The sequence below is a fragment of the Niabella drilacis genome, assembly GCF_900101395.1.
GTDB lineage: Bacteria > Bacteroidota > Bacteroidia > Chitinophagales > Chitinophagaceae > Niabella > Niabella drilacis.
This window is the reverse complement of record NZ_FMZO01000003.1, coordinates 230,687-288,357: the sequence shown is the minus strand read 5'-3', so window position 1 is coordinate 288,357 and position 57,671 is coordinate 230,687. Positions and strand designations below refer to the sequence as shown.

Annotated in this window: 48 protein-coding genes (1 of these 48 cut by a window edge); 25 read left to right on the top strand and 23 right to left on the bottom strand. The window is 49.0% G+C overall.

What is annotated here, in order from left to right:
* Nucleotides 1-60: 60 nt before the first annotated feature.
* The 3 genes from BLS44_RS07470 to BLS44_RS07460 all read right to left on the bottom strand — a co-directional run bounded on the left by BLS44_RS07470 (nucleotide 61) and on the right by BLS44_RS07460 (nucleotide 5,157).
* A complete protein-coding gene (locus BLS44_RS07470; protein WP_090389423.1) occupies nucleotides 61-1,644 on the bottom strand; it encodes a C1 family peptidase in 1,584 nt (527 codons plus the stop codon).
* Between the two features lie 66 nt (nucleotides 1,645-1,710).
* Complete coding sequence (locus BLS44_RS07465; protein WP_090389422.1) at nucleotides 1,711-3,558, bottom strand: BspA family leucine-rich repeat surface protein; 1,848 nt, start codon at nucleotides 3,556-3,558, stop codon at nucleotides 1,711-1,713.
* A 468-nt stretch (nucleotides 3,559-4,026) separates the two neighbouring features.
* Complete coding sequence (locus BLS44_RS07460) at nucleotides 4,027-5,157, bottom strand: helix-turn-helix domain-containing protein (RefSeq protein ID WP_143019694.1); 1,131 nt, start codon at nucleotides 5,155-5,157, stop codon at nucleotides 4,027-4,029.
* 224 nt (nucleotides 5,158-5,381) lie between these two features.
* On the opposite strand from BLS44_RS07460, the gene BLS44_RS07455 reads away from it, so the two are divergent.
* The 15 genes from BLS44_RS07455 to BLS44_RS07380 all read left to right on the top strand — a co-directional run bounded on the left by BLS44_RS07455 (nucleotide 5,382) and on the right by BLS44_RS07380 (nucleotide 23,105).
* A complete protein-coding gene (locus BLS44_RS07455) occupies nucleotides 5,382-6,245 on the top strand; it encodes a sugar phosphate isomerase/epimerase family protein (protein WP_090389619.1) in 864 nt (287 codons plus the stop codon).
* A 142-nt stretch (nucleotides 6,246-6,387) separates the two neighbouring features.
* Nucleotides 6,388-6,543, top strand: a complete 156-nt coding sequence (rpmH, locus tag BLS44_RS07450; RefSeq protein ID WP_026309617.1) for a 50S ribosomal protein L34 — start codon at nucleotides 6,388-6,390, stop codon at nucleotides 6,541-6,543.
* Nucleotides 6,544-6,676: 133 nt separating this feature from the next.
* Entirely contained in the window at nucleotides 6,677-8,941 is a 2,265-nt protein-coding gene (locus BLS44_RS07445) for a glycosyl hydrolase family 95 catalytic domain-containing protein (protein WP_090389421.1), read from the top strand.
* A gap of 63 nt (nucleotides 8,942-9,004) precedes the next feature.
* Nucleotides 9,005-9,406, top strand: a complete 402-nt coding sequence (rnpA, locus tag BLS44_RS07440) for a ribonuclease P protein component (RefSeq protein ID WP_176954347.1) — start codon at nucleotides 9,005-9,007, stop codon at nucleotides 9,404-9,406.
* Nucleotides 9,390-9,620 carry a membrane protein insertion efficiency factor YidD gene (yidD, locus tag BLS44_RS07435; protein WP_090389419.1) on the top strand — a complete coding sequence of 77 codons (231 nt, stop codon included), beginning with the start codon at nucleotides 9,390-9,392 and terminating at the stop codon, nucleotides 9,618-9,620. Before rnpA ends, yidD begins: the two co-directional genes overlap by 17 nt.
* 109 nt (nucleotides 9,621-9,729) lie before the next feature.
* Nucleotides 9,730-10,104: a holo-ACP synthase gene (gene acpS / locus BLS44_RS07430; protein ID WP_090389418.1), complete on the top strand. Its 375-nt coding sequence runs from the start codon at nucleotides 9,730-9,732 to the stop codon at nucleotides 10,102-10,104.
* Nucleotides 10,105-10,343: 239 nt separating this feature from the next.
* Complete coding sequence (locus BLS44_RS07425; RefSeq protein ID WP_090389417.1) at nucleotides 10,344-12,074, top strand: tetratricopeptide repeat protein; 1,731 nt, start codon at nucleotides 10,344-10,346, stop codon at nucleotides 12,072-12,074.
* Between the two features lie 182 nt (nucleotides 12,075-12,256).
* A complete protein-coding gene (locus tag BLS44_RS07415; protein WP_143019693.1) occupies nucleotides 12,257-12,703 on the top strand; it encodes a hypothetical protein in 447 nt (148 codons plus the stop codon).
* A 270-nt stretch (nucleotides 12,704-12,973) separates the two neighbouring features.
* A complete protein-coding gene (locus BLS44_RS07410) occupies nucleotides 12,974-14,719 on the top strand; it encodes a tetratricopeptide repeat protein (RefSeq protein WP_090389414.1) in 1,746 nt (581 codons plus the stop codon).
* Nucleotides 14,720-15,200: 481 nt separating this feature from the next.
* Nucleotides 15,201-17,258, top strand: a complete 2,058-nt coding sequence (locus BLS44_RS07405) for a choice-of-anchor Q domain-containing protein (protein ID WP_090389413.1) — start codon at nucleotides 15,201-15,203, stop codon at nucleotides 17,256-17,258.
* A gap of 159 nt (nucleotides 17,259-17,417) precedes the next feature.
* A complete protein-coding gene (locus BLS44_RS07400) occupies nucleotides 17,418-18,731 on the top strand; it encodes a flexirubin biosynthesis putative acyl-CoA ligase FlxY (RefSeq protein ID WP_090389412.1) in 1,314 nt (437 codons plus the stop codon).
* Nucleotides 18,732-18,895: 164 nt separating this feature from the next.
* Nucleotides 18,896-20,017 (top strand): family 20 glycosylhydrolase, encoded by a 1,122-nt coding sequence (locus BLS44_RS07395; protein WP_090389411.1) that lies wholly within the window; start codon nucleotides 18,896-18,898, stop codon nucleotides 20,015-20,017.
* A gap of 69 nt (nucleotides 20,018-20,086) precedes the next feature.
* The gene (locus BLS44_RS07390) at nucleotides 20,087-21,622 is read left to right on the top strand and encodes a flexirubin biosynthesis tyrosine ammonia-lyase FlxA (RefSeq protein ID WP_090389410.1); all 1,536 of its coding nucleotides are present in this window, start codon (nucleotides 20,087-20,089) and stop codon (nucleotides 21,620-21,622) included.
* Nucleotides 21,623-21,698: 76 nt separating this feature from the next.
* Nucleotides 21,699-22,427: a flexirubin biosynthesis SDR family reductase FlxB gene (gene fabG, locus BLS44_RS07385; RefSeq protein WP_090389409.1), complete on the top strand. Its 729-nt coding sequence runs from the start codon at nucleotides 21,699-21,701 to the stop codon at nucleotides 22,425-22,427.
* Between the two features lie 198 nt (nucleotides 22,428-22,625).
* Nucleotides 22,626-23,105, top strand: coding sequence for an RDD family protein (locus tag BLS44_RS07380; protein ID WP_090389408.1), 480 nt, complete (start codon nucleotides 22,626-22,628; stop codon nucleotides 23,103-23,105).
* Nucleotides 23,106-23,429: 324 nt separating this feature from the next.
* On the opposite strand, the gene BLS44_RS07375 is transcribed toward BLS44_RS07380, so the two are convergent.
* From BLS44_RS07375 to BLS44_RS07355, 5 genes are all read right to left on the bottom strand, one after another.
* A complete protein-coding gene (locus tag BLS44_RS07375) occupies nucleotides 23,430-24,983 on the bottom strand; it encodes a TPM domain-containing protein (RefSeq protein ID WP_090389407.1) in 1,554 nt (517 codons plus the stop codon).
* Nucleotides 24,984-25,098: 115 nt separating this feature from the next.
* Nucleotides 25,099-26,346: an alkaline phosphatase family protein gene (locus BLS44_RS07370; RefSeq protein WP_090389406.1), complete on the bottom strand. Its 1,248-nt coding sequence runs from the start codon at nucleotides 26,344-26,346 to the stop codon at nucleotides 25,099-25,101.
* A gap of 42 nt (nucleotides 26,347-26,388) precedes the next feature.
* A complete protein-coding gene (locus BLS44_RS07365) occupies nucleotides 26,389-27,270 on the bottom strand; it encodes a metallophosphoesterase family protein (protein ID WP_090389405.1) in 882 nt (293 codons plus the stop codon).
* Nucleotides 27,271-27,346: 76 nt separating this feature from the next.
* The gene (locus BLS44_RS07360) at nucleotides 27,347-29,152 is read right to left on the bottom strand and encodes a RagB/SusD family nutrient uptake outer membrane protein (protein ID WP_090389404.1); all 1,806 of its coding nucleotides are present in this window, start codon (nucleotides 29,150-29,152) and stop codon (nucleotides 27,347-27,349) included.
* A 27-nt stretch (nucleotides 29,153-29,179) separates the two neighbouring features.
* Entirely contained in the window at nucleotides 29,180-32,395 is a 3,216-nt protein-coding gene (locus BLS44_RS07355) for a SusC/RagA family TonB-linked outer membrane protein (RefSeq protein WP_090389403.1), read from the bottom strand.
* A gap of 393 nt (nucleotides 32,396-32,788) precedes the next feature.
* Between BLS44_RS07355 and BLS44_RS07350 the strand changes: the two genes are divergently transcribed.
* Nucleotides 32,789-33,400: a TetR/AcrR family transcriptional regulator gene (locus BLS44_RS07350; protein WP_090389402.1), complete on the top strand. Its 612-nt coding sequence runs from the start codon at nucleotides 32,789-32,791 to the stop codon at nucleotides 33,398-33,400.
* Here BLS44_RS07350 and BLS44_RS07345 read toward each other — a convergent pair.
* Nucleotides 33,381-33,620, bottom strand: a complete 240-nt coding sequence (locus tag BLS44_RS07345; protein ID WP_090389401.1) for a CBU_0592 family membrane protein — start codon at nucleotides 33,618-33,620, stop codon at nucleotides 33,381-33,383. The two genes, BLS44_RS07350 and BLS44_RS07345, sit on opposite strands and share 20 nt — an antisense overlap.
* 195 nt (nucleotides 33,621-33,815) lie before the next feature.
* On the opposite strand from BLS44_RS07345, the gene BLS44_RS07340 reads away from it, so the two are divergent.
* The 3 genes from BLS44_RS07340 to BLS44_RS07330 all read left to right on the top strand — a co-directional run bounded on the left by BLS44_RS07340 (nucleotide 33,816) and on the right by BLS44_RS07330 (nucleotide 39,320).
* Nucleotides 33,816-35,969, top strand: a complete 2,154-nt coding sequence (locus tag BLS44_RS07340; protein WP_090389400.1) for a heavy metal translocating P-type ATPase — start codon at nucleotides 33,816-33,818, stop codon at nucleotides 35,967-35,969.
* 376 nt (nucleotides 35,970-36,345) lie between these two features.
* The gene (locus tag BLS44_RS07335) at nucleotides 36,346-38,262 is read left to right on the top strand and encodes a RecQ family ATP-dependent DNA helicase (protein WP_090389399.1); all 1,917 of its coding nucleotides are present in this window, start codon (nucleotides 36,346-36,348) and stop codon (nucleotides 38,260-38,262) included.
* A gap of 368 nt (nucleotides 38,263-38,630) precedes the next feature.
* On the top strand, nucleotides 38,631-39,320 hold the full coding sequence (locus BLS44_RS07330; RefSeq protein WP_090389618.1) for an SMI1/KNR4 family protein: 690 nt from the start codon (nucleotides 38,631-38,633) through the stop codon (nucleotides 39,318-39,320).
* Nucleotides 39,321-39,360: 40 nt separating this feature from the next.
* Here BLS44_RS07330 and BLS44_RS07325 read toward each other — a convergent pair whose 3' ends face one another.
* The 5 genes from BLS44_RS07325 to BLS44_RS07305 form a co-directional block, all read right to left on the bottom strand.
* Complete coding sequence (locus BLS44_RS07325; protein WP_090389398.1) at nucleotides 39,361-40,059, bottom strand: lysoplasmalogenase; 699 nt, start codon at nucleotides 40,057-40,059, stop codon at nucleotides 39,361-39,363.
* Between the two features lie 125 nt (nucleotides 40,060-40,184).
* Nucleotides 40,185-41,144, bottom strand: coding sequence for a 2-dehydro-3-deoxygalactonokinase (locus BLS44_RS07320; RefSeq protein WP_176954345.1), 960 nt, complete (start codon nucleotides 41,142-41,144; stop codon nucleotides 40,185-40,187).
* Between the two features lie 11 nt (nucleotides 41,145-41,155).
* Entirely contained in the window at nucleotides 41,156-42,466 is a 1,311-nt protein-coding gene (locus tag BLS44_RS07315) for an MFS transporter (RefSeq protein ID WP_090389617.1), read from the bottom strand.
* A 10-nt stretch (nucleotides 42,467-42,476) separates the two neighbouring features.
* Nucleotides 42,477-43,625 (bottom strand): galactonate dehydratase, encoded by a 1,149-nt coding sequence (dgoD, locus tag BLS44_RS07310; protein ID WP_090389396.1) that lies wholly within the window; start codon nucleotides 43,623-43,625, stop codon nucleotides 42,477-42,479.
* Between the two features lie 10 nt (nucleotides 43,626-43,635).
* Nucleotides 43,636-44,259 carry a bifunctional 4-hydroxy-2-oxoglutarate aldolase/2-dehydro-3-deoxy-phosphogluconate aldolase gene (locus tag BLS44_RS07305; protein ID WP_090389395.1) on the bottom strand — a complete coding sequence of 208 codons (624 nt, stop codon included), beginning with the start codon at nucleotides 44,257-44,259 and terminating at the stop codon, nucleotides 43,636-43,638.
* Between the two features lie 209 nt (nucleotides 44,260-44,468).
* Between BLS44_RS07305 and ispG the strand changes: the two genes are divergently transcribed.
* On the top strand, nucleotides 44,469-46,496 hold the full coding sequence (gene ispG, locus BLS44_RS07300; protein ID WP_090389616.1) for a (E)-4-hydroxy-3-methylbut-2-enyl-diphosphate synthase: 2,028 nt from the start codon (nucleotides 44,469-44,471) through the stop codon (nucleotides 46,494-46,496).
* Nucleotides 46,497-46,734: 238 nt separating this feature from the next.
* Here ispG and BLS44_RS07295 read toward each other — a convergent pair whose 3' ends face one another.
* The 4 genes from BLS44_RS07295 to BLS44_RS07280 all read right to left on the bottom strand — a co-directional run bounded on the left by BLS44_RS07295 (nucleotide 46,735) and on the right by BLS44_RS07280 (nucleotide 51,217).
* A complete protein-coding gene (locus tag BLS44_RS07295; protein WP_143019692.1) occupies nucleotides 46,735-47,247 on the bottom strand; it encodes a hypothetical protein in 513 nt (170 codons plus the stop codon).
* Nucleotides 47,248-47,447: 200 nt separating this feature from the next.
* Nucleotides 47,448-50,252, bottom strand: a complete 2,805-nt coding sequence (locus tag BLS44_RS07290; protein WP_245729135.1) for an outer membrane beta-barrel protein — start codon at nucleotides 50,250-50,252, stop codon at nucleotides 47,448-47,450.
* Between the two features lie 318 nt (nucleotides 50,253-50,570).
* Complete coding sequence (locus BLS44_RS07285; RefSeq protein ID WP_090389392.1) at nucleotides 50,571-50,753, bottom strand: hypothetical protein; 183 nt, start codon at nucleotides 50,751-50,753, stop codon at nucleotides 50,571-50,573.
* A 74-nt stretch (nucleotides 50,754-50,827) separates the two neighbouring features.
* Complete coding sequence (locus BLS44_RS07280; protein WP_090389391.1) at nucleotides 50,828-51,217, bottom strand: DUF1801 domain-containing protein; 390 nt, start codon at nucleotides 51,215-51,217, stop codon at nucleotides 50,828-50,830.
* Between the two features lie 187 nt (nucleotides 51,218-51,404).
* Between BLS44_RS07280 and BLS44_RS07275 the strand changes: the two genes are divergently transcribed.
* Nucleotides 51,405-51,923: a hypothetical protein gene (locus BLS44_RS07275; protein ID WP_090389390.1), complete on the top strand. Its 519-nt coding sequence runs from the start codon at nucleotides 51,405-51,407 to the stop codon at nucleotides 51,921-51,923.
* Here BLS44_RS07275 and BLS44_RS27065 read toward each other — a convergent pair.
* The 3 genes from BLS44_RS27065 to BLS44_RS07260 form a co-directional block, all read right to left on the bottom strand.
* The gene (locus tag BLS44_RS27065; protein ID WP_394332465.1) at nucleotides 51,892-52,068 is read right to left on the bottom strand and encodes a hypothetical protein; all 177 of its coding nucleotides are present in this window, start codon (nucleotides 52,066-52,068) and stop codon (nucleotides 51,892-51,894) included. The two genes, BLS44_RS07275 and BLS44_RS27065, sit on opposite strands and share 32 nt — an antisense overlap.
* Nucleotides 52,069-52,197: 129 nt before the next feature.
* Entirely contained in the window at nucleotides 52,198-52,542 is a 345-nt protein-coding gene (locus tag BLS44_RS07265; RefSeq protein WP_090389389.1) for a TfoX/Sxy family protein, read from the bottom strand.
* A gap of 11 nt (nucleotides 52,543-52,553) precedes the next feature.
* Nucleotides 52,554-52,934, bottom strand: coding sequence for a nuclear transport factor 2 family protein (locus BLS44_RS07260; protein ID WP_245729134.1), 381 nt, complete (start codon nucleotides 52,932-52,934; stop codon nucleotides 52,554-52,556).
* A 101-nt stretch (nucleotides 52,935-53,035) separates the two neighbouring features.
* Between BLS44_RS07260 and BLS44_RS07255 the strand changes: the two genes are divergently transcribed.
* Entirely contained in the window at nucleotides 53,036-53,443 is a 408-nt protein-coding gene (locus BLS44_RS07255; RefSeq protein WP_090389387.1) for a winged helix-turn-helix transcriptional regulator, read from the top strand.
* Nucleotides 53,444-53,446: 3 nt separating this feature from the next.
* Here the strand turns inward: BLS44_RS07255 and BLS44_RS07250 are convergent, their stop codons facing one another.
* The gene (locus tag BLS44_RS07250; protein ID WP_245729133.1) at nucleotides 53,447-54,340 is read right to left on the bottom strand and encodes an alkaline phosphatase family protein; all 894 of its coding nucleotides are present in this window, start codon (nucleotides 54,338-54,340) and stop codon (nucleotides 53,447-53,449) included.
* Nucleotides 54,324-54,521, bottom strand: a complete 198-nt coding sequence (locus BLS44_RS26475; RefSeq protein ID WP_090389386.1) for a hypothetical protein — start codon at nucleotides 54,519-54,521, stop codon at nucleotides 54,324-54,326. Before BLS44_RS26475 ends, BLS44_RS07250 begins: the two co-directional genes overlap by 17 nt.
* 291 nt (nucleotides 54,522-54,812) lie before the next feature.
* Between BLS44_RS26475 and nadB the strand changes: the two genes are divergently transcribed.
* The 3 genes from nadB to BLS44_RS07230 form a co-directional block, all read left to right on the top strand.
* A complete protein-coding gene (gene nadB / locus BLS44_RS07240; protein WP_090389385.1) occupies nucleotides 54,813-56,429 on the top strand; it encodes an L-aspartate oxidase in 1,617 nt (538 codons plus the stop codon).
* Nucleotides 56,430-56,505: 76 nt separating this feature from the next.
* Complete coding sequence (locus tag BLS44_RS07235; protein ID WP_090389384.1) at nucleotides 56,506-57,384, top strand: lysophospholipid acyltransferase family protein; 879 nt, start codon at nucleotides 56,506-56,508, stop codon at nucleotides 57,382-57,384.
* A 108-nt stretch (nucleotides 57,385-57,492) separates the two neighbouring features.
* Nucleotides 57,493-57,671 carry the 5' portion of a TlpA family protein disulfide reductase gene (locus BLS44_RS07230; protein WP_090389383.1) on the top strand. 1,093 nt of this gene lie beyond the right edge of the window, so the window shows 179 of its 1,272 coding nt (coding positions 1-179); the start codon lies at nucleotides 57,493-57,495; the stop codon falls past the right edge of the window.

Genomic DNA, 57,671 nt, shown 5'->3' with positions numbered 1-57,671 from the left:
GCGGACGTTTATTTTACGATCTACATCAGGATACGGTATGCCCTATCTCACTGGCGACGATCAATTATGCCTGATCTCCACCATCAGCGGAACAACCGTGCCGCCGCTATAAACGGTTTTTGCATCATCGTCTGTTACACTAAGATTCCGCGTGGCCGTGCCATTGGCGCTGAAGCCCACTTTATCCGCGGCATATTTAATAACGGACTTATTCATCAGCTTACTGCCCAGCACGGCTTTTATTTTGGAACTTAATGCACCGCTCATGCCATTCATATCGGCCGCTATTTTTTTTGCCTCCAGTTTTTCGGCCGCGTAAAGGATCAGCAGATAGTCGGTCCCTTTATTTTCATCCAGCCGTACCACTTTTTTGTCTGAAGGAAAGGCGATCACACTATTGGCCCCTAAATGGGTTGAGCTCATTTCGTCAAAGGGCAATATTAAATTCACCTTTCCGCTGAGGTCTGTGGCAAATGCATAAACATAGGCTTCCTGGTCTACATCTATATAAAACCGGAACGCGGTACCGCTGGCATAGCTGCCGGCCATGGTATAGGCCACCAGGTCTTCTTTAACAGCCGGCTTATCATCATCTACCTGCAGGTTGCGGGTAGTGGTTTGTTTTACAGGCATATCTTCACCGGTGTTTAATTTAAAAGCGATGTTCCCGCTTAGTGAGAACTTTTTTTCAACCGGCTTTGGCTGTGGCGTTGGAGTGGGGGCGGGCTTTACCTCCGGTGGAGCAGGGGTAAGCGGGTCGGCAAACACCTGCATGGCCAGCACGCACCATTTGGCAAAGTCGGCATATTTTACCCATACAAACCCTTTATCAGCCCAGCCGGTACCCCAGCTATTCAGTACCCGGAACGCGCCACCGTATTTATTATCGTCATAGCCTACGATCGCCATAGCGTGCCCGTTATGTTTCCAGTCGCTTAGCTGGTCATCGCTGGTGGTATTCCAAACATCCGATTTTACATAACAAAAGCTTTGAGGCAGATGCCATCCGGTGGATACCGGGGTTCCCTCCAGCAATGCTTTTTTAGTAACAGCGATCATGTCTTCCTCAGCTAATACATATTTATCTCCTTCCATCATTCCTTTTCCGGCAAAAAGAATAGCGGCATCCCTGATCTTATAATTAATGGCTTCCCGTTTTGCTGCATCAGTCAGCTTCGTATTACATTGATAAGGAACGGTGGTACTAAACGCATCCCCGCCGTCTTTCATTTTTTCCAGCGCCAGGGTGGGGTCGCTTCCTTCCTGGCAGTCGTTATCCCCTTCGGATTTGATCTGCTCATACAGGTAACTCGCCGAAAAAGCGTATTTGTCAATAATGGTCTTGTTGGTAATATTATGTGTTTTAGCATATAAAATGGTGGCCACTCCATACGCGTTGGCAAAAGCCACACAGGTGCCGTGGCTGCCCTGGTCCGCGGGAGTAGGACAGAATTGCTCCAGGGAGTAGGCAGGGGTAAGCCCTCTTAAACTGCGGGTAGATAATAATACCTTTTGCGGGGTGAGGGCAATAGTTGCCGCATTAAACGTGGCGCCCATGCTCCTGGTTGACTGAGCAAACACACCGGAAAAAGAAATACAGAAACACAACAATGTCAATACCCTAGTGTACAGGAATTTTTGCATTAGTTTGGTTTTAAAATTATGTACCGAAATTACTTGTTTTTGATAAAAAATGTAGTTCTCTTTCTCTTATTCCACTATCGTCTTTATCACTTTGCTGTACTGAAAATCCCCGTCTTTATCTACCTGTTTGATCCGGATAAACAGTTGGCCCCCTTGCCCGGCCGCATCAAGCTCATCCCCGTTTTTTTGGCAGGAGCTCAGCGCTGTAAATCCTGAAACGAGCACCAGTATTGCTACATATACCCTTTTTCTTTTTCTTCCGGAAACAGATAATAACAAGCCAAAAGCCATCAACCCTATTACAGTTGCAGCCTGCGGCATCATTGCAGTATATTCATAATTAAGGTGGTTTTGCGACATGCCGTTCACCGCCTTGCTGCTTACCGTTTCCAGCTTCGTAAACGTTTTGCCATCCCGGGAAACTTCTATATCAAAGTAGCTGCTATTGGTTTCGGATAGGGTGACCCAATGAATGTATAACCTGTTATTTTTAAAAATAGCCGAAACCGCTCCAAAGTTTACCGGTAGTACAGTAATGCTGCATTGCTCATCATAATTATCGCCCGTTATGGTCCATTTATTCGTTGCAGTGAGCACAATCCTGGCAGCCTTCCCCTCCGTACCATAAGATAGACCGTCTGCACCCAGTTTTATATTCCGGAGCAAATCAGCGGAGTTTTTTGCCCATCCGATCAGGGCTTTACTATAGTTGCTACAATCCAGGCCGCTATATGATAACATTCCTTCAGCAGAAGAGCTGAATATGGATACCTTTAATGCGTTCAGCTTCCATTCCCCGAGGTTTTGATTAAAAGCCGCGGCCTTATAAAACATATAGCTGGTGTTGGCTACCTTACTTACATCCCAGCCGCCAATGTTGGCATTAAAAGCTATAGCCCCGCTAAACATTTCTGACATATCCACCACACTGCCCACACCCCAACCGCTTATATCCCCGTTAAAAGATGCAGCACCCGCAAACATGAGCGACATATATTCTACCTTGCTGACATTCCAGTTGCTAATAGTTCCGTTAAAAGCCGTTGCCTCTAAAAACATTTGCTGCATATCCGTTACCCTGCTCATATCCCATTCGTTGAGGTCCTGGTTAAAAGCTGCGGCACCTGAAAACATAGCCCAGGTATTTTGTACCTTACCGGTTTTACCTTTCCATTTGCCGATGGGCTGGTTAAAACCCGATGCAAACTCGAACATATGGCTCATGTTTTCCACCAGGCCTACATCCCAACCGCTAATGTCTTCATTGAACAGGTAAGCAACGGCAAACATTCCGCCCAGGTCTTTTACACTTCCCACATTCCAGTTTCCAATACCGGGGATATTGGTGAGTACACTGCAACCGCCAAACATATAACTCATATCTGTTACGTGACTTACGTCCCAATTTCCAATATTTGGAATGGTGGTAAGGCTCTCGCAAGCGTTGAACATATAAGCCATATTGGTTACTGCGCCCAGCCGGGGCACGTCATTGGCAGCGGTAATGGTGAGGTTTTGTGCATCCATAAACGCATAGGCCATACTGCTCCAGGCTATGTCGCCCCATTGGGTAATTTGTGTAAGATAGTGCGCATCGGGGTAGCCCGTATTCATTTCTATATGGGAAAACGGGTGCGCGCCTGCCACGGGGGTAATTTCAAGCTGGTATTTTCCGGCTGCTCCAAATGATATATTTGTAGCAGATACGCTTGCGGAAGTGGAACCACCGCTTCCATTTCCGGTATGTGATAAATTGTTGAGGTCTTTCCAGGTATAGGTAAATTCACCGATGGCGTCTATCCGTATTCCCATATTGGGGGTTTGCCATATCGTAATAAAAGGCTCGTTTGCTGCATTGGCAAAATGGCAGGCCGTAAAAAAATAAACGATAAAAGCAATGCGTTTGTGATTCACGTTTTTTTTATTTAGTACCGTATTTAAAAATGTGCACAGTTATACAAGAGTGGTATATCAATGAATGATCATTCAGGCTGAAATTTTGCCTGGTTTTACCGAAAACCCGGCGCCGGCAAAACTATCCGGATTGAGCCTGGTACGATGTCCGCCCACCCCGGAATTTGTCGCAACAAGGCGAAAATTTGTCGCAACAAGCCGTTTCCGGCAATAAACCTCCCTTAAAACGGCCGGTCCCGGGCGCTGTATACATTTGTGTTCACATAAAATAGTACTGATGCTAATTCCCTCGGCTTGTCCGAATGACTGTTCAGCAGGGAACGATGCAGATCAAACACAGAAAAGAACTGATAAGCAACGCCCCTGCCCGCCGGGTCAAAACAGGCGGATGCGGAAAAAACTCCCGCAAATCTGCCAGCCGGCGGGTCAGCAGGCTGTATGAGGAAAAATCTATTTTCAGACAGCGGCTCAGGATAGTTGGCTCAAATATTCGGAAGGTGTTAGCGCCGTATATTTTTTAAATGCCCGGTAAAACGAGGCCCGGCTGTTAAAGCCGGATTCATAGGCAATAGCCTCGATGGTGATCTGGTTTATTTTATTATCCAAAAGCAGCTTTGCCTTATCAACCCGTTTTTCATTAACCAGCTCAAAAAAGTTTTTGTTCATTACTTTATTGATCGCCGCCGAAATTTTTTCCACCGGCACACGCATGTTGTCTGCAAGCATGTTGATGGTAAAATCCGGATCGGTATAGGTACCGGACTGCATCAGAAAGTCTTCAATACGCGCTGCTAAGATCTCCAGTTCATTTTGAGGGACAGCCGCCTGTTTGGCAGCAGGTCCGGCGTACTCTTCCACAACCGGGCGGGTTTCTTCCAGGAACTGCTCATAGGTTTCCGTGGTAAAAATGGCGTGATGCCGGAAACTGTAATACAGAATAAAAAAATAAATGAGCGTAATCAAACAGGGCAGGTACAGGTATTCTACCAGGTATTGCGGCAGAACCAGGTACAAAACAGATGTAATCAGCGTAAGGATGCCCCCAAGGGCAACAAATTTCGTAATAAAAGACAATTTGGTCTTTTCGAGGTTAGATATGGTTGTAAACAGCCGCCTTTTGTACCGGGCTATTTTTATAGCTGAAGCGGCCACACTTGCAAGGATCAGCAACATGCCAACGATATTAATGACCGTCATTTGCCACGGCAACGGCTCCTGCAGCAGGGAGGCTGCAAACCCGGGTCGCGCCGGTACCGGCAGCATCAGGTAGGTGACGGGAAACGACCACCCGAATATACAAAGCAGAAAAGCAACAAGCCATATCGGGTGTTTCAAATTGATGGCCGCACCCGTAAACAAACAGGTATAAGCAAAAACGAGCGGACCAAAATAAGCATTGGTACACCACGAAAGAAAAAAGAAGTACGGGAATTGTTCAAATATTCCACCCGTAATGCTGGCGTTGCCCAAAAACGAAATGGCGGTGTCTAATAGAATAAGTGCCAGTATTTTATTAGGAAGGGCGTTGTTTTTCCTGAAAAAGAAAGCAACAAATAAAATAATCAGATTAAGGGCAAGACAAATATTTAATGCGAACATTGATTAGTTTTGGGTAAAATCCACACCCGTAAAATTATTGGTTTTTCATAAATGCGTGAAATAAATATCCGGATGAAGCATCCCACAGGCCATACCTGTATTTTTCCGCAGCAGGTATGTCGCCGTTCTTTTTTATCAAACGGAGCCAGGTTACAGGATGATTGAAATTTGCCCAATATCAGCTACCTTCAGGATCAATTATTGATATTAAAACCGGTTATACAATGAAAAGAAGCCTGTTCCTGAAAACAATTGCGGCAGGTGCCGCGGGATTATACACCCCCAACCTGTTTGCCGCCGGCACAAAGAAAAAATACCTGGCCATGCAGCTCTTCTCGGTAAGAGATGCCGTGGCAAAGGATCTGGAAGGCACATTGGAAAAGCTGGTCGGTATCGGCTATAATGAACTGGAGATTTACGGCTACGATGGAAGCTTCTTTGGTAAAACCCCGGCGGAATTCAGATCTATTTTAAAAAATACCGGAGTAAAAGTGGTGAGTTCGCATCACCTTACCGGGTTCCAGGCAAAATCAAAAGGCACATTAAAAGAAGGATGGGAAAAGGCCGTCGAGGACCTGCATTTCATCGGAGCACGATATATGGCCTGCGCCTTTTTATTTCCCAATGAAAGGACCAGCGAGGTGTATGCAGCGCTTCCGGACCTGCTTAATAAATCCGGCGAAAAAACCGCGGCGGCGGAAATCGGGTTTGCCTACCATAACCACGATTTTGAATTTGAGAAGTATAACAATACATTGGTATACGACCACTTAATTACCAATACGAATCCCAAACTGGTCAATATGGAGCTGGATCTTTACTGGATCAGCAAGGCGGGGCACGACCCCGTGGCATATTTTAAGAAATATCCCGGCCGCTTCCCGCTTTGGCACGTAAAAGATATGGAAGCCGGAACCGGGGACATTACTGAGGTAGGGCACGGCACAATCGATTTTGAAAGGATCTTTGCGGCAAGAAAAACGGCAGGTCTGAAGAAATGGTTTGTAGAACAGGACACCAGTAAGGGCAATATGTTCGAAAGTCTGAAATTCAGTCACGACTACCTGTCAGGCAAAAAATACATTTAAAACCGGTTGTGCCATTTTCCGGGTTTTTCCCTACCTTTGCCGTCCTTTCACAAACCAACGGGAGTGGTGTCCTGTGGTTGAAACTTGAAAACCAGCATGTTCTCCCATGCGCATTCAAAAAATAGTGAAAAATTAAGATATTATGAAACGGACATTTCAACCCCATCGTCGTCGTCGTAAAACCGTACATGGTTTTCGCAAACGTATGCAAACCGCTAACGGCCGTAAAGTACTGGCAAGCCGCCGTGCAAAAGGACGTAAAAAATTAACGGTTTCCGATGAAAGGAAATTGAAGTAAACAATCCTGTTTATTTTTTCAAAAGATTTGGTAGCCCCGGTAACGGGGCTATTTTTTTGGACAAATTATCCGATGCAATCGTTTGCCCGGTTGTTTGCCCATACCGGTCTGAAAAAAAAGTGTAAGTTCGGGTATGGTAGTTATTAAACGATTGTTCACATGCCTCTTTTGCGCCCTGCTGGTTTCATTTGCATGCGCACAGCCAGCCGGAAAACATAATCTCCTCTTTACACAACTGGCTTCCCGCTGGGATGAAGCGATACCCCTGGGCAACGGGATGCTGGGTGCCCTGGTATGGCAAAAAAACAACCAACTCCGGCTATCATTGGACAGGGCGGATCTGTGGGATGAGAGAAAGGCGCTCGACCTCTCAAAATTCAACTTTAAGTGGGTAGAGCAGCAGGTACTGAAAAAAGACTATAAACCCGTGCAGCAACTGGGCGACCACCCCTACGACAACCTGCCCTATCCTACAAAATTACCTGCTGCGGCGCTGCAGTTTAACCTGGACGAGCTGGGGCCGGTCGTATCGAACAAACTGGATATTACTACTGCAATAAATACGGTAACCTTCCGTTCCGGTGTTATATTCCGGTCATATATTCATGCAACCAGTCCAACCGGGTATTTTGAATTTGAGAACCTGCCGGCTTCTATTACCCACCCGCTGATCCCCGATCTTGAAATTCACAATTACAATTCCGGCAGATCTGCCGTAGAAAATGATAACAGCCATGCCGGTGAAGGGCTGGAAAAGCTTGGTTATGCCCGGGGTACTGTAAGCACCCAGCGCAATAGCATCCACTATCATCAGCCCACTTACCAGGATCATTATTTTGAAGTATTGGTCCGCTGGAAATACAATGGCAGGAGCCGTATGAGCGGAACATGGACCATTACCAACGATCAGCCGGCCGTGCTGCCCGAGCCAGGTACAGCAAAAGCAAACCGGGATAGCCATATCCTGTGGTGGGCCCGTTTCTGGAACCAGTCTATGGTACAGCTCCCGGATGCCGCTGTTGAAAAGCAATATTATCTCGAACTCTATAAATTGGGGGCTACCAGCCGCAAGGGCGCTCCCGCCATCACTTTGCAGGCTATTTGGACCGCCGATAATGGCAGCCTGCCCCCCTGGAAAGGAGATTTTCACAACGACCTTAACACACAGCTCAGCTACTGGCCGGCCTACACGGGAAACCACCTTACAGAAGCCGCCACCTTTACCGACTGGCTCTGGAAGATCCGGGCAAAGAGCCTGCATTACACCCGTCAGTATTTTGGTGTAAGCGGCTTAAATGTTCCCGGGGTTGTAACCCTCAACGGGGATCCGATGGGTGGCTGGATCCAGTATTCCCTTTCCCCAACCGTAGGCGCCTGGTGCGCCCAGCACTTTTACTGGCAATGGAAATATTCCATGGATAGCCTGTTTTTAAAAACCCGGGCCTATCCCTATATACATGATGCGGCTGTTTACCTTGAGCAAATAACCCGGCTGCAAAATGGCATCCGGAAATTACCCCTGAGCTCCAGCCCCGAATACCATGATAATGCCATCAATGCATGGTTTCTTAACTGGACCAACTACGACCTGTCGCTGGCCAAATTCCTGTTTGCGGCTGCCGCTGAAGCTGCAACCGCAATGAACCAGCCGGCAGAAGCCGGACGCTGGCAAAAAAGGCTTTCCGAACTCCCCGGATATGATGTGAACGAAACCGGCCTTACAGTGGCTCCCGGGGAAAATATGGGATCCTCGCACCGGCATCATTCTCCTTATATGGCCATCTATCCCCTGGCATTGCTGGATGCGGATCGTGCGGCTGACAGGATCATTATTGAAAAATCGCTGAAGAACATCGAAGCAAACGGTACCCGGGCCTGGTGCGGTTACTCATTCAGCTGGATGGCTTCTTTATATGCAAGAGCGGAAAAAGCAGACAGCGCCCTGCAGCAGTTACAAATCTTTGCCTCCAATTTCTGCTCCCCCAACAGCTTTCATCTGAACGGCGATCAGAAAGGCGGTCAGTATTCCGGGTTTACTTACCGCCCTTTCACACTGGAAGGAAACTTTGCCTTTGCGCAGGGAGTGCAGGAGCTGTTGCTGCAAAGCCGGCAGGGATACATAGCGGTATTCCCATCCGTTCCCTCCGGCTGGAAGAAAGTACGCTTTGCCAACCTCCGGGCGGCTGGTGCTTTCCTTGTAAGCGGCAGCATCGAAAACGGCGCCGTAAAAGAGATCCGCATTGTTGCAGAAAAAGGCGGACAGGCGCCATTTAAACTCCCTTTCAAAAAAAGCGTGGTCCTCTCTGCACAAAATGCCCGGTTAACCCGCCTTGAGAATGGACAGGTTTTATTAAACGCCGGGCCAGGTGGCCGTATCGTTATAAAAAGCGGGGAATAGCCCCGTTTGATAACAGGTTTGCCATAAAGCGCCCGATCCCTGTATTTTTGCATTTTATTCAACGTGCAACAGGCAAAAACAAATACTTTTCCCCGGCAGCAGCGGCTGAAAAGCCGTAAGAAGCTACAGGAGGTTTTCAGTTCCGGAAGCCGCATCCATTCGGGTACCATAAAGCTGCTCTACCTGGCAGAAGCGGCAGACAAACCGGATATCCAATGCGGCGTGGGCACAAGCAGCCGGTATTTTAAGAAGGCCGCGGACCGGAACCGCATCAAACGCCTGCTGCGGGAGGCCTACCGGCTGCAGCAGCAACCCGTAAAAATGAGCGCCGGTCAAACCCAAACACACCTTTCTTTGTTCTTATTATTCACGGGCAAAGCGCTTCCTTTGTATAACGATATCTACAAACAGGTAGGCAAGGCCTTACAAAAACTGGAAAATAAATTGCATGCGATGGATCCTTAAGCTATTAAGTCTGCCGTTTATCCTGCTGATACGGTTTTACCAGCTGGTCATTTCACCCTGGATGGGCCCCAAATGCCGGTATACTCCTACCTGCAGTCATTATGCCCTGGAAGCTTTTAAAAAATACGGACCTTTTAAAGGGTTCTGGCTTTCGCTAAAACGTATTTCCCGCTGCCATCCCTGGGGAGGAAGCGGATACGACCCGGTGCCATAGGACCGCAGGCCCCCTTCAGGACTTCATATTTAAAGTTGTAACACCTGAAACTACTCACGCCTCCCCCTGAAAATGCTCACTTAAAACAGTTCACTTCAAACCTGAAACAATGATCACCGGACTTGGCCTTGATGTAATAGAAACCGAACGTGTAGCAGAGAAGATCCAAAAGGAGCAGGGATTCCGTGAGCTGGTGTTTTCGCAGGAAGAGATCGGCTACTGTGAACCCAAAGCACATAAATACGAACATTACGCCGCCCGTTTTGCTGCTAAAGAAGCGTTCTTGAAAGCGCTGGGTACCGGGTGGGCAGATGGTACTGCATTTAACGAGATCCAGGTCCTGGGAGACGAACAGGGAAAACCGGTACTCTCCCTGAAAGGACAAACTGCCGAAACCCTGAAGCACCTGGATCTGAAAAAAGTACAGCTTTCCCTCAGCCACTTAAAGACCATTGCCGCAGCCGTGGTGATCATTGAACAATAGCCACTCAATACAGCTTCCCCTTTATTCCGCCGCACCAGAAACGCAGCACCGGGTAAAACACGCTTTACAACGGGGGTTGCGGAACTGCAACAAACCAGCCGGAAGGTTCTCCTGCGGTATAAGCCGATTGCTTCCCAAACATTATAATGCCGGCCCCCGGCAAGGTTCGTATAACCGGAACCACATACATATAATTATTTTTTTTACTTTTAAGAAAGAATAACCAAATCAACTGTGTCTTGAAGAAGCTGCTCCTTTTTGTCCTGTTCCTGATTCCGTTAGTTTTTACAGCGGAGGCCCAAACCAGGAGGATCAAGTTCATTCTGGAGGCCTGGGAAACCACGGATCACAGCCAAACCAGGAAATGCAGGGAGCTTGTTGATGATTTTTTTGAACATGCGATCACGCCCGGGCAAAAACAGTCCTATTACAGGGAAATAATCCTGTTAAAGCAGTATGTTCAAAATCATCCTGACCCACGGCTAAAAGTACGCTTAATGATCTATGAATTTCATATAAGGCTCGATTCCAGTTTCAGGCGTGATTTTTTTGATGAAGCCATTAACCTGGCTTACCCGTTAAAAGACGACCAGCTAAACGCAGAGCTCTATCTGCTGCGGGGAAGTCATCCCCTTTCCCCGGATACCCGGCTGTTCTATAACCTTAAGGGTATCGAAATGCAGAAAAAAATTGGTATCCGGTATTTTCCCTATGGGTATGTTCCTTATTATGAAGTAAGCCGTTGCCTTTACGACCTGGGCGACTACAGGAAAGCCATTGACTATGGCAGGCAATTCATGGCCATTTATCATGCTGCGGGAAGCCTGCTGCTTCCGGACCACTATGTTTTTCAATGTGATATCCTTGGAGCCTCGTTTAAGAACCTGAACCGGTTCGACAGTGCAAGGGCCTATTATAAGAGGATCCTCCAGATGCCCCGTCCTAAAATGACCAACCTGGACAGTACCTTATGGAGTGGCATTGCCAAAGGGAACATCGGGCAGACCTATACACGGGAGGGGAAATATACCCTGGCGCTGCCACTGCTGACGAATCACCTGCAGGCGGCTTCTCAACTGAACGATCGTTTGAACATCGTTATGGCCCAGAACGCTTTTGCAGACTATTACCTGCGGCAAGGCCAGTACGGCAGGGCATTGTCGGCAGCCAGTCAGGCCTATGATACGGCTTCCAGATATACCCTGCTCCCGCAATTAATGGATGCGGCGCAATACATCAGCCTTATTCATCGCCGTCGCAATAATATCAGTGAAGCCTTTTATTATAATGATCTTTACCACTCGTATAAAGATGCGCTCCGGGAGCAGAATAAAAAGGGCGCATTTTCCGTAATACAGGCACAGCTGGCATTTGACAAACTGCAGCACTCGCTGGCCATTTCACAATCGGTAGCTCTTCAACAGCGGCAAAAGCAGCAGCTTATTTTAACAAGCATCAGCCTGCTCCTCGTTATTATGGGACTGCTGTACAACCGCAAAAGAATAAAAGACCGGGCCAAACTGGAAAAAATAGCAGCCGACTACCAGAATGCCCAGGCAGAAATAGACCAGGCAAGGGAGCGCATCCGGTTTTTTACCCGGCTTATTGTTGAAAAAAACAACCTCATCCAAAGCCTGGAAACCCAAAATAAATGGCAAATACCACCGGCCGAATTACAAAATCAACTGCTCAGCAACGCCATCATCACCGAAACCGAATGGGAAAAATTCCGGGAAGAATTCACCAAAGCCTTTCCGTACTTTTTCTTACGGATGCACCAGAATGCGCCCAATATCACCCCGGCTATGGAACGGCTGGCCGCCCTTATCTTTTTAGGGCTCAATAATTATCAGATCGCCAATACCCTGGGTATCAGCAAAGACAGCGTAACCCGTGGCAAACACCGCCTGCGCAGCCTTCTTTGCCTGGCACATGAAACAACACTGGAAGAATATTTATTTGATTTATAACCAGTTATACTATTGTCCGGTTTTTGTCTGGCTGTTTTTTTGTAAATCCCTCTCTTTTCAAAGCACCTTTAGGGAACAGAACAAATAAGCTGCTATTACCATTGCGCTGCTTCAGATATTCCCCGTCTGCCTGTTTCTGTAAAGAAATTAACTGATTCTCTATACGCTTAAAAAAAAATAAAATGAAACTCCTTATCATCATTGTGGCAACGGCATTCAGCATTCATGTTTTTGCCAACAAACCTGCCCCTGTCAGTGAAAAAGTGCTGAGCACCTTCAGCGTCATCTTTAAAGATACGGGACCGGTTTCCTGGATAGAATCGCCCGATTATATTACGGCCGTCTTCAAAAAGGATCATATCCTGTACCGGGCGATGTTAGACAAAACAAACGGCAGCCTTTTACAAACCATCCGTTATTACGGAGAGGCCAACCTGCCCCCTAATTTGTTATTTGGTATAAAAAAGAAGCTTGGGAAAAAAGAAATCTTTGGCGTAACAGAAGTAATGACCTCCCAGACGACCAATTACATCATCGTGGTAAATGATGCAAAAAACACGTATAAAGTAAACGTTGATGCCAATGGTAACATTACCTTCTTAAATAAATTCAAACGAGGCGACATATAGGGCTGCAACAGGTATCCTGCCGGCGATCTGAACAGCCATGATCGCCGGTCAGCAGGATGGCTTCACCACCGCTCCATATTACCTGGCCGGATGTCGCTGTAACTTTTTCTCATGGAATAGTCCCGGTGTTGTTTTTACTTCTGCCGGTTCAATATCAGACATTCCATTACCCGGAAAGGGCTTAATATACCCTTCCGGAAAATCCTCCCCAAACGCACCCTCCCGAAGCTCTTTCAAATCCTTTATATTTACAGCACCAATTTTTTTGCGGTGAAATTGATACTTTTCTTTTGGTGCCTTCTATTCAGTACAGCCTCTTTATCCCAGGACACGGGAATAGCGCCTTATATCGCAGCATGGAACATTTCTGATAAAACACAGAGCTATCGCTCGCAGGTATTTTTCGATTCCCTGCTGATCCACAAAGATGACCCGCTGTACCGGAAGAAATACCTTGGTCATATCGATCTGCTGCGGAGCTATATAAAGAAACACCCGGACAGAAGGCTGCAGGTACGCCTGCTCATGTTCGAGATCATGGCAGCAAGAGAATACGGATATGCCCAAAAATACTACCCCGCCATCGGCGAAGCTATCAAAATGGCTTACCCGCTGCGGGATGACCAGCTCAATGCCGAGTTATACAGCATCCGGGCCGATATACCTCCTTCCTCAGAAACCCATCTGCTTTATAACTTAAAAGCACTGGAGATTCAACGCAGGATCGGCTTCCGGTATTTTCCTTATACACAGAACCGCTTTTATGGTGTTTGTGCATCCCTGTACAGCCAGGGTGAATATGTAAGAGCCATCACCTATGGCAGGGAATGCCTGAGATTATGGGATATCGATACCGTTCACCGGGACCCCCGGGTATATATTTTCCAGTGCGACCTCCTTGGGGCCGCCTATAAACAACTGAACCGCTACGATAGCGCCCGCTGGTATTATCAACAGATCCTGCAGGCATTAAGATCCGAAAGCTCGGCCTACATGCAAACACTCTGGCGGGGCATCGCCGATGGGAACATCGGGCAAACCTATACTGCAGAAGGGCGTTATGCCGAGGCACTGCCCTTACTGACAGCATACCTGCAAAACAGCAGGAAAGAACAGGATCCCCTTAACATTGCCATGGCCCATAATGCCTTTGCACGGTTTTACTTCCGGCAAAAGCAATATGCATCTGCGCTGGCAGCGGCGCAGGAAGCATGGAAGATTGCCCTGCCCAAAAATATATACCCGGAACTCATAGAAGCTGCCGACCGGATGAGCACCATATACCGGCAAACCGGACCTACCGACAGCGCCTTTTATTACTATGACATGTGGAACCGGTATCGTGAGATACAGCGCGAGGCGAATAAGAACAGCGCTTTTTCCGTAATAAAGGCCCAGATCGCCTTCGATAACCTGCAGCATTCGCTGATACTGGCCCAGTCGGTTGCCAACAGGGAAAAAAGTATCCGCAATGCTATCCTGGCAGGCATCGTGCTGCTGACCATCATCGCGCTCCTGTTGTATAACAAAAAAAGGGTAAAGGAACAGTATCGTCTGCGGGAGATGGAGCTAAGGCATGCCAATGCCCGGCGCGATGTAAAGGAAGCCCGGGAAAAAATAGCAGCCTTTACCCGCAATATTATTGAGAAAAATGATCTTATCAGATCATTACAGGAGCAATTGAGCAACAAATCCCCTGAAACCGCCAACCCCGAGCAATTGCGCTCCTATTCCCTGCTAACAGAAGAAGATTGGGAAAAATTCCGGGATCAGTTCTCGAAAGCCTACCCGGCATTCTTCAGTAACCTGCGGCGGCGCATGGAAAATCTTACCCCTGCCATGGAGCGGCTTGCCGCGCTGATGTTCCTGCAACTGACCAATTACCAGATCGCCAATACCCTGGGCATCAGTAAGGACAGCGTAGCCCGCAGCAAACGCCGCCTGCGCACCGCTTTAAACCTGGCTACGGACCAGCAAATGGAAGAAGAGATCGCCGTACTTGATACCTATGCCTGATCAAAAGAACTTGTCCGCATTTTGTCCGCGGCCAATCATCTCCGGATTAACAGAATTATCCTACATTTAATTGCACTTTTATTTTTATATGAAACGCGGAAAACATGTATATGTTACCCTGCTTATTCTTCTGGTAGCGCTCCTGCTGATACTGGCAGTATGGATTTACTTTGAGCGCAGGATCCACCCACTTTAAACAACATGGGGGTCGCAATCAACAACCAATGCTTTGAAAAAAGCCGGCAGCGCAAGCTTCCGGCTTTTTTATGACTTCCAGGAGCCTACATTCTTCAAATTCCCCGCAATCAGCGTCCGTGCTTTGTCCGCCCGGTGTCCGGGTTTTGTCCTTCCCGGATTTTGGGTGAACGTTTTCCGCAACGCACCTTTACTACTGCCATATAGACAACCCGGCCATTTTAAACCCTAATCATCCAAACCACAAACAAACAATAGTTATTCACCCGTCCAAAACCTCCAATAAATGAAAAAACAATACCTGCTTTTCCTCCTGCTCCTGGTCCTGCCCGCATCCCTCCTGAATGCCCAGGCATTGTATGTGGATGCAACGGCAACAGGCGCCAATGACGGCAGCTCCTGGACAAATGCTTACAAAAGCCTTGCCAGCGCATTAAATGCAGCTAATGCCAACCCGGCCATTACACAGGTGCAGGTAGCACAGGGCAACTATTATCCTACAGGCGACAATGCCGGCACCGGCCGTAACGCCGCTTTCAGGATCACCCGGAATAACCTGCAATTACTGGGCGGGTACCCTTCCGGCGGCGGGGTGCGCAATGCATTAACCAATATAACAACCTTAAACGGGGATATCGGAACTGCCGGTAATAACAGTGACAACAGCTATCATGTGGTACTGGTTACAAACATTACCGGCGGCGTTTCAACCGTGCTGGTTGACGGATTTACTATTCAAAACGGGAACGCAAGCGACAGCTATACCGGCGCTACCGGGCGGGGCGGTGGCATATATCTTTCGCAGAACGAAAGCCATACCGTTACCATAAACAATTGTATCCTTACCAGCAACTTTGCCGGCCTGGGAGGGGGTATATATATGGAAGGCGCCGCAGGCGCAGATATGCCCACCAGCAATGCCTCCCTGGTAAGCAACTGTCTTTTTCAAAATAACACGGCTTATATATATGGAGGCGGCGCCAGCTCGCGTAACTGCGCTCCCTCATTCGTAGCCTGCACCTTTAACAATAACCAAACCCTTGCAAACACCATTGGTGCAGCAGGGGGCGGCGCTATTGAAAACCGCAACTGCACGCCAAGCTATATCAACTGTATCATCATGAACAATACAGCCAGCGACGGCAATGGGGGCGGCCTCTATACCCGCCACTCCAAAGTAAGGATCTCCGGCTGTCTTTTTGAAAATAACAGAGCCCTGGAAGGCAGCAGAAGCAACGGGGATGGCGGCGCTATTTTTGATGCAGATTATGATGCAAGCCAATATGGCCCTTATCCATCGCAAAACACCATTATCCATACAAAATTCATCCGTAATAAAGCCGCAGGAGATGGGGGCGCTATGTATAACCTGTTTTCAAATGCAACTGCCAGCAATTGTTTATTCTTAAAGGATACCGCCGCTCACGGAAGTGCCGTTAACATGGAAGCCAATAGCGGCGCAGGCATTGTTATAACCAATAGCACCGTGTATGGCAACTATTCGCCCGGGGCCGCAGGAGGGGTATTGTCGATGTTCGGTTCGGGCTCATTTTTGCGCATCCACAATTCAATAGTATGGAACAACAATACCGGTATTGTTGCAGAACCCGCTGCCGGAATGCCTTATAGCTATTCCCTGGTCCAGGGGCAAAGCAATACCGGCAACGGGAACCTGAGCCCTGCAGGCATACCCGATGATGGCAGCACTATCTTTGGCAACATAGCTGCCGATGACTATTCGTTAGCCATCAACAGCCCGGTAATCGACCGGGGAGCTAATGGCTTATATGATGCGGCAACCTTTGGCAACAACGACCTGGCCGGCAACCCGCGCTTTATGGGTACAGCCATTGATATGGGCACCTATGAACAGGTTGATGCAGCAATGCCGGTACACTTCGGGGCGCTGAGCGCAGTCATGCAAAAAGACCAGCTAACCGTAAACTGGACCACCCAAACAGAAACCAACAACGATCATTTTGACATAGAAGCGTCCACCGATGGAGCCCGGTTTAAAAAACTGGCAACGGTGCTGTCCAAAACCCCCAACGGCAACAGCAGCATAGCGCTGGAATACAGCTTTAGCATTCATGATGCTATGACCACGGTGCTGTTCGGCGGCATAGCCGGGGTTTTCCTGCTATGCCTGGGATTTGAAGGGCACAAAAGAAGAACAAAGGGCGTTCCGGGGCTATTCATAGCGGTGGCGGTGCTGACTTACAGTTGTTCCAAAAATGAACCACTGCAGGATGCAAATCATACCAGAATATATTTACGCATCGCACAGGTGGATAAAGATGGAAAAAAGGAGTACAGCAAAGCGATACAGGTGGTCAGGGAATAAAACCAGCACCAATTCCCGGGCATGCCTGTGTTTGTTCCGGTAAAGGTTGGTAGTACCGCCTGATACCAGGCAGAAGACCCGCTCCAATGATCGCCGACACTGAAAGCTGATGACTGATATCCGGCCGCTGACCGCTGAAATAATCCTACTTTTGATCCAATGAACGAGTTACCATCCCTGTCTTTTCAGCCGGCACAGCAGATCAAAGCCTACCAGGAAAAAAAACTGGTCAACCTGGTGCAGTATCTTAAGGTCAATTCCCCTTTTTACCGCAGGCTGTTCCATGAAAACAATATAGACCCCGACGCAATCCGGGGTATTGAAGACCTGGCCCGTATTCCGCCAACGGAAAAGGAGCATTTGCAATTGTACAATAAAGATTTTGTTTGCGTACCCCAGCACCAGATCGTGGAATATATGGCCACATCCGGCACTGTGGGCAGCCCGGTAACCATTGCACTTACGGAAAACGATTTGCAGCGGCTGGCTTATAACGAGTACAGCTCTTTTGCCTGTGCCGATGGCAGCGCTTCCGATATCTACCAGTTAATGCTCACGCTGGACCGGCAGTTCATGGCCGGCATTGCCTATTACCTGGGCATCCGCAAGCTGGGGGCAGGGCAGGTACGGGTGGGGCCCGGGGTACCATCGCTCCAATGGGAAGTGATCGAGCGGCTGAAGCCCAACGCCATTGTAGCAGTGCCCTCCTTCATCGTAAAGCTCATCCAGTATGCAAAAGAGAACGGTATTGATCTGAGCCGGTCATCAGTAAAAAAGGCCATTTGCATTGGCGAAAACCTGCGGAAAGAGGACCTCAGCCTGAACGTACTGGGCAGCCGGATCACCGAAGACTGGAACATACAGCTCTACTCTACTTACGCATCCACCGAGATGCAGACCGCTTTTACAGAATGCAGCGCCGGCAAAGGGGGCCACCAGAACCCGGAGCTGGTGATCCTGGAACTCATTGATGATAACGGCAGGCCGGTTGCTGCCGGCGAAATCGGTGAGGTGGCCATTACCACGCTGGGGGTGGAAGGCATGCCCCTGCTGCGGTACAAGACCGGCGACCTTTGCCGCGCCTTTCATGAGCCCTGCTCCTGCGGCCGGCATACCACGCGCCTTTCACCAGTCATCGGCCGCAAAAAACAAATGATCAAATTTAAAGGTACCACCCTGTTTGCACCCGCACTTTTTGAGATCATTCATAAAATGGATGCCATTAAAGAGTATGTGGCAGAGGTATACAGCAACGAGATCGGGACCGATGAAGTGCTGCTCTATATTTTGCCGTCCAACACTTCCGAAGAAACCGACGGCAAAATAAAAACCTACCTGCAGGCCCGGCTACGGGTGATGCCGCATATCAGATACCTTACCCGGCAGGAAATGCAGCAGCTGCAATTTCCTGAAGGAGCCCGCAAGCCGGTGAAGTTTATTGATAAACGCGGAGCGGCCAACGGCGGAGGCTAAAGAGATACAACATTTTATTCGCGCACAGGTACGTGCAAACACCATAGCAGCCAATTTCAGACCTCCTGGCCGCCTGCCCTCATTCCAACCCTTACGTTCCGGCAGACCGGAACAGAAAAAGGCACCCCAAAAAGCGCCGGCAAAAAAATCTTATATTAGTAGTTATGAGAATAAAAGCGTCGCTCCTCCTTTTGCTTGTATGCTGCATATCCATTTTACCGGCTAATAAAATAAAGGCAGCCGGTCACCCCGACAGCCTTCTGCCCATCCGCGGGTTTTGCATTGAGGCTCCGCGGCCTTCCGGTGTGGATTCCTTTGTCACCTTCATTAATAACGAACTGGCGGCCAGGAAGGTGAATACACTGATCCTCCGGGTAGACTTTAATTTTCAGTTTAAAAGCCATCCGGAACTGAGGGACAGCATTGCCCTGTCTGAAGCCGATGTAAAAAAAATGGTGGCTGCCTGTAAAATGCACGGCATTCAGCTGATACCGCAGGTAAACCTCCTCGGACACCAGTCATGGGCAAATAAAACGCATAACCTGCTTAAAAAATACCCTGAATTTGATGAAACCCCCTGGGTCAAAATGCCCGGGAAATATGCCTGGCCCAATAAAGATAGCCTTTATTGCAAAAGCTACTGCTCCAGGCATCCCCGTGTACATAAAATAGTTTTTGCGCTGGTAGATGAGGTCTGCCAGGCTTTTGAGGCAACTGCCTTTCATGCCGGCATGGACGAAGTATTCTATATAGGCGATGCACAATGCCGCCGGTGCCGTAAAAAAGACAAAGCCCGGTTGTTTGCAGATGAAGTATGGCGCATCCGTAATCACCTTGCCGTCACCAATCGTACGCTCTGGATCTGGGGCGACCGTATGCTGGATGGCCACGCAACCGGAATGGGAATGTGGGAGGCCAGCCAGAACGGCACACACCCCTCCGTTGACCAGGTACCTAAAGATATTGTCATTTGCGACTGGCACTATGAGCGGGCCGATAAATCAGCCGTCTATTTTGCCATGAAAGGATTAAAGGTTGTTACCTGCCCCTGGCGCAACCCCGGTATTGCCGTTCAGCAGATGCAGGATATGATCAACTTCCGGGCCACGGCTACCCCACAGCTGAAACCCCTGTTCGGAGGGATCCTGCAAACCATCTGGTCGCCCAACGGAGCCTTCCTGAAGGAATTTTATGCCGGTAAAAAGCCCTCCCCCGGTACGGTGGAAAACAGCAAAACCCAGCGGGAATGTTTTACCCGGCTTTTTGATACCATAAATCAGCTATAACATTTTATTTTGATACCAGTGATCTTTTTCGTTTTTTTGCGCCTTGTTTAATAAATTTTTAATACAAAAATGATCACAGTAGGGGGAAAACGGCTTTCATTGCAGGATTTTAATGCTGTTATAACTGATAGCCAACCTATTACACTTGATGAAGCGGCCTTACAGCAAGTAAACACCAGCTTTGAGTTCCTGAAACAATTCTCCAGTCATAAACTGATCTATGGCATCAATACGGGTTTTGGCCCCATGGCGCAATACAAGATCAGCGACGAAAATATCCTGGAACTGCAATACAACCTGATCCGCAGCCACAGCAGCGGCGGCGGTAACGTATTGCCCCCGTCGCAGGGTAAGGCAGTAATGCTGGCGCGGCTCAACAATTTAATGCAGGGATATTCCGGAGTGGATCCCAAACTGCCCCGGCTGCTTGCTGCCATGATCAACCATGGCATCATTCCCTGTATCTACGAACACGGCGGCGTAGGTGCCAGCGGCGACCTGGTACAGCTGGCACACCTGGCCCTGGGCATCATTGGTGAAGGTGAAGTATGGTATGAAGAAACCATACAACCGGCATCCGAAGCCTTTGCAAAAGCCGGGTTAGAGCCGCTGAAGGTTCGGGTACGCGAGGGCCTGGCGCTGATCAACGGCACTTCAGCAATGACGGGTGTGGGCCTGCTGAACCTGTTGCAGGCACAGCAGCTTCTGAACTGGTCGATCATGCTTTCCGCTATCACGAACGAGATCATGGAAGTATACGACGATCATTACTCCCACGAACTGAATATTGTAAAACACCATACCGGCCAGCAGCATATTGCCCGCCAGATGCGCGCCATCCTTGCAGACAGTAAGCTCATCCGCAGCCGGTCCGAACATTTATACAACCCCGATAATATCCAGCACGACGTTTTCGAAGATAAAGTACAGGAGTACTATTCACTCCGCTGCATTACGCAGGTGCTGGGTCCGGTGTATGATACACTGGCTCACACCGAGGAAACGGTGGTCAACGAGCTCAATTCCGTTAACGACAACCCGGTTGTGGATGTAGCCAGTCATAATATTTTTCACGGAGGTAATTTCCATGGCGACTATGTATCCTTTGAAATGGATAAAATGAAGATCGCCATTACCAAGCTGACCATGCTGAGTGAGCGGCAGCTGAATTACCTGCTGAACGCGCGGTTAAATCAGAAGTTTCCACCCTTTGTCAATCACGGGGTACTGGGGCTCAACTTTGGCATGCAGGGGATCCAGTTTACGGCTACGTCTACCACGGCAGAGAACCAGACGCTCTCCTTCCCCATGTACGTGCACAGCATTCCCAACAATAATGACAACCAGGATATTGTGAGCATGGGCTTTAATGCCGCACAGATCGCAAAGAAAGTGATCGAAAATGCCTACGAAGTACTGGCTATCCAGGCCATGACACTGCTGCAGGCGATCGACTACCTGGACCGGCATGCTCAGATGGCAGCCAAAACAATGGCCATCTATACCTGGTTACGCGAAACTTTCCCGCAGTTCAGTAAGGACTACCCGCTTTATAAAGACCTGGCAAAAGTGCGCGACTTTATGAAAGCGCATCAGCCATTTTAAATTTATAGTTTTGAGTTTATGGTCTATCGTTTGTTCAAACCATAAACTATAAACAACAAACAAGAAACTAAAAATTATGAACTGGGCATTAGTAACCGGGGGATCCCGTGGCATTGGAAGAGCAATTTGCGTACAGCTGGCCAAACAGGGCTTTAACATACTGATCAATTATAAAGGCAATAAAGAAAAGGCCGGAGAAACCCTTGCCGAAGTGGAAAAAGCCGGCGTTAACGGGGCACTACTCGCCTTTGATGTGGCAGACCGCGAAGCCGTGCAGCAAACCCTGGGAGGCTGGATGGAAGCCAACCCGGATAAAACAATCGAGGTATTGGTAAATAATGCCGGCATCAAAGATGACGTGCTGTTGATGTGGATGAAGGACGAGCAATGGGACGGTGTACTCAATACCAGTCTCGGAGGTTTTTTTAATGTTACCCGGCTGGTAGTAAACAGTATGCTGCGCCAGCGTTATGGCCGCATTATCAGCGTGGTTTCCTTATCGGGATTAAAAGGTCTGGCAGGACAAACCAATTACTCCGCCGCCAAAGGTGGCGTCATTGCTGCCACCAAGGCCCTGGCCCAGGAAGCAGGAAAACGGAACATCACTGTTAATGCGGTAGCCCCGGGATTTATCAAAACCGATATGACCGAAGACATTGATGAAGGACAAATGAAACAGATCATCCCGGCCAACCGTTTTGGCACGCCGGAAGAAGTGGCGCATGCGGTGGGATTTTTTGCCACAAAGGAGGCAGCCTATATCACCGGCCAGGTGCTTTCCATTAACGGGGGGTTGTATACCTGATACGGATCTGAGCCGAGACTTGAAACCTCAAACCTGAAACTCTTATATCCGCCGGTGGTTAGTGAGAAGTGAAATGCATTGTCCTAAACCGGGAAGCAGGTCCATGAAGTATAAAAACAGACCTGACTAAACCCCTTCTTTAAGACTTCAAAATAAAACACTAACTTAGTTCCGCTATTCATTACCAAAAACAACCCAATGCTTCAGGACCCCAACGCCCCCAAAGAGTTTTCATTGTTTGAAAATGAGCTGCTCTATACACGTGCCTCCTCTGGCAAGCGCTTGCTAAACCTAATAGTGGACATCATCATTTTTTATATACTTATTTTTCTTCTTGCTTTTTTTATGGTATCCGTTTCACCGGAAATGGCTCCCTACCTGGCGTCGGATGAGCCGGGCCTTTCCTTAATAAGCAAGCTATGTTATACTTTATTATATGCACTCTATATGGGTGCGATGGAATCCTTATTAAAAGGAAAATCCCCGGGGAAATATATTACCAGGACCCGTGCTGTAAATATTGACGGCACACCCATTTCCTCCCAAACGGCCTTCCTGCGCGGGCTTGCCAGGGCAGTGCCTTTTTGTGCTTTCAGTGCCCTGGGTGCCCCCTGCGATCCCTGGCAGGACCGGTGGACAAAGACCATGGTGGTTGATGAGCGGGAGCAGGGCTCCTGAGTTGAACAGCTGTCAGTAGTCAGCTCCCGAAACTTCGGGGCAGTTATCAGCTATCAGTCTTCAGTTTTGATCATCGGCAAGAACATAACAATCATCAATAGAACATTGAGGCACGCACATGGATCGAACTGAAACTTTAAACCTGAAACAAACATAGGAGTCTTCAGCTATCAATGTCATTTTAAATAATATTCAACAATGTTCAACCAGGAACCTACGCATGATCTTTGAGGGGGACCCACACGAATGTGACGTGAAACTTGAAACCTGAAACTTTAACCAAACATAGGAATCTTCAGCGGTCAGCACCCCTTAAAACGGGCATTACCAGCTACTGCCGGCCCCGCCACCACCCGAACTGCCACCACCCCAGCTGCTGCCGGAGCTGGAAGAGCTGCTTCCGGAACTGCCCGAACTACTTGAATCGGAGGACCGGCTCTTTTGCGGGATCGTATACTCTTTTTGCTCCCGGTGATGACAAAACTTACAGGCATATGCTTTTAAACCCACCCCGCTGCTGGAGTAAGTAGCCGGTTCAATAATCCTGTCTGATTCGAGATAATAGGCCATAGTATTGCATTTAGGGCAATGGCTATATTTGCTGCTGAGCAGTACCCCATGCAGCTTAAATGCTTTTCCTCCCTGCTCCGCCCATACATCATAATCTACGGATTGCAGCCCTTCTTCCATTTTCTGCGCTTCGGTCAGGTAGGCATCATCCCGTTTTTCATCCAGCAGGCGCATTTCATTCCCGGTATTACTGATCACCATTCCGCTCCGCAGCCGGGCCAGGTATTGCCCGATCCTTGCCCGGAAATAAAGGAGCGGAAAGGGGAATAATTTATCTGTAATGGTTCCTTTCCAGCGCTGATCCAACTGCCGGGCATAATGATACAAAAGGTCGTCCTCCGTACGCTTTTCCTCCGCCATTCTTAAACTGCGCAGAAGTCCCAAAATAGTGAGTCCCAGGTAGCTGACCCCGAATAAATAGAAAAAGGCCAGCCCTGTAAAGATATTGACCGGTACGGGGAGAACAAAGAAGAGCAGGAATGCCAGCCCTGCATAACAGCACAGGAACTGGGTAACGGAAAGCCATCCGGGCCGTGCCGAATAAAAGAAGTTTTGCCTGTCCCTTGGTTTAAACAGGCGCGTAAACCACACCACCCAATAGATCACATAGAACAACAGGACCCAAAAACCGCCCCAGCCCACATGCCGCTTATAAAGATCAAAAACATTATCAGGAAAAGACCGGCCCGCCGGGGTTGTTATCGTGTTGCCGTAGGAAGGCCCGGGAGCCGGGGCATCCGGGGGAAATGAAAGCGTGCCCGGTGCCTCATCGCCTCCCCCTGCTGAGCCCACGTTCCCGGAAAGCAGCTGCGCCACCTGTCTCACCCCGTTCAGCACCGCTGCATCATAATTGCCCTGTTTGGCATACGGCACCATATAATCTTCCTGGATCTGTTTGGAAACCAGGTCGGTCAGCTTCCCCTCCAGTCCGTATCCCACTTCAAACTCCATCCGCCGCTGATCTATTACCAGCAGGACCAGCACCCCGTTATTCTTTTCCTTTTGTCCTACGCCCCAATACCGGAGCAACTCAATAGCAAAACCCCTGGGCGCTTTTTTACCGATAGAATTCAGTATCACCACGGCCACCTGGTCGGTGGTAGCATCTTCCAGTTCCTTTAGCGCTGCATTGACCTCCGCTATGGTACCACTGCTTAAAACGCCATCGGGGTTGCTTACATAGTTAAAACCAGGTTGTGCCTTCGGGTCGGGGACCTCTTTAACAGTCCACTTCCGTTGTGCCTGAACAGGCCCGTTTATAAAAAACAGCAGGGTTAAAGAAAGGACCAGCGATTTCAGGTGTGTCATTCGTAAAACAAGGGTTAAATAGCAACAAAATAACAAAAGATCAGGGAACCGGGATGTATTTTATAATACCCGGTTCCCTGAAAATAGTATTTATTGTACCGGCAGGCAGGGCCGCTTACTTTTTTTGATCCAATACCACCCAGCGGTTCAGTGTATTGGCGGCCGATTCCAGCACCACTTTATAAAAGCCGGAGGGCTGATCCTTTACATCAACGGTCAGATGCCTTTGCCGGAGCGGCACCTCGCCCACCAGCTTATAAGAGTCCGTTCCACCGGTTTTTACCTTGTTGGTAGTGGTGATCCACACTTTTACCTTGCCCTGTTCTTTGGGATCCAGCGGAGTCCAGTCAATATCGAGTTTTTGCTGGAAATAATTGACCCGCATATCTGCCAGGGACACCTTTCCGATCATGGGAACCCCATCCTGCTCACGCGCCACCGCCGGCGGAACAGTAATATTCATAAAACGTGCAATGGTTGGAAAAATATCCACCACGCCCGGGATGTAATGATCCGGGTAGGTATTCAGCCCCGGATTGTTGGTGATGATCCAGGTGCTGCGCTGCCGGGGCGACTGGCCGCCATGGCCCATGCCATTGGCTTCTGACCGGCCGTGATCGGTGGTAATAACGATCATCCAGTCTTCTTTAAATTTTTCCTGCCGGTAGCGGATCGCATCCCAAACGCGTCCCATCTGCAGATCCAGCATTTTCACCGCTTCATAAAACTTTGGTGAATCACCATAGCCATGCCCCATATCGTCGGTATACTCAAGGTAGATCCAGGAAAGATCCGGAGCCTGTTGCCGGATGCTTTGTGTGGCCTCATCTACCACGTGCTCATCGATCCGGTGCATCCGGTGTACCGGCCCGCTCTTTGGAAACTTCAGTGTATCATGCTCAAAACCATCTGCAGCAATATCTACATGAATCCCGTTGGTTTCCGGCAAACCATCGCCCACCAATTTTGTGCGGTTATCGAGCCAGCTCGAAAAAACAGCGATCTTCTTTTGCGGGTACTGATCTTTAAACAACCGGAAGATGGTGGGATAATGATAATTGGGCGCTGCAATATCGTTATCCCAAACGTTATGTTTATTAGCCCAGGTACCCGTAAGCAGACTATTATAGCCAACAGCAGAAATAGTAGGTGTTTCCGAATAAGTACCTTTGCCGCCACCCACATAAGCCCGCGTATACCGCCCGGCCCTTGCAATAGCGTCCATATGCGGTGTAGCCACCGATTCAATTACATCCGCGGGGATCCCGTCCGCGATCACGAACACCACTTTTTTTGTTCGCTGGGCAAACAATGTGGCCGAACAAACCAGCAAACCCGCCAAAACAAGCACTTTCTTTTTCATAAAACAATCTTTTCGTTGTTAAAAATACAAACAGGTTCACTCTTAAAAACCATGCGCATAATATTCACTTTCAAAGCCTCCATCCTTATACAATTTCAAAATAGCATAACCCGGCGGTGTTTCCAGGTAGTAACCGGGCCCGGCTGATTCCTTATCGCCCTGCCCCCACCAAAAACCGCTCATGGCACCATTGCAGCAATACCATACACCGTTGTAAAAGGTTTTATCATAAAGGTGGTTATGCCCGCTGAGGGAAGCCCTTACCTTGTCCTTGTGCTTATAAAAAAGATCTTTAAGCTTTTTGTTATCGCTGTGATTGCCCCCTACCAGTATCGGCGTGGCACCAAAAGTAGGATAATGAGACATGATCAGTGTGGGCGTATTGGCAGGCGTTTGGGCAAGATCGCTTTCCAGCCATTGAAACTGTTCCTCATCCAGGGATATCTTACTGTTATTGCCATCCAAAATAATAAAGTGCCAGCCCCCACGGGTAAAGCTATAAAACCGGTTCGGTATCTTTAAGCGTTTTACCACATAATCTTTCCCATACATAGGGTCGCTCTTGTCCGGTGCGGCCCACCACATATCATGATTGCCCAGGCAGCCATAAACATCATATCCCTTTAGTTCAGTCATACAATCATCCCATATCTGCCATTGCTCGGTTACGCTTTCCCGTTTTACATTGTCGTAAGAAGCGTCATGAATCGAATCTCCGGTATTCAGGACAAAATCGATCCCTGTTCTTTTGATCTTTTTCAGACAATCCTTAAACCGTTGCGGTGCGTTATCACCCGGGCGGATGTGCACATCAGTGATATGCGCTAAAGTGAGCACGGGCTTCTCCTTACGGGGGCCGGCATTAACGGCGAGCGGCGCAGCGGCCAGGGCGGGCAGGCTGCCCAGGAATTTTTTTCTGTTCATAGTTTAAAAAACGGGGCCGCCCGGTGTTCCCGGGCAGCCTTTTAATCTTAATATTTAGAGTCCTGCAGGTTATCCATTACCATCCAAACGGCTGTTTGAGGTTAGGATTAACGATGATCTCTTTGGCCGGGATGGGCCGGTAATAATATTTGGGTTCTATAAATTTACGCTTGTCCGGCGTTGCGGTTATAATAATATTTCCACCGGCGGCACCATTCTTCAGCTGCACCGGCACGTCCTCGGAAATCGAGCCTACTTTATAGTATACCAACAACTGCCCCAATGCGTTCTTTTCTTTATGGGCGTCATCCGGGATGGCTTCTCCCGAACCGATCAGCTTGATGTCTTCCACACCATCGCCCGTCATATCATATTTTCCGGCACCGGGAAAATACATTCCCTCCGGGTAAACTTCCATTAATTTTCCAACACTCCAGCGAAAAATATCGCGGATCCGGTATCCTTCGAAAGCCAGCTCAGACCGGCGTTCCCGGCGTATCTCCAGGATCAGCCCCTTGTTGGCACCATTCACATTGGGGTACTGCGCTGCCAGTACGGGGTCAATATTCCCGTTGGCGGCCGCTATATTAAGATCCGGCAGGCCGGCTCTTTTCCGCAATGGATTAATGGAGCGGTTAATATCTTCCGGGGTTGCCGTGCCCAGTTCGGCTGCGGCCTCCGCATAGGTCAGCAATACTTCTGCATAGCGGAGCGCCGGAAAATCGATATTGAACTTGTCATTGCTTGAGGAATTACCATATCCCTTTATCAGGTAATAGCCGGTAAAGTATTTTGCAAATGCAGGCACATACGCTTTAGGCGGGTTGGAGTTTCTGCGCAGCCAGCCCGGATAATTGATAGTGGTATACAAGCGGGGATCCCTGTTCGCAAACTCTTTTACAAACTGGAAGCTCTGGTAGCCCGGCTGATCTGTATACCGGGTACCATCCTTCATTAAAAAGCTCTGGATAAAGGCCTTTGAAGCAGACATTTCATAGTTCAGGAATGCATAGTCCCAATCAGGCGCTGACCGCTGTTTCGCCACGTCATAGTCGATGTACTGGATCACTTCTTTATTATCAGAAAGGCTGGCGCTGCTAAACAGTCTTCCGTAAGAAGCCGAATCCTGCGGAATGGCAAATCCCCCGGTACCGGTCATGATCTCATTGGCCAGGGACTTTGCTTTTTCAAAATACACGTTCGCGGTGGACTGCAGGTTCAGCTCGGGATGATATTTCCTCCAGGAGCCTTCAAACAGTGCTATTCTTGCATAAACGGCTTTAACAGCCCATTTACCGGGCGTACCTTTGGGTACCGATTCCTTTACATTATTGGATGCAAACTCAAGATCCGCCATCACGCTGTCCATTACCAGTTTCCGGGGGTCGGAGGGTTTGTTTAACAACTCCTGGTCGCTCGGCGTCATAATACCGGAATACCAGGGAGCATCGGAAAAGGCCAGTATTTTATCATAGTAAAAGCGGGCCCGGTAATACCGCGCCAGGCCGGCATAGTGATTTTTAAGGTTGTCATCGATCTTCGCTTTCTGGTAGTTCACCAAAAAATAGTTAATGTCTCTTAACCGTGTCCAGGTCCAGGGGCCGCTAAAGTTTTCGGGCGTAAAATTCCCGAGCATAATATCAAACCCGCTGCGCTGGCCGGTTGTGGTGGCATTATCCGAAACCTCGTCCCCAAAATAGTCGCCGCCGGGGTTATCCAGCAGCCCATTGATATACATGGACAGATCCTGCTCTGATCTGAAAAACACTTCGGGAGAGATAAAGGTCTCCGGGTTTTTAATAAGATAATCTTTTGTACAGGCACTTCCGGCAACGATGGCAACCAGGAGGCCGATAACTGTTTTTAATTGAAACTGCTTCATTGCTTTATATTAATTTAAACAGGGAGATTAAAAGTTGACCTGTAAACCACAGGAATATTTCCGCATAAAGGGGTAAGAATAGCCATCTGTATCAATAGCTTCCGGATCAAAGAATTTATCCATTTTGGTAAATTCGAACAGGTTTTCGCCTGTTACAAACAGCCTCAGGCTGCTCATGCCGATCTTACCGGTAAGCCGTTGCGGCAAGGTATAGCCCAGGGTAAGGTTCTTCACCCTCAGGTAGGCAGCGTTCAACAGATATTTGGTCTGTGGTATATCAAGCCCCTTGTTTTCCCGGTTGTCTGCCAGCCAGGATTGCAGCACCGGGTACCGCGAGTTCAGGTTCTGGTCTGCCAGGCCCAGGCGGATGTATTCTGCCGAATGTTTCGCCCGCGTTGCCTCGTCGTCTGATGTACCCCTGTAAAAATCAAGCAGCCATGGGTAGTAATTGGCATAAGGTTGCTGGTAAGCCCCCCAGAACAGGTAATCAGCGGGGTAGTAATCCTTTTTGCCAACCCCCTGAAGGAATACACTAAGATCAATATTGTTCCAGCTAAAGTCCAGGTTAACGCCATAGCGGTACCGGGAATTGGAATTGCCAATCACCACATAGTCTTTCATATCCTTACCCGTAAGCGGCTTTTCAATTTTCCCGTTCTTATCCTGGTCAACAAATTTCATCCACCCCGGAATAATATCCAGAGAGCCCCAGGGCACAATGCCGGATTCATCCAGCTTTTCAATTTCCTCCTGGCTTTTAAAGAAGCCATCACTTACAAGACCGTAGATGGCATTGGGATCCTGTCCCACCCTCCAGCGCGACAGGTCCTGTTGTTCGTTATCTACCTTTGTAATGCGTGACTGGTTGTCGCTCAGGATCACCTTTGCATTTACGGACAGCGGTTTCCCGGCCACATCGAAATTATTATTATACGTTAAGGTCAGCTCCCATCCCTTTGTCTGCAGATCCGCATTGTTCTCAGGCGGAGCCGTAGTACCCAGTACAGCAGGCACCACGCGGGGAGTGTAGATCATACCTGTGGTATTCCGGAAGTAGTAATCAAAAGAGGCACTCACACGATTTAAGACCGTGATATCGGTACCCAGGTTCAGCTGCCCCACTTTTTCCCAGGTAAAAGTATTGGGATTGATGCTCAACTGGGGGGCCGAGCCCGCCACCGTAGTAATGTTGCCATCGATCAGGTAGTTGGATAAACGGGTATCCAGCCGATCATAGATGCGGAAATAATCTCTTAAATTCTGGTTGCCCAGCCACCCGTAGGAGCTGCGCAGCTTGAAGTTGGTGAGTACTTTGGAGGGACCTTCAAAAAAGCTTTCCTTATGCACATTCCAGTACCCCGCAACAGATGGAAAGAACCCCCATTTATCACCCGGCAAAAAGCGGGAAGATCCATCATAACGGGCATTTCCCTCGATACCGTATTTTTCTTTATAATTATAGTTGATCCGTCCAAAAACACCCTGTATTGCATAGGCGCTGTAGCCGGCCCCCTTGGTTACCGGTCCTGTTGTAAGCTCCAGGAACGGCGCAGAAGGAGAGATCAGTCCCGAGGCGTTTACATTGGTCGTCCGGCTGTCCCAGCTTTCCTGGTTATACCCCGCCAGAACGGTAAACGCATGATCTCCCAGTTTTTTGTTGTAGGTCGCATTCAGGTCATAGATATCCTGTGACAGGATGCCGGTTGATTCATAAACAGATCCTGTCAGATCTCCCTGTTCGCGGACATCATCGGGGCCAAAGCCGATCTGGTAGCTCTTGGAGAAAAGTCCAAGACGGTTCATTTCCCGGCGGATGCTGGCCTGCCCTTTAACCACGAGGTCCCCCTTCAAAAAAGTTGCTGTAAAGCTGGGAATATCCTGGAAACCCGTTAACCTTGAGCCGTTCCTGCCGCCGTCCTGTATGGCTGCGGCCAGGCGGCCACCGGCCGTATTGGCCCAGGTACCATCCGGGTTTTGGGCCACATCGGTGGGCACCAGGTTAAAGAGTCCTCCAAAATTATTGGGATTACTTAATACATTCGGAGCTACGCGATCCGTTTGATATACCTGCATATTGTTCTCGATCTTCAGCCATGAAAATGGCTTAAAATCTACTTTGGCCCGGGTGTTAAACCGCCGCCAGTCATCGCGGGCCAGCTTTAACAGCCCGTTCTCCTTGGTGAAACCTGCCGAAACATAATAATGAATCGGTTTTTCCGCATCCCTGCCGGTTCCCCCGGAAAAAGTGACGGTATGCTGCTGGGAAAAAGAAGACTTATTAAAGAAATAATCGGCCCAATTCGTATTCCCCATATATTGCCACTGGGTAGCATCCTTAGGGTTAACACGTACCGCGGGCAATGAAGGGTTCTCCGACCGGTCCTTTGCCCATTTATAATATTCATCATCAAACTTCACATATTTCCAGGGAGTGTTCTCCGTTGATATCTGCAAAAGACGGGAGTACACATAGGGATCCGTAATGGGTGTAGGAGTAACCGATTGCCGGCTCTTTGTAAAAAAATTGGAATAGCTTACCTGCGTCTTTCCCATTTTACCGCTCTTGGTGGTAACGAGTATTACACCAAAAGAAGCACGCCCTCCATAGATAGCTGCGGAAGCGGCATCTCTTAAAACGGTGATCGTTTCCACATCGTTTTGATTCAAAGAGTACAGATCTCCGCTGTTTGCCACGGAGCCATCGATAACAATCAGCGGTTCTCCCCCGTTGATGGAAGTTAACCCCCGTATATTCAGGCTGGCCTGGGTGCCGGGGGCTCCGTTGGTAAACCCGATATTCAGGTTGGGGCTCAGCCCCTGCAACCCCTGCACCAGGTTGGATACCGGCCTTTTCGCAATCTGGTCGCCCTTGATCTGATCGACCGCACCGGCAACATGTGCCCGTTTCTGTACACCGTAGCCGACCACTACGACCTCATCCATCCCCTGATCTGTTTTCTTAAGAATAATATTCAGTTCGGGGGAAACGCCTACGGTCACTTCTCTGGTCTGGTACCCGACAGAAGACACGTTCAGGACATCATTTTCCCGGGCCGGAACAGCAAATCTTCCGGCGGTATCCGCCAGTACGGTAGTGGTTGTTCCCTTTACAGAAAGGGTAGCATTAACAACCGGCGCACCGGCTTCGTCCTGCACGGTACCGGTTATTTTTTGAGCCTGGGCCAATGCCGGGAAAACAGAAATGGAAAAAAGCAGCAGTAAGAAAAGCGTGGATCTGATCATAGCGATTTGTTTTTGAGTTGTCAAAACTATTTAGAATTGAGACGTATTACTATTATGTTAATGTTACCTTTTACATGGATCAAAAAAGCACAGGAAATCATCAAAATAGCATCATATGTAGTACTGGCAAGCATTACAGCGGATGGCATTTCTTTCAATATGCAATTTATTGAATGAATGTTTAATTAATTTATTTTTTTTGAAAATCTGCGCAACCGGTTGCACCAACGTCTCTTTTTACAACGGTATCTTTAAATTTGTTGCAACAGCTTCCGCAATATGGCGGGTATGAAAAAAGGTAAAAACCGATGACGCGCTATGATCTTCTTTTTTATAACCGCCTCCCCCCGGAAGCAAACAAGCATATATTTCACTTATATTTGACTAAAAAGCATGGGGCGCAAAAGTCTTAAAGAAACCCGTCAGAAACAGATCATCAAGGCCTTTTATAAACTGGCCAAAAAGGAAGGATTGGAAAACGCCTCCATTGCAAAAACGGCCGACCTGTTAAAGATCAATCCCAGCCTGGTGATCCACTATTTTAAGACCAAGGAGCACCTGGTATATGGACTTGTAGAATACATCCTGGACCGCTACCTGCTGATCTTCGATGTGCCGGAGGCCTGCCAGCACCATCCGAAACGGAAACTGCTGGCCGTTATTGATAATATATTCTCCCATAAATGGAATACCCTTTTTGATGACAGCGTTTCCTACAGCTGCTATTCGCTTACCTTCAGGGATAAGACCATTAAGAAAAAATACAAGCTGTTGCTGGACAGCCTTCGCAAAAACCTGGAGACCCTGATCATCGACTGCAATGAAAACGGGTACCTGCAGGTCAAAAATACAGCAGCGGTTGCCGACCTGGTATTCATCCTGGTGGACGGGGCATATTATTACCTGAGCCTTGTAAGCGACAAGGCCGAGTATGAAAAAAAATTAAGTACGTATAAAAAGCGGGCCCTTGGATTGCTGAACTTCGCTACTTCAGCCGCCTCCTGATGATAAACACCACCGCGGTAACGGCAATGATCCCCCATGCCATATTTACCACCAGGTTGGGATAGTCATGCAGATCCAGCGCATGCAGGATCAGCCCCAGTGCCCCTACCAGGTTCAGTAAATGATATGTTGGTCTTTCTACTTTTAATTTGTTCAGACTTAAAAACAGGTAGGCCAGCAGGTAAGCAATGCTGCCCACCCAGCCTACCGTCGAGGACATTTTATCCCCCGACAAAAAAAGAAAGTCATACAACATGATCCTTTATTGGAGCTGGTTTCACAATTTGGTATTCCGGTCATAAAATTAGGCTTTTTGAAACCGCGTTACAATAAAAGAGTTGCATTCTGCAACAAGGTTTTAATAAAAGTCCGGATCCGGACCTGTTCCCTTTTCCTGTTGCAGTAATTTTGTACCATGGAAACTGCAGAAAAGATCCAATGGAAAGTAACAGGCATGGACTGTCCTACCTGTGCGCTCACCATTAACAAGTACCTGGAAAGGGAAGGCATGGAAAACGTAAAGGTGAACTTTGCCACCGGGGATGTTAGTTTTGAGCTCAAAGGGCAAAAGAGCCAGTCAGTATTATCGAAGGGGCTCACCGGCCTGGGCTACACCGTACTTGATCACAATGAAGCGCAGGCCCATCAGCATGCACAGGATCACGACCATGGGAAACGGGGCGGCTGGTTAAAGACCCATATGCAGCGTTTCTGGTTTTGTTTGCCTTTTACCCTGGTGTTGATGCTGCATATGATACCGGCACTTCAGCATTCCTGGCTGATGCAGCCCTGGATCCAGTTTGCCCTTACCCTGCCCGTGCTTGCCACAGGAATGTCATACTTCGGCGTCAGTGCCATTAAAAGCATCCGCAACCGGATGCCCAATATGAACGTGCTGGTAACCATTGGCGCCCTCGCGGCATTCATCTATAGCTTATACGGAACACTGACCGGACAGCATGACTATATCTTTTACGAAACGGCGGCCACAGTGATCACCCTGGTATTCCTGGGTAATTATATGGAAGAACATACGGTTTCCTCCACCCAGGCACAATTAAAAAAACTGGCGCAAACACAGGTGATCATGGCCAATATGATCGCCTATGACCAGGAGCACAATGAAAACATCTTTCCCATAGAAAGCAGCGCCCTGCGTACCGGTGACCTGATCCTCATCAAAAGCGGCGAGCAGGTACCGGCAGACTGTAAGATCCTGTGGGGCGATGCCCATGTAAACGAAGCGATCATTACCGGGGAAAGTGTTCCTGTAAAAAAGCAATCAAAAGATCAGCTGATCGGCGGCAGTATCATGGCAGACGGCACCGTAAAGGCCCAGGTAACAGCGGTTGGAAAAGATACGGTTATGGCCGGCATCATCAACCTGGTGAGCGAAGCCCAGGGAGAAAAACCGCCCGTACAGCAAATGGCCGATAAGATCAGCGCTGTTTTTGTGCCCCTGGTCATTGGCATTGCCTTCCTTACGTTTATCATCAACTGGTTCGTCCTCCAGGATTTTACCCCTGCATTGATGCGGGCCATTGCCGTACTGGTGATCGCCTGCCCCTGTGCAATGGGACTGGCCACACCGGCCGCCATTGCCGTTGGGCTGGGGCGTGGCGCACGCAACGGGGTACTGTTCCGCAATGCTACCAGCCTTGAAAACTTTAAGGATATCCGCCAGGTGGTGTTTGACAAAACCGGTACCCTTACCACCGGAAATTTTACCATTGCCGGTTTTCAGATACTGGATAACAATATCTCCGAAGACGCATTTAAGAACATTGTGTATTCACTGGAAAAATATTCCAATCACCCTATTGCCAAAAGCATCACCCGCACCTGGAAAACCAGGAATGAGATCCGCTGGAAACAAATAAAAGAAGAAAAAGGCAAAGGCATGTTTGCCACCGATAAGGAAGGAATCGAATATGGAGCGGGCTCCTTTGAGATCAGCGGCGGGCAAACAGGCACCGACCATCACAATATTTACATCACCCGCAACCGGCAACTGATCGGCACGATCGATCTGAAGGATGAATTGCGGCAGGAAGCAAAAACGGTCATCAACTATTTTCATAGCAAAAATATTAAAACCATTCTGCTGAGCGGCGACCGTCTCTCAAAGGCCAGACAGATCGCGGATGAACTGGGGATCGATGAGGTGATCGCCGAAAAGACCCCCGGGGAAAAGTTACAGATCATCGGTGAAAAAAATGCGGAAGTGCCCACTGCCATGGTCGGCGACGGCATCAATGACGCCCCGGCGCTGGCAAAGGCTACCATCGGCATCAGCATGAGCGATGCCTCGCAGATTGCCCTGCAAACCGCGCAGGTAGTGCTCACCAATCACGGTCTAAAGAACCTGCCCCTGGCTATGGGCCTGGGCCGGCACACGTACAAAACAATAAAGGAAAATCTTTTCTGGGCCTTCTCCTATAATATTGTGGCCATCCCGGTAGCGGCCATCGGGCTGCTCACGCCCATGTTCGGCGCACTGATCATGGCCTTCAGCGATGTAGTGCTGGCGCTCAACAGCGGCAGGCTAATGGTAAAGAAAGTGGTATAAGAATTGAAATTTGAGCGCCGAAACTTTGAGGATTGAGCGCCATCTTTAGCCATCAGCGATCGTACCAACGTTGAACCCGGCTGTTGAAACAAATGACAGGGACCGCCACCCTACCTGCTGCGGCCGGGTTCATTTGCCCCGGGAAGGGGCTCCCTTCTTTAATCCGCTTAAAAATCACGACGGACAACCATCCAGCTAAAAGACCGGAAGCCCCCGCCCGGAAAACCGGGGTTTGCGGGAAAGAGAACGATCTGTTTTTATAAAAACATTACCGTTTCCGTAAAATACCCGCCTCCGCCATTTAAAAAATCCGTGTAACTTTGAATAGTGAACGAACGGGGGATCAGCAATAAAGGTTATAAGAAGATCAAAATCTATGGAACAGGCGTTGCGGGAAATTTTAAAGGAGTATTTTGGTTATGATCATTTTCGCCCTTTGCAGTCAGAGATCGTTCAGGCAGCCGTTAAAGGAAAGGATGTCCTGGCGCTGATGCCTACCGGCGGCGGAAAATCGCTCTGTTACCAGGTGCCCGGCCTCTACAAAGAAGGGCTCTGCCTGGTGATCTCTCCGTTAATCGCCCTGATGAATGACCAGGTGCAGAACCTGCGTAAAAAAAACATCACCGCCTTTGCCATCCATACCGGCATGTCGCGCAAAGAAGTGATCCATGTACTCAAAACCGCGGCACACAGCAACTGCAAATTCCTGTACGTTTCTCCCGAGCGGCTGGAAACGAATTTATTTAAAGAATACCTGCCCGCATTGGGCGTTAACCTTATTGCAGTGGACGAGGCCCATTGCATCTCCCAATGGGGTTATGATTTCCGGCCACCCTATCTCCGGATTGCCCGCCTGCGGGAAGAGCTGCCCGGTATCCCGGTAATAGCACTTACCGCCTCGGCCACCCCCAAAGTACAGGAAGATATCTGCGAAAAGTTATCACCGGAAGGCCAGAATACCTTCACCGTCTTTCGCCAGTCTTTTGAACGGCCCAACCTGTCTTACAGTGTTTTTAAAGTGGCCAGCCGGATCCGGAAGATCACCGAGGTGCTTGGGAACGTACCGGGCACGGCTATCATTTACTGTAAAACACGCAAGCATACCAAAGAGCTCAGGGACCTGTTGCTGATGGAAGGTATTGCGGCAGACTATTACAATGCCGGTTTGCCCGCAGAAGAACGCACCCGTAAGCAACAGGACTGGATCCGGAACAAGACCCGGGTGATCGTATGCACGAATGCCTTTGGCATGGGGATCGACAAGCCCGATGTACGGGTTGTGATCCACGCAGATGTACCGGATTGCCTGGAAAATTATTACCAGGAAGCCGGTCGTGCGGGAAGGGATGGAACAAAATCCTATGCCGTTTTACTGTACAGCGATGCAGAGCTGGAAGCACTTGAAAAAATGCCGGAACAGCGGTTTCCCGACATGGAAACCATTCGCAGGGTATATGGCAGCGTGGTGCACTACCTGCAATTGCCGGAAAACGAACCTCCCGGCGAATTCTATGATTTTGACCTGAAAGACTTCATTAAAAAATTCGGGCTGGATGTAACCACAGCCGTTTACAGCCTTAAAGCCCTGGAGCAGGATGGTTGGCTTACGTTTAATGAACAGGTATTTATACCGGCCACTGTCCGCTTCACAGTATATAAAGAAACATTGTATGAATACGAAGGCACACATGCCGATTCAGAGCCCCTCGTCAAAACCCTCCTGAGAACGTATGAGGGCATTTATGATTACCCCATCGGTATTTCGGAAAGCTATATTGCCTACCTGATGAAAACAGACGCTTCACTCATCAGGGAACAATTGCTCCGGCTGGATGCAGACGGTATTATCGACTACCAGCCCCGCAAGGAAGACCCGCAGCTGATGCTGACCCGGACCCGGGTCCGGATTGCAGAACTCCAGATCAATATGAAGAATTATACGGCCCGGAAACGGCTGTTTACAGAGCGGATAGCACAAATGAAGCGCTATGTAACCGATGAAACAGGGTGCCGCAGCAAAATGATCGGGAACTATTTTGGCGATCACCAGATAAAGGATTGCGGTGTTTGCGACAACTGTTTAAAAAGAAGAAATAACCAGCTTACCCGCGAGGCCTTTGAAACCATTCAATCCCGGATCCGGGAAACACTTACGGAACCCAGTACCATCCCCCAGCTGATGACACGGCTGCAGGGTGCGGAAAAAGAGCATATCTGGACGGTGATCAACTTTCTGACGCGGGAGGAAAAGATCCAGATGCTGGAAGACGGAACAATCCGGTGGAAGCAATAAATACAGGGAACTTACAGCCGGCCGGCGGGTATGGCATATATAAAAAAAGGCCGATTGTAAAAACAATCAGCCGTTGCTAACCTATGAAAAACACCTACCGTAAAGGTACGAAAAAGATCGTTTAAAAAAACCATCCCCCACCGTTTCTTAAAAATTTGCCAAAATAATCCTCCGGGATGGGGCCTGTTGTAAAGGTCCCGCTCTTTTTTTTGACATAAAAGGCAATATCTTGTGTTGAAGCAGGAGGCCCTTCCCGGCATTCCCTATGCCGTTGCAGTATCACAAAGCCGCTCTTAATTGCAGAATAATGGCTTGGTTATTGTTGGTATTATCATAGCCCTCACCCTAAATATTTGGTGAATAAACACATGCAACAATTAAAAAGAATTCGGGTAAAACTCGAGCAACTCAGTAATACCGATATCAAACGGGAACTATTCGGGGCCGGTACCCATCAATACCGGCTTAACCCCGTGCTACGGCCGGCACAGGTCCGGGAATTTGAAAAAGCACACCAGGTGCAATTGCCGGAAGGATATGCAGCATTCCTTACCTCCATCGGTGATGGCGGAGCGGGTCCCTTTTACGGTTTACGTCAGCTGGAAATGACCCGCATCTGTTTTTTTGATCATACCGGCCTGGAAGATCACCAGTATTTTGACCTGGCCCATCCGTTTCCACATACGGAAAAATGGAATATGGAGGCAGAGCTGGAAGCCGTGGATGCACAATTGGATGCTGCCTGTGAGGCTGGAAACGAGCAGCTGGAAGAACAGCTTTTTGAAAAGAAATGGGACCTGATCAGTGGAACGGAACATGACCAGGGACGGCTTTACCTGGCCGACTATGGCTGTGGAGTACAGGTAAGCCTGATCGTGAACGGCAAAGAAAAAGGAAATATGTGGACGGATGACCGGATCAATGACGGAGGTATCTATCCCTCTGTAGAACTGGGCAACACGGGAAAAATATCTTTCCTGGACTGGTACGAATTGTGGCTCGACAATGGCCTCAGGAAAATGCAAAATACGCTCCGGGCAGCCCTTACGGGTGTATAAGGCAGGTTTATGCAACACCCCGTTCCCCGATCCCTTAAAGTTAAGGAACCACCGCAGTACTGTCTGAAGACCGGCGATGCTTGATATAACGGATCAGGCCCTTTACAAGCAGCCATTGCGCTCCCATATACGTAACCATAATGGCCCAGCCGCCCCAGGGCGCAGGACGGTAAAATTTATTTACGGCCAGTACTGAATCTGAAACCACAAAAAGAATGGCGCCGGTCAAAATAGTACGGGCAGTGGTATGATCTGTAAGATCGTATAAATGCATTGCAAGTAATAGCATGAAGCTGATAACCATCCCATAGATCAGCACCGGTATTTTCAATGCTCCCAGGTGAGGAATTAAAAAGCTCATAATAAAAAAATAATATACCCCCACAATAATGGCCGTATGCCATTTGCCGGAAACGGATTCCTTCACTTTTATAAAATGAAAACACAGGATATAACAAACATGAGCCATCAGAAAGGAAACCAATCCCAGGATAAAGTATAGTTCATTGTTATTGGCAAACAGCAACAGTGTATCTCCGCCAACTGAGAATACCAATGCCCCAATGATCCACTTTTTAAACGGTGAAGCGATACCGGCGGTTTCTGAAATAAAAATCCCCAGCAGCGTGCTTACCAGCAGGGGTTTTAAGAAAAACTGCAGGGCATCATTATGGAGGGCCATTCCGGCAAAATACAGGAGCAGCACGCCAATAAAAATAAGCTTCCAGGCTGTTTTCATTTTAATTTAAAAATAAGAAATCCGGTAATAGCAACGGGAAATAAGTGCCGCAACCGGTTTTATAAATACGGGGAACGGGTCTTCCCCGGCACCTGCCCAACCAAAGCATATCAAAACAGGAATTGTTATTCAGCCCCGGATGCCCGGTAATTTTGCAGGAGCTGCTGTTGCCCCCTTACCAGCGCCTGGTCTGCATCCGGCAATACGGATACCCGGATCCCCAGGGCTTCGCAGGCCAGTACATAGGCCTGCACATGGGTGGTGCTCCCCAGCAGGTATACCCGCTGATTTGGGGGCAATGTCTTCAGCTCTTCACCAATGAGCAGCCCGCTGAGGTAATGATAATTTTGCTCCGGTTGTATCTCTTTTAACAACTGGTTGGTACGCACACCAAACACATGATGTAAGAAAGAGTGCTGCCGGCTAAGATGTACACCACGTATAAAATACTCCCGGCTGGCCGCACTACCCAGGTCACTATTGCGGATCACCGAACCGGCAAGGATACTCTGTTCCGCCAGCAGGGAAAAAACCTCCCCGGTCATAAAGGTTTGAAAACCGGTGACCCTACGGCCACGGACCTGCACATGCTTGGGATGCGTTCCGGGCAACAGTAATAACAGTTCCTGCTCCGCAACCGGCAATACATCCGCAACTCCAACGATCTTCGTTTCCTCTCCCCGCATAACATCCGACGAGGTACAGGCGCCGGAAACCAGCAGTATGGGATTGCGGTCATTGGAAATGGCCCGCAATACCAGGTCAGCGCCATTGGTAAAAAACGGCAGCGTTTTATAGGGCAGCTCCATTAACCCGATGGATGAAGAAGCCATTCCCGATAAAACAAGGGGAACCCCGGCCAGTGAATATCCCAGCTGCTGTTCCAAAACATGGACCTGTGCATTCAAAAAAGTGGTATAATAGACCTGCCTGCTGATAGCTGCACCTGTTTGCTCCCAGTCTGCCGCCACCCGGGCAATACCTTGCTGGTGCTGTATAGCAGCCTGCATAACCAGGTCGGATGCCCCTACCAGCCGTAGCCGGAAGGTACTCGTTCCCCAATCGCAACTCAAAAACGTATCCATACGATTCATGGTTATTGATCCGGTGTTTTTTCCACAGTCACCCGTTCCACGTTCCCCACCAGGAAGATATAGGAACAGGCCCCCAGCGCACCCAGTACCGCGATAAAAATAAGTGCCGGCGCAAAATTGCCGCCGCTGGCCAGAACGCCGATCACAATTGGTACAATAATACCCGAGAGCTGGCCGATAAAATTAAAGACGCCACCGGTAATATCAATGAGGTGTTTGGGGGCCAGCGTGGATACAAAGATCCAGGTAATGGACGCAAAGCCCACACCAAAAAAAGAAAGCGACATAAACAGGATGATCCAACCCGGCGTGTGTACATAATTAGCGCCTACGATGCATACGGATAACAACAGCCCGGCAATAATCGGCCACTTACGGGCCCGGGCAGGCGGTACTCCCCTGCGTACCAGGTAATCAGAAAGAAAGCCGGAACCCAGCACGCCCACAAATGCAGCCAGGTATGGAACAGAAGCCCAGTAGCCCGATTGAATAAAATCCAGGCCCCGGTAATCGACCAGGTATTTGGGAAACCAGGTTAAAAAAAACCACAATGCACCGTTTACTGCAAACTGTCCCAGGTAAATGCCCCATAATTTCCGGTGTGCTAATACTTCCCGGAGATCGCTCCACTGAAAGGAACGTTTGCCCCCGCCATCCTGCCGGCGGTCCAATATCCCGCCCCCCTTTTCTATATGGGCCAGTTCCGCCTTATTGGTCTTTCGGTGTTGTAAGGGGTCCCGGTAAAAAACGTACCATACCAATCCCCATACCACACCGATCAGCCCGGTGATCACAAACAACCCTTTCCATCCTGCCCGGAGCTGGATCCCCGACAGCACCGGCATCAGGAAGGCCAGTCCCAGGAACTGTCCGGAGGTATACACGGCAATGGCCGAAGCCCGCTCCTGGATGGGGAACCAGCTGCTGACCACCCGGTTATTGATCGGGAAAGCAGGCGCTTCCAGTGCCCCCGTCATCATCCGCAATCCAAACAGGGAGGCAAATCCTTTTGCAAAGCCCTGCAATACGGTGGCCAGCGACCAGCTGATCAGGCTTGCGGCATACAGCGCCCTTGGTGCAAAGCGTTTTACCAGGATACCGCCGGGGACCTGGAACAACAGGTAGGTCCAGCTGAATGCGGAAAAAATGAGCCCCATCTGCACGGAAGAGAACCGGAACTCTTTACCGATATCCGAGGCCGCCACAGCGAGGTTACTGCGGTCCATATAGTTAATGACCACATTCACAAATATGAGGAACAATACCTGGTACCGGATCCGCGTAGGCCTTGCAGCCGGGCTGTTTGCGTTCATATTTTTTATTTTACCATTCTGCGATACTGCCATCGCGGTGCCGCCATACGGGGTTGCGCCAGTGATGGCCTTCAGCAGCCATTTTACGCACATGCGTTTCATTGATAGCAATACCTAAACCAGGCTGGTCGGGTATCTTTACATACCCATCCCTGTATTCAAACACCGTTTTATCATTGAGATAATCCAACAGGTCGCTGCCCTGGTTGTAATGGATACCCAGGCTTTGCTCCTGTATAAAAGCGTTGTGACAGGTAGCATCTACCTGCAAACAGGCCGCCAGCGCAATGGGACCCAGCGGGCAGTGCGGGGCAGCGGCCACATCAAAAGCTTCGGCCATCGAAAAGATCTTTTTACACTCTGTAATGCCTCCTGCATGGGATACATCCGGCTGAATGATATCCGCATACCCTTCTGTAAGCAGGGTTTTGAACTGCCACCGGGAAAACATCCGCTCCCCGGTGGCGATCGGAATGGCCACATGGTTGGCGATCTCCCGCAGGGCTTCATTGTTTTCCGGCAACACCGGCTCTTCAATAAACATCGGCCGGAAAGGCTCCAGTTCCTTTGCCAGGATCTTCGCCATGGGTTTGTGCACCCGGCCATGAAAATCGATACCGATACCGAAATCGGGGCCGGCAGCCTCCCGTACGGCAGCGATGCGTGCTACCGCCTGGTCAATTTTATCATAACTGTCTACATATTGCAGCTCCTCTGTTGCATTCATTTTGACCGCCTGAAATCCCTGGCCAACCATCTGCCGGGCAGCAGCGCCTACCTCTGCCGGCCGGTCACCACCGATCCAGGAATAGACTTTCATTGAATCATGCGCCCTGCCTCCCAGCAACTGGTGTACCGGCGCATTGTAATATTTTCCTTTAATATCCCAGAGTGCCTGGTCGATACCGGCAATAGCACTCATCAGGATGGGACCTCCACGGTAAAATCCTGCGCGGTACATCGTGTTCCAATGATCCTCGATATTCAGCGGGTCTTTACCCTCCAGGTATTCCATCAGTTCATCCACCGCGGCTTTTACCGTAGCCGCTCTTCCCTCGATCACCGGCTCGCCCCAACCCGTAATGCCTTCATCCGTATCGATCTTTAAAAAGAGCCAGCGCGGCGGCACCTGGAACAATTCATAATTTTTTATTTTCATGATTTCCTGTTTAGGGTTGCATCGCCCGGATAAACTTCCGGGCATTTTCCTTCAGCGTTTCCAGGTAGGCATCGGTAATTTGCTCTTTGGTATTCACCAAGGCACTGCCAATACCAAACCCCACAGCTCCGGTCTTCAGATACGCTCCAATATTCTCCGGTGTAATACCTCCGGTAGGCAATAAGGGAATATGCGGCAACGGAGCCCTGAGATCTTTTATATATGCGGGGGAACCGGAGGGAAATACCTTTATAATATCCCCGCCTGCGCGATGGGCTGTATAAATTTCTGTAGCGGTATAAGCCCCGGGGATGCTGACAGCTCCCAGTTTTTTTGCGGCCAGGATCACGCGCTCATCCACTACAGGAGACAGGATAAAACGGGCTCCGGCGCTAACCGCATCCGCAGCCATTGCCGCACTTAGTACGGTTCCGGCCCCGATAACCATATTATCACCCAGTTTATGGGTCACCTGCTCAATAGCCTGCAAGGGTGCTTCCGAATTCATGGTTATTTCCAGCAGCCGGATGCCCCCTTCATATAAAGCAGTGGCAATACGCACCACATCCAAAGGATCAGCGCCTCTTAAAATAGCAATGAGTTTGTGTGTGGTTATTTGTTGATAGACGGTCATATCGTTCCTGTTATTTTAATGCGGGATCGTTAATGAGAGCGAAAGATAAACAGAAAACGCAGAAAAATCAATGCGCTATTGCCGCGCATGCACAGATCCAACGCAGAAAATACCGGCGCAAATCAGTGGAAGAAAACCACCTGCAGATAAAAACGCAGCTGTCGGGGTCCATAATTGAAGCACACTTAAACATTGGTTATCTTTGCAGCATGGAATTATACGCAGCATCGCTCAACTCATATAAAAGATTGTTAACCAAAGAGGTAAAGATCGGATCCCTGTTACTGGGCAACCACCATCCCATCCGGGTGCAGACCATGACCACCACCGATACCATGGATACCCTGGGTACAGTGGAACAATCCATCCGTTGCATTGAAGCCGGTGCGGAACTGGTGCGGATAACAGCCCCTTCTAAAAAAGAAGCGGAGAACCTGCTGAATATAAAAAATGAGCTGCACAAAAGAGGATATCATACCCCCCTGGTGGCCGATATTCATTTTACGCCCAATGCTGCTGAAATAGCAGCGCGCATCGTGGAGAAAGTACGGGTGAACCCGGGCAACTATGTCGATAAAAAGAAATTCGAACAGATCGAATATACAGACGCGGAATATGCAGAAGAGATCGACCGGATCCGCGACCGTTTTACGCCGCTGATCAAAGTGTGTAAGGAATACGGAACAGCCATGCGCATTGGTACCAACCACGGCAGCCTTAGCGACCGCATCATGAGCCGTTATGGTGATACCCCGATGGGCATGGTGGAAAGCGCAATGGAGTTCCTGCGCATTGCGCGGGATGAAAGCTATCACCAGATCGTCCTCAGCATGAAGGCCAGTAACCCGATCGTAATGGTGCAGGCCTACCGGCTGCTGATCAAAACCATGGATGATGAATTTGGCGAGATCTATCCGCTGCACCTGGGTGTTACTGAGGCGGGCGATGGTGAGGACGGCCGCATCAAGTCTGCGATCGGCATCGGCACCCTGATGGAAGATGGCATTGGCGATACCATTCGCGTATCCCTGACCGAAGACCCGGAACTGGAGATACCGGTATGCCGCGACATTGTGAAGCGGTATGAAGGGGAAAAGCCAACAGGAATGCAGGATAACAAGGGGCTAACGGATCCGCTATCAGTGCATCGGCCCATCAATATGTCTACGGCAGGATACAACCCCTTCCAATCGCAAAAACATAGAACCACCAGCATTGGAAATATCGGCGGAGACCAGGTACCTGTGGTAATAGCGGATCTCAGCAAACTGCCGGCCATAACTCCGGCATCACTAAAAGCTGTTGGGTACACTTATGATGCCGGCAATGATAAATGGCATATTGCCGATGCGGCGGCCGATTATATTTATACCGCTAAGGCGGAACTGGATTTCCCCCTGCCGGGTATGTTAAAAGTGATCACCACCCCGGACCACTGGAGCAGGGCTACCGATCAGACAAAATATTTTCCCCTATATGAGGCCGGTACATTTATCAACACAGCGGCAACGGGTAATATGCTGAATTTTGTAATGCTGGATGCCGGCGACTTTCAGCAACTGGATGCGTTAGCCGGCAGATCCGACATCGTGCTTTGCCTGAGCAGCAACCGCAGAAATGCAATGCAATCCATGCGCCGGATGTGTATCGGGTTAGCGGAACGCGGTATCCGGCACCCGCTGGTTTTTATTACAGACAGCAACTGGAGCACCGCCGATGAGCACCTGATCCATTTTGCCACAGAAACCGGCGCGCTGTTCCTGGATGGGTATGGCAACGGTATTTGCCTGGGCATGGGTGCCGCTGCGCACGATCATTTTAACGACGCGCAACTGAGCGGACGCCGCTACACCTCCGCAACAGATACAGGTGCGGCCGAGCAGTTCATGAACAACACGGCCTTCAGCATTTTACAGGCTACCCGTACCCGCATTTCAAAAACAGAGTACATCTCCTGTCCCTCCTGCGGACGCACATTGTTTGACCTGCAGGAAACCACTACAAAGATCCGCTCGGTTACCAACCATCTCAAAGGCGTAAAAATTGCCATTATGGGTTGTATCGTTAACGGACCGGGCGAAATGGCGGATGCCGATTTCGGATATGTGGGCAGCGGCCCGGGAAAGATTACGCTTTACAAAGGCAAGGATGTGGTAAAACGCAATGTCAACAGCGATATTGCGGTGGAGGCGCTCATTGACCTGTTAAAGGAGAACGAAGTGTGGATCGAGCCTTAGCGGAAGCCTGCTGACAGCGGTGAGCTTTTAGCAATCAGTCTTCAGCTACCCGCAATGCGGCAGGCAGAGTGGCCATCCAAATATAAAGTTCTCTGCCGTAAACCAGCCTTCCCGGTCGTCCGGATACCTGCAGACACAAAAAAGCAACAGCAGGACCGTTCTTTAAACAATGATAACAACCCGTTCAACAAATACACGCTACAGGTTTTCCTTTGGCAGCAATGAAACAAACGCCTGATCAGTTCCTGTAAAACTGCTTTGAGAAAACAGCGACAAGATCAATATACTGTTTAAATATCTTTATTTTAGGGAACAATTCATGGTATTCATTGGGGTTATTAAATTTGATCATCCTGAACCTGCTTCCTACTTTACAGGCGATAAGATAGTATGTGCCGTCGTCGACATACCTCCCTGTTTTTAGTTCAGCCTGTGAGGGCAGGCTGAACAGCCCCGCCTCCACCAGGTCTGAAAAGATTTCCTCGTAAGGCTTCAGCGGAAAAACGGGGTACTGCTTTATTGTCTTTTCCTTTTTTGAGATATCGAATAAATGAGGATCCGTAACCACTACCCTGGAAGACCATTTGCGGCCATCAAAAGACAGTACAAAAACCTGCCCGCCTCCCATTGGCAGATACCCCACATGCATTCTTATTTCAATATAATGCTCAGATCCTGCCAGCGGCGGCAGGCCGTCATCCGCTGCATAAAACACCCTATCAGTTGTATCTGTAACAGGACCGCCTTTCATCTTGGTAGTATCCAATTTGAGCTGCCCGGACGTCTGTAGCAGACAACAAGAAAGCAGGAAGCAAACAATGCCTGCCCTGGCATAAGCATGTAAAATCACTTTATATTTTTACAGCGGAGACCCCCTATATGCCAATTTTCCATAAACAGGAATGAGTCCTTTAAAATGTGGATCAGGGCTTCCGGAACGAAGCCCATAGCTCAGAACAGCAGCAGCGACTGGCCTCCTACTTTTTTCTTGGCCCCGGTCGGACGTATGTTATAGGTAAATGTAGCCATGTAATAGTTGCCCAGCACATTACCCCGGCTGTACCTGAGCATGTTCTGCGACAGCACAACATCTGTATTATTCATTTTCCGTAAGATATCGTATACTCCCAGTCGCAATACACCCGCTTCATTTTTCATCATGGTGATGTTCAGTGCCGCATTCCAGCGTACAAACCGGCGCAGGGAAGGATCTACGATAGCGCTGTTCTGTATAAAGGCGATGTTGTTCTCCAGGATGATATGTTTGGGCCAGCGCAATATCTGCTCCGAACTGATCTCATAGTTGGTAACATTATAAGACTGGAACAATGCCGTATTCGAATTCCGCACTTTTTGGCCGCCATAGTTGATATTGTTATTCCATTCAAACACATCATTCCAGTTAAGGCCGATGCCGCCCCATAAATTTACATTATTCCGGTATTGCCTGCTCTGCTGATAATTATAGCTGAAAAAGTTCTCATTATATTCATAATAGAACCCGATATTGGAATTTACGGTAAACCGCTGCGAAAATTTATTCTGTTTATTGATACCTCCATTGCCCGCTATGCTCTTTCCTCCATCAGCGTTTACCGGCAGGATGAGCTGCGTACCATTGTCCTGTAACACCACATTCTGAATAACATCGTTTTTAATCGTGGCTGCCCTGGCCCAACCCCATACATTCAGTCCCAGTTTAGGGTCATTTGCATACATATTGAGTTGTACGCTGTGACGGATAGCCGGCAGCAGATCCGGGTTCCCTTTATTTATTACATAAGGATTGGTATTGTCAAAAACAGGGATCAGGTAACGATAGTTCGGAAGTATAATCTCCTTCCGGTAATCAATATTAAGCTTCCCGTAAACAATGCCCAGCTCCGGCAAAAAGGTGTTCAGCCGCTGCACCACATCTTCCGGCATCGACACCAGCCGGTTTACAAAACGTTGCGCCTGGTAGCGAAGCCTTGGCGTTATGCTCAGCTTTTTATATTTATATTCCAACCCCGCAGCTGTTGAAAAGCTGTTACTGGTACGTTCAAACCGGTTGCTGAGAGCATCGTTCAGGCGGGTAAACTGCCCCGATCCGTCAAGACCATAAGTATGAATGGTATTGCTCAGCTGCTCATATTCGTACCGGGCATCCACCCGTACAGAAAGATCTTTAATGACCGGCTCACTATAATTGCCATAAATACTGGCATTCAACGTGGGCACTTTTTCATTCCGCAGCTGATCAAACAAACTGTCCTTAACCTGCGGGTACCTGTATTGGATAGCAGCGTGCGTTCTGGCTTCATTATCCCGCAACTGCCAGATCAGCTGGTGGTTCAAATTAAATTTTCTTCCCTTTTTTACCCCGGAAAGCCTGTTATAATTAAGATAGTGCCGGTAATTCCGGCTGATATCGGCCCGGTCCAGGTCTACGCGGCCATCACTTAAGTTCCCCAGCACGGAGCTGGTATTTTTTACAAGCGTATAACGGTCGTCTGCTGTATTCCCCGCCATATAGTTGATCCCCGCCAGGATGCTGGTAAGGGAATCCGGCCGGAACTTTGCACCCAAACCAACATTATGAGCGTTGATCAATACTTTAGCCTTTTCGTCTTCCGTTCTTTTTAAAATAGTATCCCCATTATTATATTCGGTATAACCATCATTGCTGACATCCACTTTTACGTTCCCGTAAAAATACTGCCCGAAGATCGATTGTTTGCTATTGGGCGAATGATTGATATTTAATCCCAGTCCGGAGCTGGTGCTGATGCCTCCGTACTCTGTAATGCCCCCAAAATTGATATTGTTGATCCGGATACCCGTTCCCCCGCTGGCATTACGCCAGATGCTGATACTGCGGTTGCTGTTTACATCGGAATTGCGTTGTATTCCCCCGGTCTGCATCAGTTCGGAAAAGCTGAATCCCGGACGGTTGAGGTTATTGGTATAACCCAGCGCACTTACCTGCAGGGTATCCCTGAATACATTGGCGATCGCCCCCGCTTCATACGTATCTGCGGTACCGGCTCCCGCATAAGCCTTCCCAAACATTCCCTTTTTGACACCCTTTTTAAAAGTAAGATTGATAACCTTACCCACATTGTTGATATTGTCGTCGCCTCTTCGCAGCAACTCTTCCTTATCATCGGTCACCTGCACCTTATCGATCACGTTAGAGGGAAGGTTGCGCGTGGCCATTTTCGGATCATCGCCAAAAAAGGCCTTGCCATCTACCGTAATACGGTTGACGGGCTTGCCATTTACCGTAATATTCCCATCCCGGTCTACCTGCACCCCCGGCAGTTTTTTCAGAAGGTCTTCCACCAACGCGTTGGGCAACGTTTTAAACGCTGCAGCATTAAACTCGATGGTATCCCTGCGCACCGCCATCGGCGGACGCTCCGCCACTACCAGTACTTCATCCAGTGAGGTACTGTCCGGAGCCATCCAGAGCGTATCCAGGTTGAGGGTCCCGGAAGTTAGCGTAAAATCCTTTCGCATTACCTTATAGCCGGTAAAAGTAGCGATGACCCGTAATGGTGTATGCAGCGGCAGGCCCGGCACTTTAAACGCGCCGTCTGCGGCAGATAACCGGTAGGTGATAATACTTGTATCCGCGGCCTTGTATACGGTAACCGTGGCCAGGTAAAGCCCTTTTTTGGTTTGTGTATCCAGCAACGTTCCGGTAATTCCGCCCTGTGCCTGCACCCACAGGGCAGCAATCAGCAGGATGGCAATCATTCCTGTTTTCTTCATGAGCATTCTTTTAAGCAAGGTTATTGAAAAACACAACCTCTGTTTACACCCTGTGACCAAACGGCAAAACAATGGTATAAAATGAAGAAAGTGCCGGGCGAAAATATACGACAAAATTCGTATTAAAAAATCGTAGGTGTTTTTTTGGGAAAACGATAACGTTTCCCGCCGGCGCATCAACAGCACTGGAAGGCAGGGCCCGGAATCAACCGGTTAGCTACTAAAAGATCCGCTCCACCCCTGCCGCCGCTGTGTTAGGTGTATAAACCCGGTTCATCAACGGCCGCGGGAATTTGCAGGAGCCGGGTAACATTTGGCTCATCCGGAAGGGATCCTTAACAGTGTGTCATTTTTATATAAGACCAGTGCTGCAGGATCACCGGCCTCCTCTTTTGTTTTTTCCTGTATCCCGGCATAGGTCCATCCGCCCCTACCGTTTTTTTTTAACAGATAGGTGTATCCACCAGGGGGTTCTTCATGCCTGACCGTATTCCAAAACATTTTTGACGCGCTCCAACGCCAGGGGAAAGGCGCTTTCTCATACGGGCACGGTCGCTCCCGCCTCAGCCCCTGTATCATTTTAATCTTTCCAGCACACCCCTGCGCTTTACAATATTTTTATAATCCCATTGGATGCGCGCCGCTTTCTTAAGCCATCGCTTCAGGTCCTTTTTGTTCACCTCGCTTTCATGAATGTAGCGGGCTTCTGCGGCTTTAAAGCTGCCCTCTGGCAACAGGCCCGGTTCCCCGAACGACTGACCGCTCCAAAACAATAAACGGACACTATCCTTCAGTTTACTATACCCCACAACAGGATTCCCATCAAGGAACCACACCGGGTGGCGGTGCCAGATCTTATTTTCCGCCTGTGGAAGATGGATGTTGATTTCCTGTGCCAGCAAATTACAGATCGCCTCATCCGTTTTTGTCTGGGTCTTGTTATAAGCGGTGATATCAGGGTTCATGACGCAATTTTGATGGAAGATACTGCATTTGCGTTTCCCGCTCTCTTAAGCATCACAGGAGTTGCGCAATATTTCATCTCCCGGCGAGGCCTGCTCTACACAAAAAAGACCAACCCCATACCACCCTGTTGCGCTTTTCATTCCTTTTACGTTTTGAGGAATAAGACGACTCTTAAAAAACAGTCTTATGAAATATCAGCTCCTGTTTATTGCCACCCTGCTCACTGCCTGCCTGTCTTGTAAAAAGACCGCATTAGAAAACGATTATCAACAAAGTTACCGGACCTGGATCGGGTTCAGAGACAGCAGTAACAACCATTATCAATATACAAAGACCTTCACCTCCTGGACCGGCAGCCGGTCGGAGTATACGGTCATCGTAAAAAAAGGGCAGGTTGTACAACAGGAATATAAAGGCTATGAGTTGAATGCCGGGGCGCACCAACCAGCTCCTCAAACATCCTGGACAGAGGATGCCGCCAGCTTAAACACGCACCATAATTATGAGCCTGCCCTTACATTGGACCAGGTATATACAAAGGCAGGGAGCGAGTGGTTAAAGGTAAACCGGGATAAAAATATGATCTACTTTGAAGTGCAGAACCGTGGTATGATTTCCTCCTGTGGTTTTGTACCAAAGGGCTGCCAGGACGATTGCTTCACCGGCATCCATATCAGCGATATCCGGGCGTTGCCGGGTAATTGATTTTAAAATACAACCCGCACCGGGCGCGCATTCGCACGCAAAATAATTTACCCGGCAGGCATGCCTTCCATGATCCCCTCCACCATTTTTTGTTAAACGAAGGCAGATCTTTGGGTGTGCGGCTGGTGACCAGGCCGGCATCCACCACCACTTCCTCATCTACCCAATCGGCACCTGCGTTAGCAAGGTCTACATATGTGCTACTACCACAAAAACAGCTCCCGAAGACCGGAACGATGTAACAATCCTGTTAAAGCATATCAGGATATTTTAGTCATTCCTTTGCTTTGCCGGTTCCCGTTATTACGCTGTTAAATTCCAGGGCCAGGTTAACCCAGTAAGCAAGCGCTTCCGGGGTTTGTAGCTGATCCTCGTTTACATGAACATATCCCCTGTAAACGCGTCCCCCCATAACCACCGTTTCACACCCATCCCTGGCAGTAAGAGTATCATGTGCTTCGGGATTCACCCGGCACATGATCCTGCCGGGACCAGCGGTAAGACACATTTTCCCGTTGACCATAAAAGCCAGTCCGCCAAACATCTTCTTTTCGGTAACACCGGGCAGCGCCGACAGCGCCTGCCGCATACGCTGTGCAAGGGATTCGCTATATGCCATACGAACAGGGTTTAGGCAGGGGTGTTCCTCTGAAACGTCAGTGTGTCGAAAAATATCGTAAGGGCCTGCAATTTCCCATTCCGCGCTTCCCAGATCTCTGCTACATTGCCGGTTGTCTTTACCCCGTTGGGAAATGCGTAATCGTAGGTGCCAATTACACAGGCCTTATCCCCATCTACGATCATTTCCTTAACCCGCATAGTGGTAAATACCCGGGAGAACCGGTCGATGACCTGACGGTAAGCGGCTTTACCTGTAAGCGGCTCCGGGTGGGTCATATCACCTCCGGTGAATATAAAATCCTCCGCAAGCACGGTTTCCCATCCCTCCTTTTGCGCAAAGCCGCTGTAGTAATGTTCCAGAAGTGCTGTTGTGGTAGCTGCATTTTCCATGATCTGTTATTTTTAAGTTTTAGGCAATCCGTATCTTTGTCCTTGCATTTTGCAAGTACTAAAGTAACAAAGTTATTGCAAATTGCAAGCACTTAAAAAAAATGAGCAGGCAAAGATCCAACTGTCCCATCAGCTGTTCGCTGGATATTTTTGGCGACAAATGGTCGCTTTTGATCATCCGCGATGTGATGTTGCGCGGTAAATGTTCGTATAGCGAGTTTTTGAAATCGGAGGAAAAGATCGCCACCAATATCCTTACCAGCCGCCTTGCGCTGCTGGAGGAGGCAGAGATCCTTTCAAAAGAAGTAGCGCCTGAAAACCGGTCGAAATTCATATACCATCTTACACAAAAAGGTGCCGACCTGCTGCCCATCATCATTGAACTGATGGATTGGGGAGCCCGGTATAACGATCTTTGTCCGCGCAGGGAGCTGGGGAAGAAAATAAAAAAGAATAAGGCTGCCGTCATCGACGAATACAGGCAGCGGCTTAAAAAACAGATCCGGTAACGGTTACCGGAAAGCTTCTTTCACCGGCATGCCCCGCCAGCTTTCGGGCATCTTCAATCGCAACAGCCAGGCGATCGTAGCCGCTGTATCATACGTAATGACAGGCTGCGTTAATGCACGTCCCTTTTGCACACCCCGGCCATATACCACCCAGGGGATCTGTACTTCATCCAGTGATTTTCCGCCGTGCCCTTTTCCCTTGCCTCCATGATCTGCCGTTACAAGGATCACCGATTCATTGGCAATACCGGCGTCTTCCACCGCTTTCACGATCCTGCCGATACGGGCATCTACTTTTTGCAGTTCTTTATAATATTCCGGTGTACGGTGGCCGATATTATGTCCTACCCCATCCGGCTCATCGAGGTGCACAAAGGTAAGCACCGGTTTTACCGATTTAATGATCGCCACAGCCGTGTCCACACAAAAATCATCATTATCCTTGCCGGCTACCCGTATAGTGGTTGCAGCTTTTTCCAGCAGCGGGCCAATGCCCTGCCAGCTGTAGATTAATGCCGACACCGCCTCCGGCCGTTGTTCCTTCAACAATGAAAATACAGAAGGGAATAAGCCAAACCGGCTGGTATCTGCAGACGGGATCTCAGGTACTGCACTATTCCATTCTGTGTAACCATGTACGGTGGGACCGGCACCCATCAATAATGAAGCCCAGTTCACCGCACTGGAAGAAGGCAATACCGAGCGGGCAGTTAAGGACCAGGCCCCTTCCTGCATCAGCCTTTTCAACTGGGGCATTTCCGCCTGCGGCAGCGCATAGGCGCCAAATCCGTCGCACCCGATCAGGATCACATGCTTTACTTTTGAGGGTTGCGCCGTTACAGCAAACGGCAGCCATAAGAGCATCAATGCAATAATCGTTTTACGTATTCTGTCCATTTCCATTCCTTTTATAAGTACCTTTTAGCGACGAAGATAAGGGAATCCGCTTCCGGAAGGCAACCATCTGCCCATTATTCAGCCCGGGAGTCAGGCACAGGTATACCAAATAATCGCCAGGCAGACACCCGGTATGCTCCGCAACAAAGCGGATCAACGCTTCAATGGTATACTTTTCCAAACATTAAACAGCTTAAAGGGCCTGAACCCGCCATTCCTTCCTCCCCCCGGGACACATTTACACATGATTAAAATTAATTCTTTTGCCGGAGCGTTGCAAATCATCGTACCCTGCCCCATTCCAGGTATCCCTATCCGGCGGACCTGTACTGCGCAGAGCCCGGCAACACGGAGTTGTTTCGTTCTGCGGCCATCAAAAAACATAGATGGAGAACACGGATTTCCCCCGCTGCCTGCTATGGCTTACTCCAAAACCCAAATAAATCCTATTTTTACTGTTTAAATAAAATACATGCAGCAGGTAGATTTTCTGGTAATAGGGACTGGTATTGCAGGGCTTACCTACGCTTATAAAATGGCACACCGGTTCCCGGAAAAAAAAATACTGGTACTGACCAAGGCGGCGGCGGACGAAACCAATACCAAATACGCGCAGGGGGGAGTGGCCGTGGTAAATGATCCGGAGCACGACAGCTTTGAAAAACATATAGAAGACACGCTCATTGCCGGCGATGGTCTTTGCAGTAAAAAGATCGTGGAGATCGTGGTTACCGAGGGGCCGGACCGTATCGACGAAATGATTGCCCTGGGCACTAATTTTGATAAGGAAGCTGATGGCGATTATAAACGCGGAAAAGAGGGCGGGCACAGTGAGTTCCGCATCCTGCATCATAAAGATGTTACCGGGTGGGAAATGGAGCGGGCCCTGCTGGAAGCCGTAGCTACCTGCCCCAATATTGAGCTGATCAAACATTGTTTTGTCATCGATCTTATCACCCAGCACCACCTGGGCTACCTGGTTACCAAAGCTACGCCGGATATTGAATGCTATGGCGTATACGTGCTCAACCTGCGCACCAATGAAATAGAAACCATACTGTCCGGCAGCACCTACCTCGCTTCCGGGGGCAATGGACAGGTGTACCGTACCACCACCAATCCCGGGATTGCAACCGGTGATGGAGTGGCCATGGTATACCGGGCCAAAGGCCGTATTGAAAATATGGAATTCATACAGTTTCATCCTACCGCCCTTTTTGAAGCCGGGCTCACCGGCCAGGCTTTTTTAATTACCGAAGCGGTACGCGGCGATGGCGGCATCCTGCGCAATAAGGACGGGGAAGCATTCATGGAAAGATACGATGCACGCAAAGACCTGGCTCCCCGTGATATTGTAGCGCGCGCCATCGACAGCGAAATGAAACGTACCGGTACGGAGCACGTCTGGCTGGATTGCCGGCATTTTGAGCTGGAAAAATTCCTGGAACATTTTCCCAATATTTATGAAAAGTGTAAAAGCATTGGCATCGATATCACACAACATATGATACCGGTGGCTCCGGCCGCCCATTACAGCTGCGGGGGTATTAAAGTAGATGCATGGGGGCAAACATCCATACGGAACCTGTATGCCGTAGGTGAATGCAGCAGCACCGGTTTGCACGGAGCCAACCGCCTGGCCAGCAATTCGCTACTGGAAGCCATGGTATTTGCGCACCGCTGTTTTGAGCAGGTGTCCAAAAAGGCCTTAAGTGGTGAGCTGAATGAGCACCATTATAAAGGAGCGATTCCCGAATGGAACGCCAAAGGCACCATGCAGCCCAGGGAAATGATCCTTATTACCCAAAGCCTGAAGGAACTGCGGCAGGTGATGTCCGACTACGTAGGCATTGTACGCAATAACATACGCCTGGAGCGGGCCTCCAAACGCCTGGACCTTTTATGGGAGGAAACGGAGCAGCTGTACCGGTCCAGCAAGGTATCTCCGCAATTGCTGGAGCTGCGCAACCTGATCACCATCGGTTACCTGATCGTAAAAGGCGCCATCTTCCGTAAAGAAAGCCGCGGGCTTAATTACAATACCGACTACCCGGAAAAGAGCGCGCTGGTTCAGAACGTAGTGCTGTAATTAAAAAGTTCAAGGTTCTACATTTAATGTTTGAGGTTATGCGGTCCGCCGAACATTAAATTTTAAACATATTGCCGTGTATTATATTGTTTACGGTTTTTTATATTTATGCTCCCTGCTTCCACTGCCGGTGCTATACCTGCTGTCTGATTTTTTCTATGCAGTAGTGTACTACCTCATCGGTTACCGCAAAAAAGTAGTGATGAACAACCTGGCCATCGCCTTTCCGGAGAAAACAATGGAAGAACGGGAACGCATTGCCAAGGATTTTTATCATAAATTCATCGATTCGTTTGTAGAAACCGTTAAGCTGCTTTCTGCCCCGGATCTCTTTTTTGAAAAACGCTTCACCGGCAACTGGGAGATGATCAACCGCTATTATGATGAAGGCCGCAGCGTACAGCTTCACCTCGGGCATACCTTCAACTGGGAGTGGGGCAATGTGCAGGTGGTACGAAAGATCAAACATACTTTTTTGGGTGTATACATGCCCATCAGCAGTAAACCCCTGAACCGGGTCTTTAAAAAACTGCGCTCCCGCAGCGGGGCGGTCCTGTTAAGTGCCGGCAATCTTACCCGGGAATTCATTCCTTATCGTCACAGCATGTATTGCCTGGGGCTGGTGGCCGACCAGAGCCCCGGCCGCCTGCACAAAGCAAAATGGTTCACTTTCTTTAACCGGAAAACAGCTTTTACGATTGGTCCGGCCAAAAGCGCCGTCACCAACAATGCCGTGGTGCTTTTTGCTGCTATTGAGCGAAAAAAAAGAGGGTATTATCATGTAACATTCACGCTTGCTGAGGAAAATCCAAAGAACAACAGTACCGAAGCACAGCTTACGCAGCGCTTTGTTGCCTTCCTGGAAGCCACCATCCGCAAAAACCCGGATATGTGGCTCTGGAGCCACCGCAGGTGGAAGCATGAGTGGAAAGAGGGGGATGTGATGGGGGAATGATGCCCGTTTACACATAGAGGGTTGTCAAATACACAGTATCAGCGTTCCGGTTTGCCCCTGCCGGGTACTTTTGTTATTTCAAAAGACAATTACCCAAACCTTCGCCCAATGAAAAAATTCATCTTTTCATGCACTGTGCTGCTCCTGGGGTACAAAGGTCCCGCACAGGAAATACGGATTCCTTTTACCCTGCAAGACGGCTACGGGCCCTTTTACAGAACGATCAGCACCATAAGTGCAGATAAAAGCCCCGGTAACAAGCCGCCTTTAAAAGGAGTTCCTTCAAA

Excerpts from the sequence above, each read along its gene's own strand:
- BLS44_RS07470 (WP_090389423.1), bottom strand. The coding sequence starts at position 1,644 with ATGCAAAAATTCCTGTACACTAGGGTATTGACATTGTTGTGTTTCTGT.
- BLS44_RS07460 (WP_143019694.1), bottom strand. The coding sequence starts at position 5,157 with ATGTTCGCATTAAATATTTGTCTTGCCCTTAATCTGATTATTTTATTT.
- BLS44_RS07455 (WP_090389619.1), top strand. The coding sequence starts at position 5,382 with ATGAAAAGAAGCCTGTTCCTGAAAACAATTGCGGCAGGTGCCGCGGGA.
- rpmH (WP_026309617.1), top strand. The coding sequence starts at position 6,388 with ATGAAACGGACATTTCAACCCCATCGTCGTCGTCGTAAAACCGTACAT.
- BLS44_RS07445 (WP_090389421.1), top strand. The coding sequence starts at position 6,677 with ATGGTAGTTATTAAACGATTGTTCACATGCCTCTTTTGCGCCCTGCTG.
- yidD (WP_090389419.1), top strand. The coding sequence starts at position 9,390 with ATGCGATGGATCCTTAAGCTATTAAGTCTGCCGTTTATCCTGCTGATA.
- acpS (WP_090389418.1), top strand. The coding sequence starts at position 9,730 with ATGATCACCGGACTTGGCCTTGATGTAATAGAAACCGAACGTGTAGCA.
- BLS44_RS07415 (WP_143019693.1), top strand. The coding sequence starts at position 12,257 with ATGAAACTCCTTATCATCATTGTGGCAACGGCATTCAGCATTCATGTT.
- BLS44_RS07405 (WP_090389413.1), top strand. The coding sequence starts at position 15,201 with ATGAAAAAACAATACCTGCTTTTCCTCCTGCTCCTGGTCCTGCCCGCA.
- BLS44_RS07400 (WP_090389412.1), top strand. The coding sequence starts at position 17,418 with ATGAACGAGTTACCATCCCTGTCTTTTCAGCCGGCACAGCAGATCAAA.
- BLS44_RS07395 (WP_090389411.1), top strand. The coding sequence starts at position 18,896 with ATGAGAATAAAAGCGTCGCTCCTCCTTTTGCTTGTATGCTGCATATCC.
- BLS44_RS07390 (WP_090389410.1), top strand. The coding sequence starts at position 20,087 with ATGATCACAGTAGGGGGAAAACGGCTTTCATTGCAGGATTTTAATGCT.
- fabG (WP_090389409.1), top strand. The coding sequence starts at position 21,699 with ATGAACTGGGCATTAGTAACCGGGGGATCCCGTGGCATTGGAAGAGCA.
- BLS44_RS07380 (WP_090389408.1), top strand. The coding sequence starts at position 22,626 with ATGCTTCAGGACCCCAACGCCCCCAAAGAGTTTTCATTGTTTGAAAAT.
- BLS44_RS07375 (WP_090389407.1), bottom strand. The coding sequence starts at position 24,983 with ATGACACACCTGAAATCGCTGGTCCTTTCTTTAACCCTGCTGTTTTTT.
- BLS44_RS07370 (WP_090389406.1), bottom strand. The coding sequence starts at position 26,346 with ATGAAAAAGAAAGTGCTTGTTTTGGCGGGTTTGCTGGTTTGTTCGGCC.
- BLS44_RS07365 (WP_090389405.1), bottom strand. The coding sequence starts at position 27,270 with ATGAACAGAAAAAAATTCCTGGGCAGCCTGCCCGCCCTGGCCGCTGCG.
- BLS44_RS07360 (WP_090389404.1), bottom strand. The coding sequence starts at position 29,152 with ATGAAGCAGTTTCAATTAAAAACAGTTATCGGCCTCCTGGTTGCCATC.
- BLS44_RS07355 (WP_090389403.1), bottom strand. The coding sequence starts at position 32,395 with ATGATCAGATCCACGCTTTTCTTACTGCTGCTTTTTTCCATTTCTGTT.
- BLS44_RS07350 (WP_090389402.1), top strand. The coding sequence starts at position 32,789 with ATGGGGCGCAAAAGTCTTAAAGAAACCCGTCAGAAACAGATCATCAAG.
- BLS44_RS07345 (WP_090389401.1), bottom strand. The coding sequence starts at position 33,620 with ATGTCCTCGACGGTAGGCTGGGTGGGCAGCATTGCTTACCTGCTGGCC.
- BLS44_RS07340 (WP_090389400.1), top strand. The coding sequence starts at position 33,816 with ATGGAAACTGCAGAAAAGATCCAATGGAAAGTAACAGGCATGGACTGT.
- BLS44_RS07335 (WP_090389399.1), top strand. The coding sequence starts at position 36,346 with ATGGAACAGGCGTTGCGGGAAATTTTAAAGGAGTATTTTGGTTATGAT.
- BLS44_RS07330 (WP_090389618.1), top strand. The coding sequence starts at position 38,631 with ATGCAACAATTAAAAAGAATTCGGGTAAAACTCGAGCAACTCAGTAAT.
- BLS44_RS07325 (WP_090389398.1), bottom strand. The coding sequence starts at position 40,059 with ATGAAAACAGCCTGGAAGCTTATTTTTATTGGCGTGCTGCTCCTGTAT.
- BLS44_RS07320 (WP_176954345.1), bottom strand. The coding sequence starts at position 41,144 with ATGGATACGTTTTTGAGTTGCGATTGGGGAACGAGTACCTTCCGGCTA.
- BLS44_RS07315 (WP_090389617.1), bottom strand. The coding sequence starts at position 42,466 with ATGAACGCAAACAGCCCGGCTGCAAGGCCTACGCGGATCCGGTACCAG.
- dgoD (WP_090389396.1), bottom strand. The coding sequence starts at position 43,625 with ATGAAAATAAAAAATTATGAATTGTTCCAGGTGCCGCCGCGCTGGCTC.
- BLS44_RS07305 (WP_090389395.1), bottom strand. The coding sequence starts at position 44,259 with ATGACCGTCTATCAACAAATAACCACACACAAACTCATTGCTATTTTA.
- ispG (WP_090389616.1), top strand. The coding sequence starts at position 44,469 with ATGGAATTATACGCAGCATCGCTCAACTCATATAAAAGATTGTTAACC.
- BLS44_RS07295 (WP_143019692.1), bottom strand. The coding sequence starts at position 47,247 with ATGAAAGGCGGTCCTGTTACAGATACAACTGATAGGGTGTTTTATGCA.
- BLS44_RS07290 (WP_245729135.1), bottom strand. The coding sequence starts at position 50,252 with ATGAAGAAAACAGGAATGATTGCCATCCTGCTGATTGCTGCCCTGTGG.
- BLS44_RS07285 (WP_090389392.1), bottom strand. The coding sequence starts at position 50,753 with ATGTTTTGGAATACGGTCAGGCATGAAGAACCCCCTGGTGGATACACC.
- BLS44_RS07280 (WP_090389391.1), bottom strand. The coding sequence starts at position 51,217 with ATGAACCCTGATATCACCGCTTATAACAAGACCCAGACAAAAACGGAT.
- BLS44_RS07275 (WP_090389390.1), top strand. The coding sequence starts at position 51,405 with ATGAAATATCAGCTCCTGTTTATTGCCACCCTGCTCACTGCCTGCCTG.
- BLS44_RS07265 (WP_090389389.1), bottom strand. The coding sequence starts at position 52,542 with ATGGCATATAGCGAATCCCTTGCACAGCGTATGCGGCAGGCGCTGTCG.
- BLS44_RS07260 (WP_245729134.1), bottom strand. The coding sequence starts at position 52,934 with ATGGAAAATGCAGCTACCACAACAGCACTTCTGGAACATTACTACAGC.
- BLS44_RS07255 (WP_090389387.1), top strand. The coding sequence starts at position 53,036 with ATGAGCAGGCAAAGATCCAACTGTCCCATCAGCTGTTCGCTGGATATT.
- BLS44_RS07250 (WP_245729133.1), bottom strand. The coding sequence starts at position 54,340 with ATGGACAGAATACGTAAAACGATTATTGCATTGATGCTCTTATGGCTG.
- nadB (WP_090389385.1), top strand. The coding sequence starts at position 54,813 with ATGCAGCAGGTAGATTTTCTGGTAATAGGGACTGGTATTGCAGGGCTT.